This window comes from Pseudomonas sp. PS01298 (assembly GCF_029959745.1).
Lineage (GTDB): Bacteria > Pseudomonadota > Gammaproteobacteria > Pseudomonadales > Pseudomonadaceae > Aquipseudomonas > Aquipseudomonas aylmerensis.
This window is the reverse complement of sequence record NZ_JASCPP010000004.1, coordinates 1-57,671: the sequence shown is the minus strand read 5'-3', so window position 1 is coordinate 57,671 and position 57,671 is coordinate 1. Positions and strand designations below refer to the sequence as shown.

Sequence of the window (57,671 nt, the reverse complement as noted above, 5' to 3'; positions counted from 1 at the left end):
GCCGTATGCCTTGCCGGTCGGCGCGGCAGCGTTGGACGACGGCTATCTGTTGACCCGTGACAGCCTGCAGCAAGGCGCCGTGCACCCGTTGGGCTTGCAGGCCCTCGATGTGCCGTTGGTGGAGGCGCAGCAGCGTTGGAGCGGTGCCGTGCCGACCTGGGGCTTGCACGCGCGTCTCAGCCAGGCACCCCGTGGCGGATGGGGCAGGGCGCTCGCCGGTGTAGCGCTGGCGACGGCGATCTGGACCGTCGGCCTCAACCTGTATGCCGCCCGCCAGGTGGATGAGGGCCAGCGGCTCAAGGCGCTGATGAGCCAGCAGGTCCGCCAGGCATTTCCTGAATTGCCAGTGGTGCTCAACCCATTGCAGCAGGCCCGCCAGCAGTTGGCTGCGCGCCAGAGCGGTGCGGCCGCCGATCCGGGCCAGCGCTTTACCCGCCTGTTGCAGCTGGCGGGCAGCAATCTGCCCTTCATGGTCGGCAGCGTCGAGAGCCTGGACTTCGAACAGGGCCGCTTGCACCTGGCGCTGCTCGCCGACAGTCGCAGCCCCACGGCCGTGGGCGATTGGCAAGCCGCGCTGGCCCAGGCCGGCTTTGTCGCCGAGCGCGATGAGCATGGCTGGAGCATCGGCCCGGCCCAGGCCGCCGAGAAACCGGAGGCCAGTGATGAATAAGTGGCGGCAGGTGCGCAGCCAGGCGCAGGTGTTCTGGAGCGGCCTGGCGTTGCGCGAGAAACGCCTGCTGATCGGCGCTGCGCTGGTCCTGGCGAGTCTGTTGACCTGGCTGGTGCTGGTGCAACCCGCGCTGAAGAAGATCGAGTACTGGCAGGCCGAGACCCCCAAGCTGCGCGCCCAGGCGGCGGCCTTGCAGGTGCTGTTGCAGGACGTCGCGGCGCCGCGCCACGGCGATGAAACCGCGTTGCGCCAGGCCCTCGATGGCGCCGGCCTGCAAGGGCATTACCAGTTGCAGGCACTGGACGCCGGCGGCTGGCGCCTCACGCTGGAGAATGCCCCGGCAGACGCCGTGGTGAGCTGGTTGCTGGGCAATCCCCATTCGTTTTCCCTGGAAGTGTCCGAGGCGCGCTTGCAGCGCGCGCCGGATGCTGTCGATAACTCGGCCGGTACTGTGTCCGGGACCGTTCGCATGGATCAGGCGCTTGGCGCTAAGGAAGCTTCATGAAGTGGTCAGTCCCCCATCACGCGCCTTTTCGCAAGGTCGCGCCGCTGCTGTTGCTGGCGTTGAGCGCGTGCAGCAGCCCGCAGCCAAACACGCCCTTGCTGGTGGACAGCGAACTCGGCCAGCCTCTGGCCGACACCCGTCGCAGCGGCGAAACCCCGCTCGATCGCCAGCGCGAAGTCCCGCCCAAACCCCGCGTGCAACACCCGGTCACCCACAGTGCGCGCGGCCAGGCCCCGGCGCCGGTCAAGGCGCGCAACCCGCTGGGCGACCAGCCGGTGCAGCTCAATTTCGTCGACGCGGATATCCAGGCGGTGGTGCGCGCCTTGTCCCGCGCCACCGGCCAGCAATTTTTGGTAGACCCGCGTGTGAAAGGCAACCTCACCCTGGTCAGCGAGGGCCAGGTGCCCGCGCACCAGGCCTACGACATGCTACTGGCGGCGCTGCGCATGCAGGGCTTCAGCGTGGTCGATGTGGGCGGCGTGGCCCAGGTGGTGCCGGAGGCCGATGCGAAGTTGCTTGGCGGGCCGATCTACAGCGCCGGCAGCAGTGGCATGCAGACGCGCACTTTCCGCCTGCAGTATGAAAATGCGGTGAACCTGATCCCGGTGCTGCGCCCCATCGTGTCGCCGAACAACCCGATCAATGCCTACCCCGGCAACAACAGCATCGTCATCACCGACTATGCGGAAAACCTCGCGCGCGTCGCGCAGATCATCAATGGCATCGACACCCCGAGCGCCATCGACACCGACGTGGTGATGGTGCAGAACGGCATCGCCGTGGACATCGCCGCGATGGTCGGCGAGTTGCTGGAAACCCAGGGCGCCGACCAGACCCAGAAGATCAACGTGATCGGCGACCCGCGCTCCAATTCGATCATCATCCGCTCCGGCAGCCCGGAGCGTACGGAGCTGGCGCGCAACCTTATCTACAAGCTCGACAATGCCCAGAGCAACCCGAGCAATATGCACGTGGTGTACCTGCGCAATGCCCAGGCCGGCAAGCTCGCGCAGTCGCTGCGCGGGCTGCTTACCGGCGAAAGCGATACCGGGGTGAGCGACGATGCCCGTGGCAAGCTCAGCAGCATGGGCGGCAATAGCAAGAACAGCCCGGCCACCGGCACCGCGCAAAACAGCAGCGGCACGCCCACCGGCAGCGGCGTGCAGTCGGGTTACGGGCAAGCCAGCGGCTCCACCCCTGGCACCGGCAGCACTCCCAGTGACCAGGACACCGCATTCAGCGCCGGCGGCGTGACCATCCAGGCCGACGCCACCACCAACACCTTGCTGATTTCCGCCCCGGACCCGCTGTACCGCAACCTGCGCGAAGTGATCGACATGCTCGACCAGCGCCGCGCCCAGGTGGTGATCGAAAGTCTGATCGTGGAAGTCGGCGAGGACGACGCCACCGAGTTTGGCGTGCAATGGCAGGCCGGCAACCTCGGTGGCAAGGGCGGCTTCGGCGGCGTCAACCTGGGCGGCAGCGGCGTGAATGGCACGCCCGCCAGCCCCACCAGCATTGATGTGCTGCCCAAGGGCCTCAACGTCGGCCTGGTCAACGGCACCGTAGACATCCCCGGGATCGGCAAGGTGCTCGACCTCAAGGTGCTGGCCCGCGCCCTGAAGAGCAAGGGCGGCACCAACGTGCTGTCGACGCCGAACCTGCTGACCCTGGACAACGAAGCGGCGAGTATTTTCGTCGGGCAGACCATCCCGTTTGTCACCGGCAGCTACGTGACCGGCGGCGGGGGCACCAGCAACAACCCGTTCCAGACCGTGCAGCGTGAGGAGGTGGGGCTCAAGCTCAACGTGCGCCCGCAGATTTCCGAGGGCGGCACGGTGAAGCTGGATATCTACCAGGAGGTCAGCACCGTGGATGCGCGGGCTTCGGTGGAGGCCGGCACGGTGACCAACAAGCGCGCGATCGACACCAGCATCCTGCTGGATGACGGGCAGATCATGGTGCTCGGCGGGCTGCTGCAGGACGGCTACAGCCAGAGCAATGATGCGGTGCCGTGGCTGTCGGATATTCCCGGCCTGGGCGCATTGTTTCGCAATGAGAAGCGCAGCGTGAACAAGACCAACCTGATGGTGTTCCTGCGCCCCTACATCATCCGCGACAGCGGAGCAGGGCGCAGCATCACCCTGAACCGCTACGAATTCATGCGCCGCGCCCAGGGCGGGCTGCAACCGGAGCACAGCTGGGCGATGCCGGATGTGCAGGCGCCGCAGTTGCCTTCGGTGGAGAAGGCGATCCCGGGTGGTCAACAACAGGGGCCGCGGGCAGTGATTCGCGCGGTACCGGTTTCCGGAGGGGCGCGGCCGTGACTTATGGTTGCGCTCTTGGTGGGCGCTGGCTTGCCTGCGCTGCAGATACCGCGGTACGGCATGCACACCGAGTGGAGGCCATCGCAGGCAAGCCAGCTCCCACAGAAAAACCCACCTGCTTTCGCGTTGTTTTTGACCTTGACCTTGACCTTGACCTTGACCTTGATCTTGATCTTGACCTTGATCTTGATCTTGACCTTGATCTTGATCTTGATCCTAGGCGCCCCATCAAACACGCTGGCCGGAATTCGATATTGATTTGGGGGGTAAACCGGCAGGGATGCCGGTTTAGCCGCCCCGCGCCATGGATGGCGCGTGGCAGCGGCCGCCCAAATCAATGTCGGATTACGGGCACACCGAGCCTGGGCGAGGTGCCGAGTGTTGGGGCAAGAGCGTTTTGCTTACTTTTGCGCTCTTCAAAAGTGAGCCGCTGTAAGAGCGGAACCCCAAGTAGCCGTTACCCCAACAACGGATATGTACTCGGTCCCTCTAAATCCAGTGCAAGCGAGCCAAAACCATGAGCCTGCTCCCCTACGCCTGGGCCAAATCCCAACGCATCCTCCTGCGTCCCTGCGAGGAAGGCAGGCTACTCACCGTATGCCCCTCGACCCCCGGCTGGTCCATCAGCGAGGTACACCGTCAGTTCGGCCACAGCCGCCTTGAACAGGTGCGCGACGACGAACTCGACGGCCTGCTCGCCAGTGCCTACGCCGACACCGGCAGCGCCGCCGCCGTGGTCGGCGCCGCCGAAAACGAAGTCGACCTCGACCGCCTGATGCAAGACATGCCCGAAATCACCGACCTGCTGGACACCCAGGACGGCGCGCCGGTGATTCGCATGATCAACGCCTTGCTCACCCAGGCGGCGCGGGATGAGGCCAGTGACATTCACATCGAACCCTATGAAACCCATTCGGTGGTGCGCTATCGCGTCGACGGCACCCTGCGTGACGTGGTGTCGCCGCGCAAGGCGCTGCATGGCGCGCTGGTGTCGCGGATCAAGATCATGGCCCAGCTCGATATCGCCGAAAAGCGCCTGCCCCAGGACGGCCGTATCGCCCTGCGCGTGGCCGGCCGGCCGATTGATATTCGCGTATCGACCGTGCCGACCGGGCATGGCGAGCGCGTGGTGATGCGTTTGCTCGACAAACAGGCCGGGCGCCTGCAATTGGAAACCCTGGGCATGGAGCCGCAGTTGCTCGCGCGCCTCGATACGCTGATCCGCCAGCCCCACGGCATCGTGCTGGTCACCGGGCCCACGGGCAGCGGCAAGACCACCAGCCTGTACGCGGCCCTGGCGCGGCTGGATGCCAGCACCAGCAATATCCTCACCGTGGAAGACCCGGTGGAATATGACTTGCCGGGCATCAGCCAGATCCAGGTCAACGCCAAGATCGACATGACCTTCGGCCTGGCCTTGCGCGCGATTCTGCGCCAGGACCCGGACATCATCATGATCGGTGAAATCCGTGACCTGGAGACCGCGCAAATCGCCGTGCAAGCCTCGCTCACCGGCCACCTGGTACTGGCGACCCTGCACACCAACGACGCGGTGTCGGCGGTCAACCGCCTGATCGACATGGGGGTCGAGCCGTTCCTGCTGGCGTCGTCGCTGTTGGGCGTATTGGCCCAGCGCCTGGTGCGGCGCCTGTGCCCGCATTGCAAGCAACAGGACCCGGCCGCGCCCGGCACCTGGCGCCCGGTGGGCTGCGCGCAATGCAACCAGGTCGGCTACAGCGGGCGTACCGGGATCCATGAATTGTTCTGCGTCGACGACGACGTGCGCAGCCTGATCCACCAGGGCGCCGGCGAGCAGGACCTGCGCGTGGCCGCGCGCCGCGCCGGGATGTTGAGCATGCGCGAAGACGGCGAGCGCTGGGTGCGCAGCGGCGCCACTGCGCCCGAAGAAATCCTGCGCGTGACGCGGGACGCCTGATGAATCGCTATCGCTATGAAGCCGCCGACGCCAGCGGCAAAGTCGAGGCCGGGCACCTGGAGGCGGACAGCCAGAGCGGCGCGTTTGCCGCGTTGCGCAGCCGTGGCCTGACCGCGCTGTTGGTACAGGTTGAAGGCAATCAGTCGAATGCCGCCGGCAGCAGCCTGTTCACTGCCAAGCTGTCGGACAATGACCTGGCCTGGGCCACGCGACAACTGGCGAGCCTGCTCGGCGCCAGCCTGCCGCTGGAGGCAGCACTGAGTGCGACAGTGGAGCAGGCCGAGAAAAAGCACATCGCCCAGACCCTCGCCGCCGTACGTGCCGATGTGCGCGGCGGCATGCGCTTGGCTGATGCATTGGCGGCACGGCCACGGGATTTTCCGTCGATCTATCGCGCGTTGATCGCGGCGGGGGAGGAGTCCGGCGACCTCGCCCAAGTGATGGAGCGCCTGGCCGACTACATTGAGGAGCGCAACAACCTGCGCGGCAAGATCCTCACGGCCTTTATCTACCCCGGCGTGGTTGGGCTGGTGTCCATCGGCATCGTGATTTTCCTGTTGAGCTACGTGGTGCCGCAGGTGGTCAGCGCGTTTTCCCAGGCGCGCCAGGACCTGCCGGGCCTGACCCTGGCGATGCTCAACGCCAGCGACTTCATTCGCGCCTGGGGCTGGTTGTGTTTCGGTGCGCTTGTCGGCGGTTTCTGGAGCTGGCGCCTGTACCTGCGCAATCCCGTGGCGCGCCTGAACTGGCATAGTCGCGTGCTGCGCCTGCCGCTGATCGGGCGCTTTGTGCTGGGCCTGAACACCGCGCGGTTTGCCTCGACCCTGGCGATCCTCGGCGGGGCCGGCGTGCCGCTGCTGCGCGCGCTGGAAGCGGCGCGCCAGACCCTCTCCAACGACCGCCTGAGCCAATGCGTCAACGACGCCACCGCCAAGGTGCGCGAGGGCGTCAACCTGGCCCCGGCGCTGGCGGTGGAAAAAGTCTTCCCGCCGGTGCTGATCCACCTGATTGCCAGCGGCGAAAAAACCGGCGCGCTGCCGCCGATGCTCGAGCGTGCCGCGCAGACGCTGTCGCGGGATATCGAACGGCGCGCGATGGGCATGACCGCGTTGCTCGAGCCCCTGATGATCGTGGTGATGGGCGCGGTGGTGCTGGTGATCGTGATGGCGGTGCTGTTGCCGATCATCGAGATCAACCAACTCGTGACCTGAATACGGTCAAGAAAGGTAAGGAGGGGCTGCTCAGTTGATTTCGGCGCGGGCCGACATCGCCAGGCCCAACCTCGGGTTCCTCATTCCGTCACATCCAACCGCCCTTGCCACAGCCCGTACCGCCTCCACCCATTGCGGGCTGAAACCTCGCTGTCACCTGCGCCCAAAGCGTTCAGAACGATGACCAAAACACCCGAGAATCTTTTAAAAATCAAGGTGTTCCTCCCGAGGTTTTTTCCTATTGCTGTCATCGGAAACTGCGAAATTTCCTACCCATGGCCTCACCCCTCGCCACCCCCGCATCACGGCTTGGGACCGAAGCCATGGCGTCATGCAAGAGCCATCTACCCCAAACGTACAAACACGACGAAAGGAGCTTCTTCATGTTTAAGCGCAACGTTCTCGCGGTATCCATGACCCTCGCTGCACTGTGCTCGGCACAGGCTGCATTCGCTGACGTAAACGGCGGCGGCGCGACCTTGCCACAGCCGCTGTACCAGACTGCCGGCGTACTCACCACTGGCTTCGCCCCCTACATCGGCGTCGGCAGCGGCAATGGCAAGGCTGCCTTCCTGACCAACGACTACACCAAGTTCGTGGCCGGCGTTACCAATAAGAACGTGCACTGGGCTGGTAGCGATTCCAAACTGACTGCGACTGAATTGTCGACCTACGCGTCTACCAAACAACCGGCCTGGGGCAAGCTGATCCAGGTGCCGTCGGTTGCAACGTCGGTGGCCATTCCGTTCAACAAAACCGGCAGCGCGAATGTTGACCTGAGCGTTCAAGAGCTGTGCGGTGTGTTCTCCGGTCGCATCAAGAACTGGAGCGGGATTTCCGGTGCTGGGCGTACCGGTCCGATCGTAATCGTGTATCGCAGCGAGAGCAGCGGCACCACCGAGCTGTTCACCCGTTTCCTCAATGCCAAGTGCAACGCTGAAACCGGCTCCTTCGCGGTTACCACCACGTTCGCCAACAGCTTCTCCGGTGGCTTGCCTGCCGGCGCCGTTGCTGCCACCGGCAGCCAGGGTGTAATGACTGCCCTGGGCGCCGCCCAAGGCCGCATCACCTACATGAGCCCTGACTACGCGGCCTCTACCCTGGAAGGCCTGGACGACGCCACCAAGGTTGCTCGCGTCGGTAAAGACGAAGCCAACGGCGTCGAAGGTGTGTCGCCAGCGCCGGGCAACGTTTCCGACGCCATCGCCCAGGTACTGCCACCTAACGACCCAAGCGCTCCGCTGGACATCAACAACCCTGACAACTGGGTGCCAGTGTTCGGTCCAGTGGGCGCTGCCGGCGTTCAACCGTACCCTGATTCGGGCTACCCGATCCTTGGCTTCACCAACCTGATCTTCAGCCAGTGCTATGCCAATGCTGATCAGACCTCCCAGGTACGTGGTTTCTTCACCAAGCACTTCGACGCCACTGCCAACAACGACGCCGCGATTTCGGCCAACCGTTTCGTGCCGCTGCCGGCTAACTGGAAAGCTGCCATCACCGACACTTTCCTGACGGCAACCAGCGGTCTGAGCATCGGCAAAACCAACGTCTGCAACGGCATCGGTCGTCCGCTGTAACCCACGCTTTCACCGACCTGCAACACCCGATCAGCAACGGCCTGTGCCGTTGCTGATTTTTTTGCGCTACCAGCCCCATGTGAACTTTCCATGACAGAAGTTCAGTCCGGCCCCTCGCCAACCGCCTAACCCTCATACGCGGGCGTGTCTTGCCCCTGGCGAATTACAAACAAGGAAGATCTCCGATGGTCCGCTGCAAATCACCGGTAAACCGCACTGCCCAAGGCCAGAGCGCCCAGACGATCCTGCGCCTCAAACCGCTGGCCCAGGCCATTGCCCTGTTGATGGTGGCGGGCAACGCCCAGGCGGCCACGGCCTTCAGTTCCGGCTGGTTTGCCGACAAGGGCGCGTCCCAGGCGGCGACGGCGGCGCGCACCGGGGCGGGCCAGGTGCCGGGGATTCCATCGCTGAACCAGCAGGCGCGGGTCAAGCAGCAGTTGTCGCGCTCGATCAGCACGCTCAACACCAGCGTCGCGGCGATTGCGGCGCAACAAGCGGCGCAGGCGGCAGGGCGCCAGGCTGCCTTCGGCCAGGTCTCGACCGTTCCCGATGGCCTGGGCAAGGGCGGCCTGCAGGTCGATAACAGCCTCACCCAGGGCTGGACCAACGCCAGGGGCCCGGTGCAGACCCAGGCCGGCGGCAAGACCACGGTGACCATCGAGCAGACCGCCGACAAGGCGATCCTCAACTGGGAGACCTTCAACGTCGGGCGCAACACCACGGTGGATTTCCAGCAGCAGGCCAGTTGGGCCGTGCTCAACCGCGTCAACGACCCCAACGCGCGCCCCAGCGAGATCCAGGGCCAGATCACCGGCGCCGGCACGGTGATGATCATGAACCGCAACGGCGTGGTCTTCAGCGGTACCAGCCAGGTCAACGTGCGCAACCTGGTGGCCGCCGCCGCGAACATCACCGATGAGCAATTCACTCAACGTGGCATCTACGTGGACGCCACCGGCACCCAACCGACCTTCACCGATGCGGCGGGCAAGGTCGAGGTCCAGCGCGGTGCACTGATCCAGACCCACAGCCCGGCCACCTCCACCGATGCCGGCGGCTATGCCTTGCTGCTCGGCACAGAGGTGGAAAACGCCGGCACTATCAACACCGCCAAGGGCCAGGCGACCCTGGCGGCCGGCGACAGTTTTTACATCCGCAAGGGCGTTGGCACTACCGGCAATGACCGCTCGACCACCCGTGGCAATGAAGTGGCGACCAGCCTCAACGCCGGCAGCAGCGCCGGCAAGGTCACCAACAGCGGCTTGATCATGGCCTCGACCGGCGACATCACGCTGACCGGGCGCCAGGTGCAGCAAAATGGCGTGGTCCTGGCCAGCACCTCGGTGGACACCCGCGGCACGGTCCATTTGCTCAACGCCGCCACCGACACCACCGGCAGCGTGACCCTGGGCGAGGGCAGTACCACCGCGATCCTGCTGGACAGCAGCGGCAGCACCGCGCTCAACAGCCAGAAAGGCAATGGCCTGGTCAACCTTGATGGCACGCCCGCCAACCTGGTCACCGGCGCGTTCAACAATCTCAGCGCGGTGGCCGACCGCACCGACCAGTCACGGATCGAGATCGTCAGCGGCGGCACCGTGGACTTCCAGAAAGGCTCGATCACCCTCGCCACCGGCGGCCAGGTCGCGGTCAGCGCCGCTGGGCGCAGCCTGGTGCGCGACGGCGCGATGATCGATGTGTCGGGCGCCGTCGGCGTCAAGGTGTCGATGGAATCCAACAACATCAAGATCAACGTGCAGGGTAACGAGCAGCGCGATGCGCCGGTCAACCGCGATGGCGGCCAGTTGATCAACAACGATGTGTGGGTCGACCTGCGTGAGCTGGTGTTTGTGCCGGCGGGCACCAACGGCTATGCCACAGACCGCTGGTATACCGCTGGCGGCTTGCTGGAAGTCGGCGGCTACCTCGGCACCCAGGGCCACTCGGTGGGTGAATGGATGGCCCAGGGCGGCACCGTGACCTTCACCGGCAAGGAGGTGGTGACCCAGCAGGGCGCGCAGATCAACCTGTCCGGTGGCACCGTGGATGTGCAGGCCGGTTATATCCAGCAGACCTGGCTCAAGGGCCCTAATGGCCGCTTGTATGAAGTGTCCAGGGCGCCGGGCGACATTCTCTATTCGGGTTTCTACAAAGGCTATGAAGACACCAGCGCACGCTGGGGCCAGACCGAGTACTACTACAACCCGCTGATCGCGCCACAGCGCCGCTACGAGGCCGGTTATACCGTGGGCCGCGACGCCGGCAAGCTGGTGGTCGGCACCACCAGCGCGGTGCTCGAAGGCCAGTTGATCAGCGACGTGTTCCAGGGCGACCGCCAGACCCAGGCGCCGAACATCAACCTCGATGGCTACCAGCAATCGCAGAAGGCCCGGGCTCAGCGCGCGCAACTGATCATTGGTCAATACATCCCGATCTACAACAAGACCACCGGCACTTTGCGCTATGCCCTGAGCGGCAGCACCGATCAGGTCCTGATCGACAGCAATACGCAGAAGATTGCCGATGGCCTCGACCTCAGCACCGCCTTGCCGGCGGATCGCCAAGGCACGCTGGTGCTCGACAGTGACCAGCTCAATGGCTACCAGTTGGGCGCGGTCAAGGTTGGCGCCACCCGGCAGATCACCGTCAATGGTGCGCTGAAGGTGGCGGACGGGGGCGACATCACCCTGTTCGGGCCGGGCGTAGCCATCAATGCCAACCTCACGGCCCATGGCGGCAGTCTCAATGCGGGCAATATCCTCAGCCAGGTCGACCCGCTCAAGGCGGGGGCGGTCGGCGATACGATCCTGGCGGGCAACGGCCGCCTCGACGTGGCCGCCGGCGTCAGGCTCGACACCAGCGGACGCTGGAACAACCTGCTGCTGGACCCTGCCGACGTGGGCGGCGTGGCCTCGGTGAACGGCGGCAAGGTGTCGTTGCGCAGCACCGGCAATGTGCATCTGGCGGCCGGCAGCGTGGTGGATGCATCCTCCGGTGGCAGCCTTGGCCTCGACGGCAAGCTCGTCGGCGGCAAGGGCGGTTACGTGACCGTAGGCGCCCTCGGCAACCTGGCCCTGGACGGTGAAATCCGTGGCTATGGCGTCAACGGCGGCGGCACCCTGGCGTTGCAGGCACGCAAGGTGCAGATCGGCGACAGCGCCACCGCACCGACCGCCGACACACTGAAACTGGCGGGCGATTTCTTCAACAAGGGCTTCTCGGCCTATGACATCACCGGCAACGAAGGTTTGCTGGTCACCGACGGCACGCGCGTGGATGTGACCACGCCGGTCTATCGCCTGGGCGAGCAGACCTCGGCCAGCCCCACGGGCAGCGACCCGGCCACGGCCCTGGAGCGCTGGACACCGGCGCTGTATCAGGAAGACGCCACCAAGGGCGTGCTGACGCAACGGCGCGGCGCCAGCCTGACCTTGACGGCAGGGCATCAGGAATCCACGGCGGCCGAACTGGCGACGACCACGCTGAATGTGGGCAAGGGGGCGGTGATCAACGTCGACCCTGGCCAGGGCATCAACCTGCGCAGCGTCGGCCAGTTGACCCTGGACGGCACCCTGAACGCCTGGGGCGGCAGTGTCAGCCTGGGCGGCTTGACGGTTCCGGCTTCCGAACTGGTCAACGCTGGCGGCCACGGTCGTTCGATCTGGGTCGGCGAAAACGCGCTGATCGACGTCGCCTCGCGGGCCGTCACGGCAGTGAGCAATCGCGGCAGTGTCTACGGCCAGGTCCGCAATGGCGGCACCATCAGTATTGGCGGCGACATCGACCTGGCCACCGGGATTGCCAAGGCCAGCGACCTGTTTGTGGTGGTGCGCGACGGCGCCCGCCTGGACGCCTCCGGTACGCAGGCGGCCCTGGATATCCCGGGCCAGGGCCGGGTGCAGGTGGCAAGCAATGGCGGCCGCATCAGCTTTGCGTCCAACAACGGCCTGTACCTGGATGGCAGCTTTGTAGCGCGCGCCGGTGGTGCAGGGGCGGCGGGCGGCAGCTTGTCGCTGGCGCTGGAAAGCCCGTACTACGCCATGAGCGCCGTGACCGACCGTGTGCTTAACGTCCGTGAACTGGTGCTCAGCCAAGCCCACCAGGGCAGCGCATTGCCGGGCAGCGCCGACGCGGCCGCCGCCAGCCTGGCGTACGGCCATGGCGCGCTGGGCGTGGACCAGGTGCGTGCCGGCGGTTTTGACAACCTGGCCTTGCTCAGCAATGGCCTGCTGAGTTTTGACGGTGATGTGTCGCTGAACATGGGCCAGAGCCTGCGCCTGTACAGCGGCGCCATGGGGCTGACTGAAACGGCGGCGGCCAATTCCCGTATCAACCTGTCGGCGCCTTATCTGCTGCTGGCGGGCATCCTCGCGCCGCTGGACCCCAACAAACAACAATACCTGCATCCGGTGTTGACCAGCGGCATGTCTCAACGTGACAGCCAGGCGCTGTTCAATGCCTCCGGCAACCTGGTCGATGTGCGTGGCAATGTGCTGTTCAGCAACAAGAGTGACCTGACCCTGAGCGATAGCAGTCAGGTGAGTATCGACCGTCGCGGCTTCGATGATGTGCAACTGACCAGCCAGGGCGACCTGCGGTTTCTGGTGGGGGCGGGTGCGGATGTGATCGCTACCGGCATCAGCACGCAACTGATGACGCGCGGTGATATGACCTTGCGCGCAGCCCAGCTGTACCCGGCGACTGAGGTCGGCGCGAGGGTGATGGCGGGCTATCTGGACGCTAACAATGACACCACGGGATACAACTACGACCCGACACGCACCCTCACCATCGCCCGTACCGGCAACAGCACTGCTGCCGTGCCGTACTCGGCGTTCGGTCGCCTGCAACTGGGTGGCCCGACCATCAAGCAGGGCGGGGTGGTACGCGCGCCGCTGGGGCTGATTGAGATCGGCAGCCTGGGTTCCAGCAAAGTTGAACTGCTGCCGGGCAGCCTGACCTCGGTGAGCGGCAGGGGCCTGGTGCTGCCTTACGGCGGTACAGTGGACGGCCAGATCTATCAATACAACGGCAAGACCGTGACGTTCCTCGGGCAGGGCGGGATACCGACGTTGAACGGTGGCCTGCAGGTCGGCGTGGTCCTCGGCGGTGAGTCGGTGGCGGTGCTGCCTGAGGCCACTGTGGACCTGTCCGGCGGCGGCGAGTTACTCGGCGCCGGGTTTATTTCCGGGCGCGGCGGTTCTACCGACGCCCGCTACAACCCGTTGATGCAGATCGGGGCCAACGGCGGTTTTGTGCTGCCGGGCCTGGGCACCAACCCGGTCTACGCGATTGTGCCCGGCGTGCAGCCCGGCTACGCACCCGTGGCGCCGGAGGGCGGCGCGGTCGACCCGTTGATCGGCCAGCAAATCACGATTGGCGCAGGAGTGCCGGGGCTCGCGGCGGGCACCTATACGCTTATGCCGTCGACGTATGCCTTGATGCCCGGCGCGTTCCGAGTCGAAATCAACGGCTTGGCCGGGGCCGCAGGCGTGGGGCCGACCCAGCAGATGCGCAACGGCTCGTGGTCGACTGCGGGGCGGCTGTCCATCGCCAATACCGGGATCAGCAACAGCATTGCCAGCCAATTGATCCTCACGTCGGCCGATACCTTGCGCCGTTACTCCCAGTACAACGAAACCAGTTATGCGCAGTTCGCGGTGGCCGACGCCGCCAGGCTCGGCGTGCCTCGGGCGATGCTCGAGCGGGACGCCAAGACCCTGGAGCTGGCCTTGCGGCCGGGGGCCGGTGCGGATGCCTTCTCGTTCCAGGGGATCGGCCGTTTCGATGCGGCTGCCGGCGGTTACGCCGGTACCGTGGCGGTGCTCAACATGGACAACAGCGAAATCGAAGTGGTGGCGGCAGGCAATGCGGCCACAGCGGATTTCGCTGGCGTCACCGTGAATGCGGCGAGCCTCAATGCCTTGGGTGCCGCACGCCTGATGATCGGCGGCATGACCCAGGTCTCGTATGGCCAGAACGGTGGCTACATCAACCTGGCGAATATGCCCAGCGGTTCGGTCACCCTGCGTACGGGGGCGACGTTGGCCGCGCCGGAAGTATTCCTCTTGAGTGCTGACGGGGAAATCGTGGTGGAGCAGGGCGCGTCGATCAATACGATCGGGCGCGGCAAGGCCAGCTATGACGCACGTGATGGTTTTGTCTACAGCGTGGGCAATATGCTCGCGGTCTCCAATGGGTTGCTCAATGTGGTCAGTGCGCCCGCGGGCAGCAGCAGCGGCGGGATCAAGCTGGGCACGTGTGCCAGCGACCCTTGCAGCGGGCAAACCGCTCTCTACTCCGAGGGCAGCATCGTCGCCTTGACTGACAAGACCCTGCTGATGGGCGACGAGGTGCGTTACGGCACCCGGCACCTGAACCTCGGCGTCGCCAGCATCAACGTCGGCAGCCCGCAGGCCCTGGCTGACGCTGCCGCGGCCAATCGCCTGCCGGCGGGCCTGACCCTCACCCAGCAAGTGCTCGACCGCCTGCTGCGCGGCGACACCCAGTTTGGCGCCCCGGCCCTGGAGACCCTGCAACTGTCGGCACGCGACAGCTTCAATTTCTACGGATCGACCACCCTCGACACCTACGACGCGGTCACGGGCAAGTCCCTGTTGAACAACCTGATGCTCTCCACCCCGGCGATCTACGGCGCGGGAGGCGCGAATGATGTGGCCACCATCCACACCGCCAACCTGATCTGGCAGGGCGCCGAGGCAGCCCCCGGCACTGTGGTGGCTGGCGGTGCCGGCACCGGCAGCGGGCGCCTGGACATCAACGCCGAGCGCATTACGTTCGGCTATGGCGAGTTCGCCCAGGCCAGTACCACCGCCACCTTGAACCGCCTGGCGCTGGGCTTTGCCAACGTCAACCTGAATGCCAGCGAGCGCATCACCGCCAACCACAAGGGCAGCCTCTCGGTGTACCAGAGCCAGGGCGCCTACGACGCGATCAAGGGCTTTGCCTACAGTGGCGGTAACCTCAATATCCTCACGCCACTGATGACCGGCGAAGCCGGCTCGGTGAACAAGATCACCGCCGGGGGCGCCATTGATGTCAGCGCCTCGTCGGGGCCGGTGGGCAAGGTGGAGGGGCTTGGCGGCGAGTTGTCGCTGCAGGGCGACAGCCTGCGCCTGGCCAGCGCGGTGGTACTGCCCAGCGGCAAGGTGACCCTGGGCGCCCGTGGTGATGTGGTGCTGACCGACAACGCCTCGATTGATGTGTCCGGTCGCGCCATCGTGTTCGACGACCTGACCAAATACAGCGCGGGCGGCGACGTGGTGCTGCAAAGCAGCGCGGGCAATGTGCGGCAGGCCACGGGCTCGACCATCGACCTCTCGGCCACCTTCAACCAGGCGGGCAAGCTGCACGCCGTGGCGGTGAGCGACGCGGCGGGCACCGTCGACCTGGCGGGCAAGATCCTCGCCGGCAGCAGCGGCTACTACGATGCCGGCGGCACGCTGGTGCCTTACCTGGCCGGCGCGGTGGAGATCCAGGCCCAGCACCTGGGCGGCAGCGGCAGCCTGAGCGAGCGGTTCGCGGCCCTTAACCAGCGCCTCAACCAGGGCGAGGTGTTTGGTGCGCGCAGCTTCCAGCTCAAGCAGGGCGACTTGACGATTGGCGACGGCGTCAAGGCCAATACCGTCAATGTCTCGGTGGACAATGGCAGCCTGCTGGTCACCGGCCGAGTGGACGCCAGCGGCGAACGCGTCGGCAACATCAACCTGGCCGGCAAGAACGGCCTGACGCTGGCCGGCACGGCGGTGCTCGACGCCCATGGCACGCAATTGCGTGTCGACAGCTACGGCAAGATCATCGATTCGCCGAACCGCGCCAGCGTGATCCTGGGGTCGGGCACTGGCCAACTGACGCTGGCCGACGGGATGCGCATCGACCTGCGCCATGGCACCGAAACCGCCACCGGCAATGACGGACGCAACCGGGGCACCCTGGAACTGAATGCGCCCCGCGTGGGCGCCAATGACATTGCCATCGACGCCAGTGGGCGCCTGACGATCCAGGGTGCACGTTCGATTGCCCTCAACGGCATGGCCACCTACACCGATGCGCCGGTCGGCACCGACACCACGGCCACCGGCCGGCCGTATCAAGTCGTCACCCAGCAATACCTGGATGACCTGCATGCGTTAAGCACCACCTACATCAATGCGGCGCTGAGCAATACCAACCTGACGCAGACCAAGCTGGCCGGCCTGAACAACGCGACCTACGGCGATACCTTCCACTTGCGCCCCGGTGTGGAAATCGTCAGCAACAGCGCTGACGGCGACCTGGTCGTGCAGGGCGACCTGAACCTGTCCGGCTATCGCTACGCCAGCCTCAAATCGGTTCAGCCCACCGAGGCCGGCAGCCTGACCCTGCGCGCCGGTGGCGACCTGAATATCTACGGCAGTATCAACGATGGCTTTGCAGCGCCGGCCGCGACTGCGGATGACAACGGCTGGGTACTGCGCGCCGGTGTCGACTTCACCGGTGGCACGGTGGTGGTACCGGGCAACGGCGTGACGCTGGCGGACGGCACTACGTTCCCCGGCGGCGTGGCCCTCAACTTCGACATCTCGATCAAGGCCCGCAGCCTGCCGGCCGGCACCCGCTTGCCGGCGGCGGCGACCCTCAATGCGACCCTGGCACTGCCGGCCGGTACCGTGTTGGCGGGCGCGGTGCGTAATGCCGCGGGGGCCGTGCTGTACCCGGCGGGTACGATATTGACCCAGCGCGTGAGCTTGCCGGCGGGCAGCATCCTGGACGCCGGCACCGTGCTGGTCAGCCTCACCAGTGTGCGCATCATGACCTGGCCTGCGGGAGTGCCGTTGCCGGGGGTATTGGGCAGCACCGCGACGGTGATCCTCAATGGCACCAAGCCGCTGCCCCGTGGCGCGTTGTTGCCGGTGGGCACCAACGTCAAGTTGCCGGGCAATGCCACCTCGGTGCAACTGCGTGTGCCGGGGGCGGATGGGCAAGGCAAGCTGTGGGCGGCGGCGCCGATGCTGCCCGCGGGCTCCGAGGCCTGGTCGATGCGCCTGGTGGCCGGTGCCGACACCCAGGCAGCCGATAGCCGAGCGCTGCAACCGCAGCCGCAGGCCGGTAACCTGCGCCTGGCCGACAGCCATTACGGCGTGTTTGGCCCGAGCAAGATCGTCGGCGGCAGCACGCGTTTCAGCGTGATCCGCACCGGTGCGGCGGACCTGGAGTTGCTGGCCGGCGGGGATTTGAGCATGGAATCGCTGTTCGGCGTCTACACCGCCGGCAGTGCCACGACCGCCACAGCCGGCAGCCCGGCGGGCGCCTGGTTCCCGGAGGGGGGCGGCAACCTGTTGTTGAAGGTCGGCGGTAACCTGACCGGCAACATAACCAGCAAGGCGCGCTCCACGGGCGGGCGTCCGGTGACGACCGATGGCGAGGTGGATTCGGCCAACGTCGGCAATTGGCTGTGGCGCCAGGGCAACGGCTTGAGCGGCAGCCAGGCGCAATCCACCGCATGGTGGATCAACTTCGGCGCGATGGTGCCCGTCGCGGGCCTCGCGGACCGGATGGTGGGCTTCACCGGGTTCGGCACCCTGGGCGGAGGCAACCTGAATGTCGAGGTCGGTGGCGATGCGGGGATGCTCAAACCGCTGACGGGCTACGTGGCCGCCAACGTCAGCCCGCGCAGCACGGGCCTGGTGCTGGCGGTAGGCAGCACCGGGCGGGTCGCGGCCGATGGCAGCCTGCAACTCACCGGGGGCGGTGACTTGAACGTGCGGGTGGGCGGGGCGGTCAATCCCGGCAGCCAGATTGCGCTGGAGCATCTCAATGGTGCGGTGGTCGACCTGCGCGGGCATGTACAGATGACGGGCGGCGCCCTGGGTAGCCTGACGTTGCGCTACGGCAGCCAACCCAAGGATCAAAGCCCGAGCGAAATCCGCGCCTACGATCCGAGCCGCTCGACGTCTGCGGCCGCGACCGGGGGCTGGAGCCTGCTGCCGGGCGATGCGACCTTCAATTTGTCTACGCGTGGGGACCTGGTGCTGCAGGACGTGGCCGATCCGGGACGCGCGCCGCAGATGAATGTCCTGGCGTATGAGAACAATGGCGTCAGTGGCGTTGGGCAGAGCTGGTTCAGCCTGTGGACCGACCGCACGGCCATCGACCTGTTCTCCGCCGGGGGCAATCTCACGCCGTTGACCGATACCGCCGAGTCGGATCTGGCGGCGGTGTATCCGGCGACGCTGCGTGCAGTCGCGGCCAACGGCAGCCTGTACTATGGCCGCGCTTCGACGTTGAACACGAACGTATTGCCGCCGCTCAAGGCGCTGGTATTGGCGCCGTCGACCAACGGCCAGTTGCAACTGCTGGCGGGGGATTCGATCTATGGCGGCGACCTGACCATCAGCCGTTCCAGTGCGGCGCCGGACACCTTGGCGAGCATCCTGCACCCGGCCTTCCAGGGCTTTATCGGCGGGCGAGCGGACGTGGGCAGCGGCAACGTTTCCACCGACGCCAACGTTGCCAGGCTGGGCATTTCGTTCCCACTGTTTGCCTTTGGTCCAAATACCGCCAGCACCCAATGGGGGAATGCCCTGGAGCCCGCGCGTTTCTATGCAATGACGGGGGATCTGCTGGGGGTCAACAGTGGGCGTACGCTGACGATGACCACCGCCGATGATCCGCGTCTTGGGCAAACCTATTTTGAAGGCGCAGGCCCGGTCTGGATGCGGGCCGGGCGCGATATCGTCAGCAGCGGTACCGGCCTGGCAGGGGCCAGCGGTGGCGACGACAGTACCGGTAGCTACACTTTCGCCGGCAACGTGTTCGTGCACAACAGCCCCACCGATATCTCCATCGTCAGCGCCGGTCGCGACATCCTCTACAGCAGCTTCAACGTCGCCGGTCCCGGCAATCTGGAAGTGAGCGCCGGGCGCAATATCCTGATGGACGACAAGGTCGGTATCACCAGCCTGGGCGCTGTGGCGGCGGGCGACACACGCCCCGGCGCGAGCATCGTGATGCAAGCCGGCGTCGGCGCCAACGGCCCGGATTACCGCCGCTTCGTCGAACCGTACCTGAACCCCGCCAACCTGGCGCAACCGGGCGAGTCGTTGCAGAGCGCCAAGGTGGCCAAGACCTACGAAAACGAACTGGTCGGCTGGCTGGCCGAGCGCTTCGGGTTTGTCGGCAACAGCGAGCAGGCCCGCGCCTACTACGCCAGCCTGCCGGCCGAGCAACAACGGGTGTTTGCCCGCGACGTGTACTTCGCCGAACTCAAGGCCGCCGGCCGCGAGTACAACCAGGACGGCAGCGTGCGCCAGGGCAGCTACCTGCGTGGCCGCGCGGCGATTGCGGCACTGTTCCCGGACAAGGACGTGGCCGGCAATCCGCTCACCTACAAGGGCGATATCACCCTGTTCGGCGGCGCGGGCGTGCACACCAACTTCGGTGGTTCGATCCAGATGCTCACGCCGGGCGGCAGCCAGACCTTCGGCATCGAAGGCGCCGCACCGCCGTCCACCGCCGGTGTGATCACCCAGGGGGCCGGCGATATCCAGCTGTATTCCCTGGGCAGCATCCTGCTGGGCCAGAGCCGCATCATGACCACCTTCGGCGGCTCGATCATGGGCTGGACCAGCGAAGGCGACATCAACGCCGGTCGGGGCTCCAAGACCACCGTGGTGTACACGCCGCCCAAGCGTGTCTATGACAACTGGGGCAACGTCGGCCTGTCGCCATCGGTGCCGAGTACCGGTGCGGGGATCGCCACGCTCAACCCGATCCCGGAAGTGCCGGCGGGGGATATCGACCTGATTGCGCCGATGGGCACCATCGATGCGGGCGAGGCGGGCATTCGGGTGTCGGGCAACGTCAACATCGCTGCCTTGCACGTGGTGAACGCGGCCAACATCCAGACCCAGGGCAAGTCGTCCGGGGTGCCGGTGTCGGCCACCGTCAACACCGGGGCCATGAGTTCGGCCAGCGCGGCAGGGGCGGCGGCGTCCCAGGCGGCGGAAGACGCGGCGCGCAGCCAGCAGACAGCGGCCAAGCAGGGCCGGCCGTCGATCATGACCGTGGAAGTGTTGAGCCTGGGCAGCGAGCCCTTGCCGCAAGAACCGGCACCCGCGCAGAAGACCTCGGGCTACAACCCCAACAGCCCGGTGCAGGTCCTGGGCGCGGGGCCGCTGAGTGAACAGGCGCGGGCCCGCTTGACCGACGAGGAGCGCAAGCAGATCAGTTTGTAGATTTACAGAAGGACCTCTCGATGTACCTTTGGGGCGATCAATGATCGCCCCGTTTTTTTTGGCTGCTGCCCGGACCTGTGTAGGTGCTGGCTTGCCTGAGATGGCATCACCTGGGTGTGCCTGATGTACCGAGGTGCCTGCATCGCCGGCAAGCCGGCGCCTGCAGAGGCACCTGCGTCGCCTATGGATTGTCCTTGAGGGTCTTGAATGCCTCCACGCGCTTGATCAGCCGGGTGTTCTTCGCCGAGTCGGCATTGCCGAACAGAAACGAAAAATCCGAGGCCAGCCCCGAGGTGCCGGCAATCGCCGCGTACTGGTGACAGGCATTGCAGTTGTCGTTCTGCACGTAGGTCTCCAGGGTCGTGTTGGCCACCACCCCATTCTGATCGCTGACATACGGCCCGTAGGATAGCGGTGTCTTCACGTTCGGCCCCGGCCCCGGGTCGTTGGGGGCATTGGGCGTCTTCGACCACAGCACATTCACCAGTTTGTAGTACTGGAACACCGATTGGCCCTGGGTTTTCTCGGCAAAGGTCTGCTGCACCGCCGTGTTCAGCGCCTGCAGGTCCTGGGGCGTGGCGTTCACCCGCGTGGCCTGCACCGGCTGCTCCAGTGGCGTGCAGTTGGGCGGGGTATGGCTGGCGTCGCATTGCACGCGCGCCACATTGGGTGTGCAGGCCGCGCCGGTGCAGGCCGGGTTGTTGAAGCTGTAGCCATCCGGCGGTGCGGCGCCGCCATCGGGCACATTGTCGACCTGCTCGAACGTGCTCCAGATGAAGTTCGGCTGGGTCTGGGTCTTGTTGATGATATGCAGGCCCACCAGCCCCACCACTTCCTGGGTGCACTGCAGGGTGTCGGGGCGTTGCAGCCAGGCCACGGTGGTGAGGTAGCGTCCGTACAGCTCGGGCTTGTTGGTGAGCACGCGCCAGGCGGCCTTGAGTTCCAGGGCGCCGAGTTCTTCCTGGGGCAGGGCCTTGGCCGGCAGTTCGCGCACCAGCTTGCCTGCCGGCAATGACAGGCCGGCGGGGTGCCGATTGTCGCTGTTCTGCGCCACGATCAGCTGGTTGGCTGCATCGTACAGGCCGTTATTGACGATGTAGTCGAACTCGGCCTTGCCGACCTTGCGCTCGAAAAACACCAGGTTGCCCGCCTGGTCCGTCAGCCAGCCGCCGGAGGCTTCCATGATCGAATCCGGCAGGGTCACCTGGGTGCCGCTGGACAGGTGAAAGCGATGCTTGCGGTTAATGGCGCTTTCCGAGGTGGCGGTGATGAATTTGCGCGCGCCGCTGGCAAACGCCTTGAGGGCGCCGGAGGCGCTGCAATTGGACGGCACCAGGGTTTCGACACCCCAGCCGGACGGCTTGGCCGCGCCGGGCAGGAAGATATCGCTGGCATCCTTGTAGCTGGCCCACACCGGGGCGTTGCTCATTGGCTGGCCGGGCGTGGGCGGCACGCCGAACTGGGCCGCGCTGCTTTGGGTGTCCGGCTCGCCGGCCAGGCTCGGGTTGGCGGGCCAGCCGGGGTTGACCGACCAGTTCATGGCGATAAACAGCTGCCAGCCGAAACAATTGAGAAAGTCCTGCTCGGTGCCGAAATTGTTCACCGGCAGGAAGCCGCCACTGGTGGGATCGAACACCAGTTGGCTGACGCAGCTCTGGGCGTCCGTTGCGGCGCTGGCCGCGGTTGGGGCCAGCAGCAGGGCGCAGGTTATCCAGCAGAACACACTCAAGCGTGCCCGGCGCAGCGGGCGAGGCCATCCGTTCATGATCGCATTCCTTGCTCAAGTCTCAGGGGGCGGCCGCCCCTGCCAGGCAGCGGCGGCCGCAGGCATTCAGGCGCCGGGCACCAGGGCCAGGCCGCTCTCCCATGGGTGCTGGGTGGCACTGGGGTTGGCGGCTTCGCTCGGGTTCAGCGCACGCACGCTGACCAGTCCCGGCGCGGCGCTGCTGCTGACCGTGACGGTCATGATGTAGCCCTGGGTGCCGCCGCTGTCGGTTTGCCCCGGGATAGCCGAGGCGTCCGGCAGGAACTGCGTGACCTGGGCGGTGATCCCCGGGTTGGAGAACTGCACCCGCGCGTCGGCGACCGTGGTCTGCGGGTCGGCGCCTTGCACCACCAGCACGAACTGCGCCGAGGTGCCGGGGGCAAAACTGGCCGGCAAGTCGCTGGGGGACTGGCCGTAGAACAGGTCCAGCGGCAGCAACTGCACGGGCCAGGGTTGCGTATCGGTGTTGTTCGCCGCGACACATTCGCAGGCTTCGGGCGTGGCGGTGAGGGGCGCCGGCGTCACGCTGAGGGCCACATCCAGTTGATCGGCGATGACCCACACGTAATTGATCGGCGTGCCATTGATGGTGATGTCGTTGATCGAGAACCCGGCGCTTTGCGGCACCTCGAACACCGCTTGCAGGATCTGGTCGGAGTTGTTCGGGCCGGTGCCGGCGGTGCCACGGGTCACGCGCCAGTAGCTGCTCACATCCTGGCCTTGAGGGCCTTTCCAGCCGCTGAAGGATTTGGGCTGTTGCAGGTACAGGCCGATCGGATTGGTCAACGAGATGAGGTTGTTCACCGCCGCCTGGTTGGCCGAGAAACCGATGTGCGGGTCGGAGTTGCGGTAGTTCTGCCCGTACTGGGCGCAGCAGATCAGGCTCTGCTGGTTGGCGCTGCTGCGGATCGGCCGCAGGATGGTGGCCGCGGCCGCCAGGTAGATCTCGGCACTCAGGGTGTTGGGCCCGGAGGTCAGGTGCATCGCACCGCCCGACACGCCGGGGATGCGCACGGTGCCGCTGTTCCATTTATTCACGGTGTCGTAGGCGGGGCGGCCGGTGGTTTCATCGATCACCGGGTCGCCGGCGTTGCCGGTCGGACCGTTGGCGGTGTAGCGCAGGTACAGGTCTTCGAGTTTCACCTGCGGGTCGACATACGCCTGGTACAGCCCCAGCACGGCATTCGGATCGATGTTCCACATGGTCAGGAAGTAGGCCGGGTTTTCGCTGGTGAACATGATGCTGCGCATATTGCCGTCGGGGTCGCGGGTGATCGACCACTCGCAGTATTCATCGAGCCAGCCCCGTGGACCCGAAGGCGAAAAGTCGGCGTAGGGACCGTTCCAGTTGATCGATTTGCACAGCACGCTGGGGATCTGCAGCTGGGTGGCGGTCGGGTCCGGGTACAACGAAAACAGTGTGCCGTCGAGGTTGATCTGGCCGTGGTCGGTGAGTTCCATCACCTGGTCCAGGGTCATGGCCTTGCCGTTCAACTGCGGCACCACGGCGGCGCCGTTGTTGTAGAAAAACGTCCACAGGCGGTTGGGGAACGGCTGCCAGGTAATGGTGATCGGCGTCTGCGTGCCGTAGCCGCTTTCGATCGGGTTGTAGTAGCCCGAGCGCGGCGCGTCGTTGAGGTTGGACCAGGGGTTGCCGATGACCGACATCTGGGTCCAGCCGGTGACGTTGTTGTTCCAGTTGGTCTCGAAGGTCGACAGCTGGTCTTCCAGGCCCAGCTTGTTGTAGTCCTTGGGCGCCTGCTCGGCGGGGGAGGTGAATTGGGTGAAGGGTGTGCTCATGTCGGTTCTCCAGCAGGTGTGTGGTGGGACGTGGAGCAGCAACCGGCGCCCGCAGCGGGGCCGGCGGTGGTTTGGCGTGGGTCGTCCCACACCAGTTGCGCGATAAAGCCAGGCAGCGGCGCGTACGCATCGGGCGTCAGTACCTGGCCACTCTCGAGATGGGTCACGATCAGCGATAACTGCGCGGCATCCGTCGGCGCCAGGTGCAGCGCCCTGACGCTGCGCGCAGCATTCAGCGCACGGGACACGCCCTGGGTGATGCAGCGGCCCTTGTCGTCCACCAGGCCCATGCCGATCCGGCTGAAACGCCCGACGTAATGCGGGTTGTCTGCGTTCACGTGCTGCGCGGTGGCGTCTGGCTGATTGAGAAAGACGTCGATCAGGAAGGTGTCGTGGGTGCAGCGCACATGGTCGAACACCACCCACGGGCCAGTCCCTGCCGGCTGTGCCTCGCAGCAGGCTTTGGATGCACCGAACTGCGGCGCCACCGGGGTGCCGTAGTCGTAGCCGATGTGGCGGCTGTCCTGGGCCATGTCGCCCAGGGTGGTGTAGCGCCAGGCATCCGCGCTGGTGAAGCTGACCTCTTCGGCCTGGTGCCCGGCGAATGGCTGCAACAGGCACTGGGTGGTGTACTGCGCGGCCGGATTGGCGCGAATCCACACTTCGAGCATGCGGTCGATATTGGCGTGGTAGGAGCAGAACACCGGGTCGAAGGCGGTGTAGGCGTTGTCGGCCATGTCGCCGCCGATCCAGCCGTGATAGTTGTCGTGGGGCTGTTCGTAGAGCCCGTCGAAATTCAGCGCGCGATTGGGGTACAGGTTGTCCGGCTGTGGCGGGTCAAACGTGGTGATGTTGGCCCAGGGATACCCCGGCACACCCTGGGGCTGGCTGAAGGTGGTGAAGGTGAGCGCATCCAGCACTTGCTGCTGGAAGATCCGGCTCATGCCATACAGGCGCGTGCGCTCGACACGAAACGCCTCGCCCTGGGTGTAGAACAGCGGGTTGCGCTGCACATAGCGGCAGTCCACGCCCTCGACGCTGGCGCTGGCGCAGACTTTTGAACAGCCGTCCTTGGCCGCCGCATAGCGCAAAGGGTTGCGCCGCACTTCGCCGGTGTGCGGGTGCACGTAGGTCTCGTCGAGGAAGGCCTGGGGCAGCCCGGCCTGCGGGCTGCCATCGACACTGGCGTCGGCGGCCATCCAGTCCCAATAGGGAATCGCGCAGTCGATCAGCGCTTCCAGATGCAGCAGGTAGGCGCGATGCCACAGGGCAAACGCTTCCTGGTAATGCAGGCACCAGTTGGTGTGGATGTAGGCGTAGCGCTGCCAGGGCGAGCCGCTGTCCGGGTCGCCGATGTGCATCACGTCATCCAGGCGGGCGCGGTACAGGTTCAACTGCTCCGGGCTCAGGGCGCGGATGTCCTGGCGTACGCGCTTGACCGGCTGCGGCAGGGCCGGTGGGGGGATGCGCTCGGCGGGGTCAAAGGCCGAGCTGGCGTCCAGTCGCCAGCCCTGGTTGACCCACAGGCGGAAGGTTTCCAGCGCATCGATCGGCCAGAACTGCTGTGGGTCGGTGGTCAGCGGCATGTTGCGCGAGGCGAGGTGCTGGTAAATGGTCTGCGACCAGGTCTTGACCGAGTCCGGGTCTTCCAGGAACACATCGTAGGCGTTCATGCAGCCCGCCCAGGTGGCGGCGACGGCGGCGCGCGAGGCGGACGGTATCCAGTAGGGGGCGCTGAAAAGGCCGTGGATATCAGCGGTCCATGTCGGTTTCGCGACTATCATAAGATCCCTCTCATGCCGCCCCGGGCCAGGTGTTGGCTGGGCTGCTAAGCTGGATTGATGTTAACGAGCCGCTGCGCAGGATTTGTGCAAATTGGCCCGTCTTCGCGACGGATTCATTGCAATTTTCAAGGACGATTTACAACCGATGACAGACGCCATGGATTTGAAGATCCTGGGCAAGTTGCAAAAGGATTGCGACCAGAGCCTGGAGTTGTTGAGCGACAGCGTGGGGCTGTCGTCCACCAGTTGTTACCGGCGGATTCGCCGCATGGAAAGCGTGGGGATTATCAAGGCAAAAGTCGCGGTGCTCGACGAGCGCAAGCTGGGCATCCAGGTGACCGCGTTTTTCCTGATCAAACTGGACAAGGACAGCCACGATATCGACCGCAAGATGCAGCACATCCTCACCCGCCACCCGGAGATTCAGGATTGTTACCTGCTGACCGGCGAGTTTGATTTTGTGATGGTTGCCAAGTTTCGCGATGCGACGGAATACACCGAGTATATCTATCGGTTTCTGGAGACTTATCGGGATATTCCGATTCGGACTTATTCGTCGACGTTGGTGGTACGCACGGTTAAAAAATCCTACGAACTGCCCCTACAAGGGGTGGGTTTCCCTGCGGGTTAGCGGCCTTGAAGACAACCGATCTACCGTGTGCAGGAGCCGGCTTGCCAGCGATGGGATCACCTGGTTGCACCGAGGTGCCTGCATCGCCGGCAAGCCGGCTGCTACAGAAAAGCGCATGCGTGATCGAGTCCTCCCAGTAACCCACTCAAGCAAAAATGAAGCTTTCATGACAAAAGTTCGGTAGCCCTTGGCCACTCCCGTCTCTCCTGTGTAACGCGCTTGAGGACGCCAGACAGGCGTTCTTTTCAGCCGCAAGCAGGATGCCAGGAGTGGGGCGATGGGAACTATGGAACGTTACTCGAAAGTGGGCATGCAGGAGCTCGACCAGCGCCTGTCGAAGATCGTCGAAGCGGCGCGCAAGAAGCCGGTTTCGGTGTATCGCTACGGCGCGCCGTGGGTGTGGATCGTCTCTCAGGATGATTGGCAGGGCGCCTTGAAGGAAGTCGCGAGCTTCATCCCGGCGGGCCATTCCCTGGTGTTGCTGCGCCCGCAGATCGATGAAATCCTCGACCAGCATCGCGACTGGCTGGTGGCCGAAGCCCCGATGTCGATCGCCCCGCACACGGTGCTGCAGATCCTCCTGCTGCAACTGTTGTATTCGGTACCCAGCGAGCAGCAATTGCATGAACAGCTCAACTACAACCTGCTGTTCCGCTGGTTCGTCGGCCTGGACCTGAACCAGAAGGTCTGGAGCATCCACGCGCTGACCCGCGACATCGCCACGCTGCTGAACAACCCGCGGGCGGTGCAACTCATCCAGAAAATCATCGGTGACGTGTTTTGTGGCGCCTTGCTGCACACGCCGGAGTTCTCCTTGAACTTCGCGCTGTTGCATACCTGGCTGGCACGCCACGGCAGTACCTCGATCGCCAGTAATTGAGCTGGCCATACGTCGCGCCATCGGCGGCGGCGCACATAATCAGAATGTCAGGGGGCGGTGTGGAGCATCTGTTCAAATCAACGCTGGCGCTGTGCTGCATGGCGCTGGGCGCCTTGGCGCAACCGGCGTGGGCCGAGGAGGGGGAGCAAGCCCCGGCGCGCAAGGTCGACGTCAACGAGTACTTCGTGCGCGGCAATACTGTGCTCGACGCGGCGACGATCGAGGAGGCGGTGTACCCGTTTCTCGGCCCGCAAAAGACCCTGGACGATATCGAAGGCGCCCGTGACGCGTTGCAGAAAATCTACCAGGCGCGCGGCTATCAATCGGTATTCGTCGAGTTGCCGGAGCAGAAGGTCGATGACGGCATCGTCTACCTGCAGGTCAGCGAAACCAAGGTCGGCCGGGTCCGTGTGGTCGGCGCCAAGCATTACTCGCCGGTGGAAATCCGCGAGCAGGTGCCGGCCCTGGAAGAGGACGCGGTGCCGGACTTCGCCACCGTGCAAACCCAGTTGGCCGGGCTCAATCGCGGGGCTGGGCGCCAGGTCACGCCGCTGGTGCGCGAAGGCCAGCGCCCGGGCACCATGGACGTGGATTTGCAGGTCGAAGACCAGAACCCCTGGCACGCCAGTATTGGCCTGAACAACGACTACAGCGCCGACACCGAGAAGCTGCGCTCGGTGGCGACCGTCGGCTACGACAACCTGTGGCAACTGGGCCACAGCATTTCCCTGACCTACTTCACTGCGCCCCAGGACACCGACAACGCCAAGGTCTGGTCGGGCTCCTACACCGCGCCGCTGGATGAGCGCTGGGCCTTGCAGTTCTCCGGTTACCAGTCCGACAGCAACATCGCCACCATCGGCGGCAGCAACGTGCTGGGCAAGGGGCATTCCTACGGCGTGTCGGCGATCTACAGCCTGCCGGCCACGGGCAACTGGGCCAACTCGTTCTCGTTCGGGGTCGACTTCAAGGACTTTGACGAGCAGATGAAATTCGGCGCCAGCAGCGACCAGGTACCCCTCAAATACGCACCGATGACCTTTGGCTACAACGGCTATCGCTACACCGAGCAATCCCAATTGGGCCTCGGCTTGAGCCTGGTGGTGGGCACGCGCGCGTTCTTCGGCTACGGCAGCGACGCCGAGGAATTCGAGTACAAGCGCTACAAGGCCAGCGCGAGTTTCGCGGTGCTCAAGGGCGACCTGAATTACACCTACACCTTCGCCAACGACTGGCAGTCGGCGACCAAGGGCGGCTTCCAGCTGGCCTCGGGGCCGCTGGTGTCCAACGAGCAATATTCCGCCGGCGGCGCCACCTCGGTGCGCGGCTACCTGGCGGCCGAGCGCACCGGGGATGAGGGCTATCTGCTCTCCCAGGAATTGCGCACCCCGTCCCTGGCCAAGTTCCTTGGCAGTTACGTGCAGGAGTGGCGCTTCTACGCGTTCGCCGAAGGCGCGCGCATGCGCCTGCACGACCCGCTGCCCGAGCAGGAAGACGAATACAGCCTGGCCAGTGTCGGCCTCGGCACCCGCGCCAGTTTGAGCAAGTGGTTGTCCGGCAGCCTGGATTGGGGCTACCCGCTGCTCGATGGACCGAACACCCAGAAACAGGACGCGCGACTGCACTTCAGTGTGCAGGCGACTTTCTGACTTTTTCTTCCGGAGACTTCACCCATGCAACGCCTATTTCTGAGCCTGTTGATCTGCCTGGGCTTCGCGCTCCCGGCCACCGCCCATGCCTGGTGGCAGGACGACTGGCACTACCGCAAGCAGATCTCGGTGGACACCACCGCCCAGGGCGCTGCCATCAGCCAGGCCCTGGGCCGCACCGCGCTGCTGGTGCGCCTGCACACCGGCAACTTCACCTTTGACGGGGTCAAGGACGACGGCGCCGACCTGCGCTTTGTGAGTGCCGACGACAAGACCGTGTTCAATCACCAGATCGAAAGCTTCGACCCGCTGATGGGCATGGCGCTGATCTGGGTCGACGTGCCCAAGGTCGAAGGGGGTCAACGCCAGGACCTGTGGATGTACTACGGCAACCAGAAAGCCCCGGCCACCGCCAATGGGCAGCTGACGTTCGACCCCAATTACACCGCGCTCTACCACTTTGACGGTGCCAACGGCACACCGGCCCGCGACACCACCGCCTATGCCAACACGTCGGTGAACGCCACCGGCGCGAGCATCGACGGTGTGATCGGCCGCGCCCTGCAGTTCAGTGGCCAGCCATTGCTGCTGCCGGCCAGCCCGTCGCTGCAACACGCCGCCGGCGCCGCGTTCACTTTCAGCGCCTGGCTGCGCCTGGACCAGGCCAGTGGCGAGCAAGTGGTGCTGACTCGCCGTGACGGCCCGCACAGCTTGCTGCTGGGGCTGAACCAGGGCATGCCGTTCGTGGACATCGACGGCCAGCGCGCCGTGTCGACCCAGCCGCTGAACCCTGACCAATGGCAGCACCTGGCATTCACCGCCGAGGGCGACAAGCTCAGCTTATATGTGAACGGCCGCGAAACCGCGACCCTGGCCGTGGCGATGCCGGCTTTCAACTCGCAACTGGCGATCGGTGCCGACGTGCCGGAAGCGGCCAGCACGCACCTGCCGTTCGCCGGCGCCATCGATGAGCTGCGCCTGTCCAAGGTGGCGCGTCCGGCTGCGCTGTTGCTGGCCGACGCGAGTGCCCAGGGCGCCGAGTCGAAACTGGTGGCCTACGGAGTGGATGAAGAACAGTCAGGCTTCGGTTTCGGCAGCCTGGGTTTCCTGCTCAACGCCGTGCCGGTGGACGCCTGGGTGATCATCCTGGTGCTGGTGGCGATGATGGTGCAGTCGTGGGTGATCATGCTGCGCAAGAACCGCCAGGTCAGCCGGGTCAGCAGTGCCAACGAGATTTTCCGCGAGCACTTCGCACAGATCGGCACGCGCCTGGAGATGTACGCCGACGACGCGCAATTGGGTGAGCGCCTCGGCCATTCCTCGCTGTGGCGCCTGTATCTGGTGGCGGTCAAGGAGATCCGCACCCGCCGCGCGCAGGGGGCCGACACCTCGTCGGTCTCGGCGGCGACGATCGAGGCGATTCGCTGCTCCATGGACGGCGTGCGCACCCGCGAAAACCAGCAACTGAGTGCCAAGCTCTCGACCCTCTCCAACGCCATCGCCGGCGGGCCGTATATCGGCCTGCTCGGCACGGTGCTGGGGATCATGGTGGTGTTCCTCGGCACAGCCATGGCCGGTGACGTGAACATCAACGCTATCGCCCCGGGCATGGCGGCGGCCTTGCTGGCCACGGCCATGGGGCTGTTCGTCGCGATCCCTGCGCTGTTTGGCTACAACCGCCTGATCACGCGCAACAAGGAAGTCAGCGCCGACATGCGCGTGTTTGTCGACGAGTTCATCACGCGCCTGGCCGAGATGCACGGCGAAAGCCAGCACAGTGAAGCGGCGCACCGCCGCGAACACCACGCATCGGTTCCGGCCTGAGGAGAATCGCCATGGCTTCCGTAAATGCCTCCCACGACGATGACGATGATGCCGCCGTCGACAGCATCAACATCACCCCCCTGGTGGACGTGCTGATGGTGGTGCTGGTGATGTTTATCCTCACCGCCACCGCCCAGGTCTCGGGCATCCAGATCCACCTGCCCAAGGCCAGCGCCTCGGTGTCGCTGTCGGAGGCCAAGACCAAGGCGATCTCCGTGAATGACGGCGGCCAGGTGTTCCTCGACGCCTACCCGGTGACCCTCGGTGAGCTGGAAGAGCGCCTGCGCATCGAGAAAGCGCTGAATCCGGACTTCCCGGTGATCGTGCGCGGCGATGCGCTGGTGCAGTACCAGAAGGTCATCGAAGTGCTCGACCTGTTGCGCCGGCTGGAGCTGTCCCAGGTCGGGCTGGTCACCGGCAAACCGAGCCAGGGCTGAGCCATGACTGCACAGATCCCGATTGCGCCGTTGCCAGTGAAGAAGAAGCCGCCCCTGCGCCCGTTGAAGTGGGGCGCCGGGTTGTTGCTGGGCGCCGTGGCTGCCTGGTTCCTGTGGCAGTGGGCCAATGACATGAGTGGCGTACGCCGCGAAGCGCCGAAGGTGCCGACGATTATCCCGCTGCCGCCACCACCGCCGCCGCCACCGGAAAAGCCCAAGGAGCCCGAGCCCAAGGTCGAGGAAAAAGTCCCGGAGCCGGTGCCCAGCCCGGAACCCGAAGAGGTCAAGCCGGCCGAGGAAGCGCCACCGTCACCCAACGAAGACCTGGCCAACCCGATGCAGATCGATGGCGACGCGCAGTCCGGCACTGATGGTTTCAACATCGGTGCCGGCAAGGGCGGCGGCATGGCCGGCAGCGGTGGCGGCGGGCTGGGGACCGGCACGTACAAACAGTACCTGGCCGGCACCTACCAGCGCTTGATGCGCGAAGACCCGGCGCTGCGCAAGAAGGCCTTCTCGATACAGATAGACCTGTGGCTGGGCGCCGATGGACAGGTCACCAAGGCGCTGGTGGCCAAGTCCAGCGGCGATGCCGAGACCGACGCGCAGATGCTCGCCTTGATCCAGGCACCGCGTGCCACCCAGAAACCGCCGGCGTCGTTGACGCTGCCCCTGCGCCTGTCCCTCAAGGGCCGGCGTCCGGATTGATCGACACCTTTTATCCACGGATTTTTACAGGAGTTGCGTACACATGATTTCCCCCGTGAATCGACTGACCCTGGCGGTCGGCATGGTCATCGCGACCCTGGTCGGCCAGGCGGCGGCAGCCCCGGTCGCCCCCTCGGAAAACGTCACCATCAACCTGATCCGCCTGCTGGTGCAGCAAGGCGTGCTGACCCAGGACACCGCCAATGGGCTGATCGCCCAGGCCGAAAAGGAAGCCCAGCAGGCCCGTCAGGCGAATGCCGCGCCGGTGGTGGCCGCCGGCCCCACGGCAGCACCGGGTGATGTGCGGGTGCAGTACGTGCCGCAGGCGGTAAAAGATCAGATTCGTGACCAGGTCAAGGCCGAGGTCATGGCCACTGCCAAGCAGGAAAACTGGGCCCAGCCCAATACGTTCCCGGACTGGGTCTCGCGTATCACCTTTGACGGCGACATACGCCTGCGCGATGAATCGCGGTATTTCTCGGGCAACAACAGCAATGAAATCGTCGACTACGCCAAGCTCAATGACAGCGGCCCATACGACACCAACAAAGACACCAACACCAAGTTGCCGCCGCTGCTCAACACCACCAAGGACCGCGAAAATCTGTTCCGCCTGCGCGCCCGCCTGGGTATGAAGGCGGTGATTTCGCCGGAATGGACTGCCGGTATCCGCATCGGCACCGGCTCCGACAATAACCCGGTGTCCACCACGCAGACCCTCGGCGGTGGCTTCGGCAAGAAGGATATCTGGCTGGACCAGGGCTACCTGAGCTGGAAGGCCACCCAAGACGTGACCCTCACGGCCGGGCGCTTCGCCAACCCGTTCTATTCCACCGACATGATGTATTCGGGCGACCTCAACTTCGACGGTATCGCCGCCAATTTCAACCATGCCCTGAACAGCGAATGGGGGCTGTTCGGCACCCTCGGCGCGTTCCCGGTGGAGTACACCTCTGATTCGGCCAGCAGCAACGGCTTCGACAAGGAGGACAGCGAAACCAAATGGCTGTTTGGCGGGCAGATCGGCGCCAACTGGAAGCTCAACCGCGGCAACAGCCTCAAGGGCGCGGTGGCGTACTACCACTTCGACGACATCGAAGGTAAACGCTCGGGCGCCTGCGAACCCTGGGCCGGGCAGCCGGCGTGTGACAGCGACGGCTCGCGCCTGGCCTTCATGCAAAAGGGCAACAGCGTGTTCCTGCTGCGCGATATCACCCCCAACCCGGCCACGCCCGGCCTGACCCCGCAACCGCAGTTTGTCGGCCTGGCGTCCAAGTTCGACGTGCTCGACCTCAACCTGGCGTGGGATGCCGAGTTGCCCAGCGACTTCAAGCTGCGCACCCAGGGCAACTTCATCCACAACCTGGCCTACGACAAGGGCGAGATGCTCAAGCGCAGCGAAGGCGAGATCGTCAACAACATCAACAGCAAGGGCCAGTTCGAAAGCGGTGGCAACGCGCTGATGGTGCAGATGACCCTCGGCAGCACGCTGGAGATGCGCAAGCGCGGCGACTGGAACGTGCTGGCTGGCTACAAGTACATCCAGCCCGACGCCTTGCCTGACGGTTTCAACGATTCGTCGTTCCACTTGGGCGGCACCAACGCCAAGGGCTATTTCATCGGCGGCAACTACGGCATCGACAAGAACATCTACGCCAGTGCGCGTTGGTTGAGCGCGTCCGAAGTGTATGGCGCGCCGTTCGAAGTCGATGTGATGCAACTGGAACTCAACACGCGCTTTTGATGCGCAGGGAGATGCCACATGAACACGCGAATCTGCGGGCTGTTGTTGCTGCTGGTGGCCAGCGGCGCCTGCGCCGAAGGCATGGAGGAACGCCTGCGTACGCAGCTGCGCAGCACCACCCAGCAATTGCAGGCGCTGCAAAGCGAGCAGGCCCAGGCCAGTGCGGCGCGTGTCGCCGCTGAGGCCCAGGCCAAGCAGGCCCAGGCGCAAATCAAGCAACTGACGGCCGAGCTGGAAAAGGCCCGTGGCGCGGCCGAGCAACTGGCCGGCCAGCAACAGAACCTGCACAGCCAGGCGCAAGCCCAGGTCGCGGCCAGCCATGAGCAGATCGGCAAGTTCAAGAAGGCGTATGAGGAACTGCTGGTCCTGGCCAAAGGCAAGGAAGCCGAGCGCGCCCGCTTGCAGGCACAGTTGAGTGAACGTGACACACAAGTGCAGCAATGTTCAGTCAAGAATCAACAGATGTACGGCGTGGCGCAGCAACTGCTCACGGCCTACGAAAAGATTGACGTGGCTGAGGTGATGAGTATTCGCCAGCCCTTCGCCAGCAGCGCGCGGGTCAAGTTCGAGGAACTGGCCCAGGGCTTTGGCGACGATCTCTACAAGAGCCGTTTCGATGCGCCCCAGGCGGGCGTCAACCATTGATCACAAGGAAGAACCGCACATGAACGAATTGATCACCAGCGTCACCACCCAGAGCCTCACCGAGTTGCTGCAGGAAGCCGGCTACCGGGTCAACCAGAGCGAACAGAACGGCATCGTGCAATTGCTCAGCGCCAGCCAGGGCATCGGCTTTGCCGTGCGCTTCGGCAACCCGGCGGCGGAGCAGGGCGGCTACGTGGACTTCACCTACAGCTGCGCACTGCGCGTGCAGGGCGAGTTGCCCGAAGGCCTGGCCCAGGTGTGGAATGCCTCGCGACGCTTTGCGCGGTTGTCGCTGCAGGGCGAGTTCTTGCTGATGGAAATGGACGTGGTGGTGGCCGGCGTCGGCGCCACGCACCTGCGCAGCCAGCTGGAATTGTGGGACCGCTTGCTGCAGGAATTCATCGTCTACCTGCGTGAATACAGCCAGCAGGCCGCGCAGTTGCAGGCCCAGGCTGCGGCGGTCGGCGAAGAGGCACCCGTCCTGTGAAGAAGCCAACCCTGATGGTCGGCGCCGGCGCGCTGGCGGTGCTGGTGGTGGCCGTGGCGCTGTGCCTGCGTCCGGGCAGCGACCCGGTGGCCGCCCAGCAACCGGCACCGCTGCTCGATCCGGCGCCGGCCGGGCCCGCGGTGGCGCGCCTGGGCAATCAGCAGATCGACCTGGTCGAACTCAAGAGCGTGCTGGCGAGCCTGCCAGCCGAGTCTCGCGAGCAACTGCGTGGCAACCGTGGCGCGTTGGAAACCTGGATTCGCTCACGGCTGGCGCAAAAGGCCGTGCTCGAACAGGCCGACGCCCAAGGCCGGCGCCAGCGCCCGCAGGTGGAGCAGCAGACCCGCGCCGCCACCGAGCAGATCGTGTTCCGCGACTACATGCTCTCGGTCAGCCAGGTGCCGGCGGACTACCCCAGCGCGGCTGAACTGCAGCAGGCCTACGACAGCGGCAATGCGCAATGGGTGACGCCGCCGCTGTACCGGGTGAGCCAGATTTTCCTCGCGGTGAATGACCCGCAAAACCTCGACACGGTGCGCCGCCAGGCCCAGGAACTGAGCCGCCGGGCACAGGCCGCACCGGGGGATTTCGCCGCCCTGGCCAACCAGTTTTCCCAGGACCCGGAGACCGCTGCGCGCGGCGGTGATTCGGGTCTGCAGCCGTTGCAGCAACTGGTGCCCGAGGTGCGCGGCGCGGTGTCGCGGCTCAAGGTCGGCGTGGTATCGGACGCGGTGCAGAGTGCGGCGGGCTTTCATGTGCTCAAGCTCACCGGTCAACAGCCGGCGCGCACCGCCAGCCTCGACGAACTGCGCGAACGCCTGACCGGGGCCCTGCGGGCCCAGCGTCAGGAACAGATCGCCAAGGCCTACCTGGAAGGCATGCTCAACACCGCGACCTTGAGTATCGACGGTGCCGAGTTGAACAAAGTGCTGGAGTAACCCGCGACCACCCGCATTGGATGCACCGACCGACAGACAGGGAGTCTCACATGGCATTACTGGAACCGTCCGGCCAACAAGGGCCTTCAACCTATCGCGCGCCATCCGAGTCACGTGGCGCCTGGCTGGCCCTGGCCGCCGAGATCGATCCGGAGGTGGCGCGCTACTTCCTGGTCAGTGCGCGCTGCGGCTGTTTCATGCAGGCCGCGCGCAGCTTGAATATCAAGGCGACGCTGCTGCGCAAGCGCCTGGCGCAGCTGGAGGAGCACCTGCGCCATGCGTTGTTCAGTTATCAGGGCAACGGCCTGGTGCTCAGCCGCGACGGCTTGCAGTTGCAGGCCCAGTTGGTAGCCCTGACCCATGAGCGGCGCCTGCCGGTGCTGGAACAGCCGCTGATTCGCCTGGCGGTGGCCGAGCCGATCCTGCACGACATCCTCGGCCGTGACCTGATTGCCTTGCTGCGCCGCAACGCCAGCGTGCGCCTGGAGATCATCTCCCTCGACAGCCAATTGTCCCTGCAAGCAGTGGACGTCGATGTGGTGGTGTGGCTCTCCGACACCGACGGCCCTGTGCCCGGCCCGAGCTTCGCCACCGAACCGCCACGGGCCCTGGCCCGCCTGGAATATCTGCCGCATATCGCCAAGCGCTATTCGCGCCTGACCACGCGCCCGGACAGCGTCGACGACCTGAATGACTACATGCTGGTGCAATGGCAACCCGATGCGCAGGTCGACGCCCTGCAGCCGTGGAACCAAGTGGTGGAGCAACGCCTGGCGGCGGTGGTGCAGGTGCAGGCCTATTCGCTGATGCTGGAGATGATCCGCTGCGGCGCCTGCATCGGTTTGCTGCCGCACTACATGAGCAGTTTCGACCGTGGGCTGGTGGCATTGCCGGGGTTGCTGGCCGACAGCATGCAACGCCAGGTGTGGCTGGCGGTGAATGCGCAGGTGCAGCATGCGCAGGCGGTGCAGATGATTGTCGAGTTGATCGTCAGCACGTTTGAGGGGCGGCGGGAGTGGTTTGGCTGAGTGCCTATCCGTTGTCCGGGTAGCGGCTGCTGGCGGTCGCTCGCTCACAGCGGGTGTGCCTGATGGATCGAGGTGCCTGCATCGCGGGCAAGCCAGCGCCCACAGAAAGGCTGATCAGCGTTGCAACACGCCACGAAAGGTCGCACTCAGGGCCCGCAAGGTTTCCCGCGAACGCGTGTCGCTTATGCGGCTATGGAGCACCACCTCACTCACGGCCAAGGCCGGCAAGCCGTATTGCTCGCTCACCTCCACCGCTCCGGCCGGGGCCACGCGGTGGGCGAGGGCAGCGACGCCCAATCCGGCGGTGACTGCCGCACCCACGGCCATCACCCCGCCACCGACAAATACCTCGGTCCAGTCGATACACGCCGCATCCAGCGCGCGCGTCGCCAGGTGCCGCACGCCGCAGGGCGCGGCCATGGTTGCCATGCGCAGCGGCGTGCCGGGGCGGTGTTGCCAGGTGGGCGCGGCGAACCAGCCAAAGCGTTCCACCGCCAATACTTCGCCGTCCTGGCGCTCGCCCTCATTGCGCACGATCACCGCGTCCAGCTCATTGCGGTCGAAGGCGGCCACCAGGTCGCGGGAGGACGCGATACGTACTTCAAGGATCACCAACGGGTCGTAGGCGGCCAGGCGGCTGAGCCAGGTTGGCAGGTCGGGACCGGCCACATGGTCGCTGATGCCGATCACCAGGCGCCGGGGCGCTTGGCTGCCCATATCGCCCAGTGCGCGTTCGTGGGCATTGAGCAGGGCGCGCGCAGCGACGATAAAGTGCTCGCCCTGGGGTGACAGCCGCACATGGCGCGGCGTGCGCTCCAGCAAGCGATAGCCCAGTCGTTCTTCCAGGCGCTTGAGCTTGAGGCTGATAGCGGCCTGGGAGGTGTCGAGGGCTGCGGCGGCGCGGGTGAAACTGGCGAAGTCGGCGACCAGCACAAAGGCCTGCACGGTGTCGATATCCAGCGGTTTGGGCGCGTCAGTCATATCCAATCCTTATCGCACATATATCGGCTGATATCTTGTTGAAATCATCGGCGCTGCGCAAGCTCAACCCTCAACTTGCACGGGAGCTTTTTCATGTTTGCCAAACAGTATTCACACCGCTTGCCTGCCGACTACGACATGGCCGTGATCCGCCGCCGCGCCGCGCAATTGGGGCCGTTGTGGGATCACGCCGAGGGGTTGCTGTTCAAGGCGTTTATCGCCCAGGAGCACGCAGGCAAAGTGTATGCCTCGGTGTATCTATGGTCCGACCCACTGCAGGCCGCCGATTTTCTGCTCGGAGAGCGCTTTCAGAAGGTGCTCGACAGCTTCGGCCGTCCGTATATCGAGAGCTGGTTGCCGCTGGATGTGCAACGTGGGCCGGCGCAGACCGCGCTGAGTCTGTACCGCGAGGAATGGGCGTTGGAGCCGGGGGCGGACAGGGCGGCGATCCTGGCCGAGGAGAAAAGTCGCAACCAGCAGTTGGCGGATAGCGGCGACACCTTTGCGGTGTTCCTCGCGCTGGATGTGCAGGCCTGGCGGCTGGTACGGATCACCTTGTCGGCCAAGGCGTTGCAGGCGGACCATCCCGGGACGGGCTACCAGGTGTTTTACCTGGCCCATCCCGGGATTTGACTCAGAAGTTGAATCGGGCTTTTGGCTGGCTGAGCTTGCGCTCGGCCACCGCCCCGAACACCAGGCCCAGGGTGGTCCACAGCACCAGCTGGATGCCCAACGAGGCCACGCGGAATTTCCACAGCAGCACGGCCGAGAACTGCTCCGGCACTTCGTTGATCACCGGGAACAGGCTGCCGGCCACTGCGACGATCACGATGTACAGCGCCACGCCGAGGATCGCGCCGCTCCACACGCCACGGCGGGCAATCAGCTTGCGCGCGGCGTTGATCGCGATCACGGCCGCCACCACCGACACCAGCAGCATCAGGAAGAACAGCTTGGTGCGCTGGGCAATGGTCTGCGGGTCCCCCACCGAAGGCGGGTTGGCCGGGTATTTGAGCCCGGGCACCAGGATCAGCGTCACAAAGGCCGCCAATGCCAGCAGCGCCGCCAGGCCGCGCGGGCCGACCTTGCCGATGCGGCCCAGGGCATAGGCGAACACCAGGGCGAAGAGGCCACCCAGGGACACGCTGTAGACCACCACGCCGGTGAACAGGCCGAAGGTACTTTGCACCTCGCGGCTCACCAGTTCTTCTTCCGGCGCATCGCCGTGCATCTGTGCCATCTGGTCTTCAAAGGCGATGGCCTTGTCGATCTGCGGCTCGCCGAAGGCCTTGGCGAAACCGAAGGCCAATACGCCGGCGAGCAGGCCCACCAGCATCCCACGTACGAGTAATTGCCCTGTCATGGTGTGTCTCTCTTATGAATTAATGGCAGGGGAAACCCAGCAGGTGGCGACCGTCGTGCACAAACTCGTGCACGTACATGCCCTTGAACACCGCAGTGGCGCCTTGCTCGGCACCGACGAAGTAAATCGCCAGCATCAGCAGCAGGCCGCCGAAGATCGCCCAGGGCAGGATTTCGCCCAGCGGGATCGTCGGCACATAAACATCAGGATGGGTTGCAGCAGTGTTAGCCATGAGAACCTCCAGGGATGACGCGTCCCGAAATGGATAGCGAAGGGGCTGAAACAGGGTCTGGCTTACGGCTACTGGGCCGAATACAGTGGCGCGACCGCGCCGGAATCGAACCGGCTTCCTCTTTCATGTTCGTTGTAACATGTTGAAACAACTTTGCCAGTCTACGCTGACTGCGCGCTGAAACAGAGTGAAATTGTGATGCAGGCCACCCGTCTGACCCTTATCTGCCATGCCATCACGCCGCTGCAAAAGCAGGGGCGCTTTCCCGATGACGAATCGGTGGCGATGGACTGGCAAGCTGCCGCGTCATCGCTGGCCGGGCGCTACCCGAAAAACCTGCGCCTGCTCTGCGCCCCCGAGGCTCGCGCCCGGCAGACGGCGGGTTTGTTCGGCACTGCGCCGGTGATTGAAGAAGCCCTGCGCGATGGCAACTTCGGCGATTGGAAGGGCCAGGCCATCAGCCAGTTGGATCATGGCCAGTTGCAGGACTGGATGACCAACAGTGCCAGTGCGCCCCACGGCGGCGAGTCGGTCGAGCAGGTTTGCGCACGCGTGGCACAGTGGATGAAAACCCTCGAAACACAGCCCGGGCACGTAGTGGCTATCACCCATCCCTTTGTCATCCGCGCCGCGATGCTGTACGTGTTGCAGTTGCCCGTCGCGATGTTCTACCGGATCGACGTCGAGCCACTCTGCGCCACCGAACTGCGCTTCAACACTGTCTGGCGCCTGCGCCTGGAAACTCACGCCTGGCCGCATGAACATGGCAAAATCCACGCCCCGCACTGAGAGCAACCCATGAAACGCATCCTGATCATCGGCATTGGCGCCGGCAACCCTGACTACATCACGATGCAGGCCGTGAAAGCGCTGAACCGCACCGACGTGTTTTTCCTGATGGACAAGGGCCAGAGCAAGGACAAGCTGATCGACCTGCGTCGCGAGATTTGCGAGACCTACATCACCGAGCCCGGCTACCGCTTCGTCGAGGCCGACTGCCCCGAGCGTGTGCGCGGGGATATCGACTACACCACGGCCGTACAGGACCTCAACCGCGACAAGCAGGCGACGTTCGAACGCATGATCAATGAGGAAATGACTGACGGTGAAGTCGGCGCTTTCCTGGCCTGGGGAGACCCGGCGCTGTACGACAGCACCATTCGTATCCTGCAGGCGATCCTCGCCAGTGGCCGCTGCCACTTTGAGTTTGAAGTCATCCCCGGCATCACCAGCGTGCAAGCCCTGGCGGCCCAGCACAAGGTGGCGCTGAACCGCATCGGCAAGTCCGTCGAAATCACCACCGGGCGCCGTTTGGCCGCAGGGCAGGCGAGTGATGCCGATACCCTGGTGGTAATGCTCGACGCCGAAGATTCCTACCGCAGCGTGGCGGATCAAGGCCTGGATATTTATTGGGGCGCCTACCTGGGCACGCTGGATGAAATCCTGATCAGCGGCAAGGTCAGCGAAGTGGCTGGAGAAATTGAACGGGTGCGCAAGGCGGCGCGCCTGGAGAATGGCTGGATCATGGACACTTATTTGTTGCGCAAACCCTGAGGTAACGTCCCATGCTCAAACTGTTTGCCCTGGCGCTGGCCCTGGTGGCCGGTGCCGCCCAGGCCGATACCAGCCTGCACACCGATTTGCCGCTTTCATACCTGGAACAGACCCAGGGCGATGCGCGCAACCAGCCACTGGTGATTTTCCTGCACGGGTTCGGCAGCAACGAGGAGGATCTGTTCGGCATCAAGGACGCGCTGCCCTCCACTTGGACCTACCTGTCGGCCCGTGCGCCGATGCCGGTCGACCCGCATGGTTTTCGCTGGTTTACCAAGACCCCGGGCGACGGCGAGTACAACGGCGAAACGGCTGATTTGCAGCGCAGCGCCAAACTGCTCGAAGACTTCGTGACCCAGGCCACCGCCAAATACCACACCCAGAGTGACCGGGTGTTCCTGGTCGGTTTCAGCCAGGGTGCAATCATGTCCTACGAGGTGGGCTTGCGTAAGCCTGCGTTGGTGCGTGGGATTGCGGCGTTGAGTGGCAGCGTGTTGCCGGTGCTCAAGGCCGAGCTGAAGCCGGATGAGCGCCTGAAACAGCTGGCGATCTTTTCGGCCACGGCACCCTGGACCAGGCGCTGCCGTATACGTCGGCGACGCGCGCGAATGAGGTGCTGACGGGGTTGGGGCTGACGCCGGAGTTTCATGGCTATCCGGGCATGCCGCATACCATCAGCGAGGCGGAGGTGCAGGACCTGAAGGTTTGGCTGGAAAAAAGCCTGAACTGACGTTGGCTAAGTGTGGGAGCTGGCTGGCCAGCTCGCACATTTGTTGGTGATGTCAGGAAGATCGGCTCACTTGCCGCCGGTGATCTGCTTCACCAACTCCGCATGCCCCTTCACATCATCGGCCCGCGAGATGGCCTGGATCACCAGCAAATGGTTGCCCGAACCGCCGAGGAAAGTGGAGTTCAAGGTCTTGCCGCCGCCCTGGGTGGCGGTGCTGTCCACCTGGCGCAACCCCAGGCCCTTGAACGTGAGTTTCTTCTCGCTGAGTTTCTTGAAGTCGGGCAGTGCAGCGGTCTGATCCTTGACGAAGCCGGCCACGGCGCCGTCGAGGAACTGCGTGTCGTTGTCCTGGATGGTAACTCCGTCGTTACGCACAGTTTCGGCGACGATCACCACGCTTTTCGTGGTCTGGTTGGCGTACATCGTGCCTTGGGTGTCGGCGGTGCCATCTTCGGCCTTGCCGGCCGGCAGGGTGTCGGCGACGTAGGCCTTGGGCAGGCTGAAAGTGAACTTACCGCCCAGTGTGGAGAGGGTTTGCGTGGCAGGCTTGGCAGCAGCGAAGGCGCTGCCGGCGGTAAGCGCAAGGGCCAGCAGGACGGCGGTCTTGGTGAAAGTGGCCATGAAGCGCTCCAGGGATGAACGAAATTGCGGCATATTCTGTCAGAAATTTCGCAATATCGTTCATCCGAAGCCTTACACCTTGTCGGACTCCTCCTCGAGCCGATCCATCTCAAACAGTCGCGCCAGTTCTGCACGGGCTTCCTGGGCAGTCTGCATGACCTTGGCCGCATCGTCGTACACCGCGTGTTGGGCGGCGAGGACTTGCAAGTCGTGGTTTTTGAAACGGGTGATGCGCGCATCGGCCTGGGCCTGGCTCAAGCCCAGGCCCACCAGGGTACGGCGGCTCATTTCCAGGCTGGAGTAGAAGGTCTCGCGCACCGGCGAGGCATCCAGGTCCACCAGGCGGTGCACGTGCTGGCGGTTACGTGCGCGAGCGATGATCTTCATGTGCGGGTAGAGGGTGCGCACCAGCTCGGCGGTCTTGATGTTGATCTCCGGGTCGTCCATGGCGATCACGAAGAATTCCGCCTGGTCGACCTTGGCGGCATGCAGGATTTCCGGGCGTTGCGGGTCGCCATAGAACACCGGCATGCCGCCGAAACTGCGGGTCAGTTCGATGGTTTCCACCGAAGTGTCGAGGGCGATGAACGAGATGTTCTGCGCACGCAGGATCCGCGCCACGATCTGCCCCATGCGGCCCATGCCGGCGATCACCACGCGCGGTGCATCGCTTTCGATGGTGCGGTATTCCTCGGGCACTTCCACCGGCTTGACCTTGGGCTTGAACAGCTTCGGGCACACCAACAGCAGCAGCGGCGTCACGGCCATGGACAGGGTAATGGTCAGCACCAGGATGTCGTACAGGTGCGGTTCGAACAGGCCCTGGTCGCGACCGATCTTGAACACCACGAAGGCGAATTCCCCGCCTGCCGCCAGCACCACGCCCAGGCGCAGCGCGCTTTCGCGGTTGAGATCACCGACCATGCGGCCCACGGCGTAGAGCAGCGGCAGCTTCAGACCGATCAGCAGCAGCGTCAGGCCGATCACCACCAGCGGCGAGCTGAGCAACAGGCTGAGATTGGCGCCCATGCCCACGCTGATGAAAAACAGCCCGAGTAGCAGGCCCTTGAACGGCTCGATCTGGGATTCCAGTTCGTGACGGTACTCCGAGTCCGCCAGCAGCAGGCCGGCGAGGAAGGCGCCGAGGGCCATGGACACGCCCACCAGTTCCATCAACCAGGCGGTGCCGATCACCACCAGCAACGCGGTGGCGGTGGAGACTTCACGCAGGCCGGTCTTGGCGACGATGCGAAACACCGGCCGCAACAGGTAGCGGCCGCCGATGATCACCACGGCGATGCTGCCGAGGATCTGCAGCACGTGTTGCAGGCCCTGGGCCTCGGTGGTCGGATGATCGCTGCCGGCCAGCAGCGGCACCATGGCGATCAGCGGGATTGCGGCAATGTCCTGGAACAACAGAATGGCAAACGCCAGGCGCCCGTGGGGCTGGTTCAGCTCCTTGCGCTCGGCCAGGCTCTGCAGGCCAAACGCGGTGGACGACAGCGCGAGGCCCAGGCCCAGCACGATCGCGCTGTTCCAGGGCTGGCCAAACAGCCACAACGCCACGGCCCCCATCACCAGGCCGGTCAACAGCACCTGGGCCAGGCCAACCCCGAACACCGCCTTGCGCATCACCCACAAACGCTTGGGCGACAACTCCAGGCCAATGATAAACAGCAGCAGTACCACGCCCAGCTCCGAGAACTGCGCCACGCTTTGCGGATTGCCGACCAAACCCAGCACGGAGGGGCCGATGATCACACCGGCAAACAGATAGCCCAGGACCGCACCCAGTTGCAGGCGTTTGGCCAGGGGCACGGTCAGCACGGCGGCGAGCAGGAACACCACGGCTGCTTGTAACAGGTTGCCTTCATGGGGCATTGCGAACTCCAGGATCTTCAAAACCAGTCAACAGGCGGGTATTAGAGCGCTTTTTACATTTCGATAATTGTGTTTTTGCAGCGAGCCATCGTGCATGGGGCGCCATTTCTATTGCGTGAGCACTATTCCGCCGCCACGCAGGAAGGATGTACAAACAATTTCCCGAGGTTGGCGGGTGGCAGCTCATCCGGTTTATCTACTAGTTTTCAGGCTCTTGAGTTTATATTCCTTGGATGGCATATTTGCATGGGCTGGGAAATTGAATACACGGATGAATTCGGAGCCTGGTGGGAACATCTGGGTGAAAAAGAGCAGATTTCGGTGTCGGCCAGCGTTGATCTGCTGGGCCTCTTCGGGCCGGGTTTGAGTTTTCCCCACAGCAGCGACATCAGGGGCTCTCGGCACGGCAACTTGCGAGAACTGCGCATCCAGCACGCGGGGCGGCCTTATAGGGTGTTGTACGCGTTTGATCCGCGACGATGTGCGTTGTTACTGATGGGCGGTGATAAGACCGGGCAACATCGATGGTATGAAACGCACGTCGCCGTGGCAGAAAAGCTGTACGACGTGCATTTAGAGATATTGCGTAAAGAGGGCCGTAACCGTGGCTAAGAAATTCGCCGAACTCCAAGCTCGCATGACGCCGCAGGCGCGTGCCGAAGCCGAGCAGTTGCTTGAGCAACACCTCAAGGAAATGCCGCTGCACGAACTGCGCAAGGCTCAGCAGTTGAGCCAGGAAAGCCTGGCGAAAATATTGAATATCAACCAGGCCGCCGTCTCCAAAATGGAAAGGCGCACCGATATGTACATCAGTACGTTGCGTGACTATATCCGCGCGATGGGCGGCGAGTTGGAAATCATCGCGACGTTTCCCGACGGCCAGGTCAAGATCGAAAACTTCGCGTGCTGAAGTCCAGCAGGGTGTTTGGCAATCGCCACGGCATGCGCCGGGTATTCCTTAAAGGGTCGCTCTCGTGAATCAGCTTCTCGCCATGCGCGCCTTCGTCCGTGTGGTCGAAACCGGCTCATTCAGCCGTGCGTCCGACCAGCTGGGATTGCCGCGCTCCACCGCCAGCAAGTTGATCAACGACCTGGAAATGCACCTGGGCATCAAGTTGATGCACCGCACCACGCGCGCGCTGGCGCCGACGTCCGAAGGGCTGGAGTATTACCGCCATGCCCGGCGCCTGGTGGCAGAGCTGGATGAAGTGGACAGCGCCGTGCGCGGGCAAACCCTCAAGCCCAGCGGGCATTTACGGGTAGACGCACCGGCGTCGTTCGCCAATTGCCTGTTGATTCCGGCGCTGGTGGATTTTCACCGCGAGTATCCCGATATCACGGTCGCCCTGGGCATCAGTGATCGCTCAGTGAATATCGTGGGGGAGGGGGTTGATTGCGTGATCCGCGCCGGCAAGCTGGAGGACATGGCGATGATCGGTCGCAAGGTCACGGACCTTGAGTACCTCACCTGCGCTGCGCCGGCTTATCTGGAGCGCCGAGGTGTACCGGTGTCCCCGCAGGACCTGGCGCAACATCACCATAACGTCGGCTATTTCTTCGCCGGCTCGGGCAAGCCGGAGCCTTTGATTTTCGAGCAGGGCGACACGCGCATCGAGGTGGAAAACTGCGCGTTTTCCACCAACGAGGGCAACGGCCTCAAGGAAATGCTGCTCGCCGGCCTGGGCGTCGGGCAGCATTTCAAGGCAATCGTGCAGCACTACGTAGACACCGGCCAACTGGTCAGCGTGCTGCCGCACTGGTCACGCCCGGCTACACCGCTGCATATTCTTTACCCGCCCAACCGACACCAGAGCGCGCGGCTCAAGGTATTCGCCGATTGGGTGATGGGTACGTTCGGGGTCAGGGAATGATCGCGATCACGCGGATTTCCACGCGCATGGTCGGCAAGCCCAGCGCTTCGACGCCCAGTTGCGTCCAGATCGGCGCATGGTTGGGCATGTACTGGCGGTAGTGCTTGACCATCGCCTCGTTGACTTCGGGCGGGAAACCGCCGACGTGGTAGGAGTTGACGTGGATCACGTGCTCCCAAGTGGCGCCGGCGGTGGCCAGGGTGCGCTCCAAGTTGTGAAACGCCTGGGCGATTTCCTCGCCCAGGTCGGCGGGGATCTGCAATTCATCGTCCCAGCCGCCCTGGCCTGAGGTTTCCACGCGATTGCCGACCTTTACCGCTTGCGAGTAGTGCAGGTGCTCGCGCAGGTAGTCGCCATAGCCTGGGGTGACAAAGAATTCGGGCGTGCTCATGGTGTTTCCTTGGGTTCAGTACAAGACCGGACCCAGGCTAGAGCACTGGATGGGCGAACAAAATCCCGGATTCATGCCATGACTATCTATCCATATGCACAATCGGCTGCGGCTCTACAGGAGCCAGGTTCGCTGGCTTGCGATACAGCCCCACGGCCAGCCCGGCGATGATGATGCCGATCGAAATCAGGTTCGGCGTGGAAATACGCTCGCCGATAATCAGCATCGAACTGGTGATCCCGAACACCGGAATCAGCAACGACAGCGGCGCCACGGTGGACACCGGGTACAGCTTGAGCAGCGAGTTCCAGCCCCAATAGGCGAAGTGCGTGGCCAGGTACACCTGGAACAGGATGGACAGGATCGCCGTCAGGTCGAGGCTCGCCTGCAGGCTTTCGAACGGCGCACTGCCGTGCATCAGCCAGGCCGTGAGAAACAGCGGGATCGGTGGGATCAGGCTGGCCCACACCATGAACGAGAAGATCTCCTTGACCCCGGATTTCTTGATGATCACGTTGCCCACGCTCCAGGCCACCGCGCTGAGTACGATCAGCATGACCCCGAGTAGCGCGTGGTTGCCCTCCTGGGTGGAGATGATCCCCGCCAGGCCGATCAGGGCCAGGAGTGCACCGAGCATCTGCGCGCCACGGATTTTTTCCTTGAACAACACAAAGCCCCAACCCATGGTGAAAAACACGCTGAGCTGAATGATCAAAGAGGCAATGCCGGGGCTCACGCCCACTTGGATCCCGTAGTTGATCACGCCCCACATGCCCAGCCCGAAGATAAAGCCGTAGGCGGCGACATAGCTGAACTTCACGGCCGGGCGCTTGATGAAGAACACCAGCGGCAAGGCGGCGAGGGCGAAGCGGATACCTGTGAGCACAAACGGATCGATCGAGCGCAGGCCCAGTTTAGTGATGGGGAAGTTCACCCCCCAGACCAGGGTGACGAGAACGGCGAGTGACAAATGTTTTTTCAGCATGGACCCTCCTTGGGTCAGGCGGCACACCGCAATCGCGGTGCGCCGCGTGCAAATCAGTTCAGGGCGAAGCGTTGTTGCATCAGGCACAGCCCGGCCATTTCCATCAGCAGGTTGTCGGCCGAAGCACGTTGGGCCGGCGACAGGCTGGGCAGTGTAGCCAGCAAGGCGCGCACTTTACGCGGATCGAAGAACGGTACGTTGCTCAAGGCCGAGCCGCTCAGGACGTCGTGGATCATTTCGAACAGCTTCGACTGCGGGCTTTCGGACGCCGGCGGCGCGCGGAAATACTGTTTCTTGCGATCCAGCACCGCCTGCGGCACATACGGGCGCATGGCTTCGCGCAGCGCGTATTTCTCGGTGGCGCCGCGCACTTTCATGTTCACCGGCAGGCGGCAGGCGGCTTCGATCACCTGGTGGTCCAGCAGCGGCGGGCGGCCTTCGAGGCTGCCGGCCATTTCCATGCGGTCGCCCAGCGAGGTGAGAACCACGTTCGGCAGGCTGGATTTGGCGACCATGTACAGCGAGCGGTTGACCGGCTCCCAGCCTTCGAGCGCGCGGGGGCTCAGACGGTCGTAGAACTGGCGATAGGCATTCACGTCGCAGAAGCGCTCGCGGAACTCATCGGTGTACAGCTGTGCCAGCGGGCCGAACAACGCGGACTGGGTCTGCAGCCACGACACGCCGTGGCCGAGTTCGTCCTGCACCCACTTCACGTCATTCTTGCCGCCGGGCAGGTAGCGATCTTCGCTGCTGTGCAGGCGTCGGGTGAGTTCGGCGATCACCGCCGGGTCCTGGTGTTCGTGGTTGTACAGCAGCATGTCGCGGCGGTAGTGCGGATAGCCGCCGAAGACTTCGTCGGCGCCTTCGCCGGTCAGCACCGCGCGCATGCCCTGGCCCTGCACGAACTTGCACAGCAGGTACTTGGCCACGCTGTGGGCGTTGGCGAACGGCATCTCGGCGTGCCACAGCGCGTTCTCGAAGTTGTCCGCCATGTCAGAGGAATTCACGGACAACACGTTGAGGTGGGCGCGGTTATGCCGGGCAGCCACTTCGGCGTACTGGCGTTCGTCGTAGGCCTGCTCGCCCTCGAAGGACAAGTGGAAGGCCTGCAGGGGCTGGCCGGTCAGCTCGGTGGCGATGCCCAGCATTGCCGAGGAGTCCAGCCCGCCGCTCAGGCAGACGCCGACCGGTACGTCGGCATGCAGGCGCAGGCGTACGGACTCCTCGATGGTGCTGCGCAGCGTGTCGATGATCTCGGCTTCACTGCGCTGCTCGGTGGCCTGCGCGTCGGGGAAGTCCCAGTCCCAGTACTGCTCGGTCTGCAGGCCGCTTTCGTCGGCGATGATCCAGCAACCCGGCTTGACGCTGCGAATATTGTTGAACAGCGTGCGGTCGCGCAGGATAAAGCCACGGCTGGCGTAGGCTTCGTGGTCCCACTGCGCCGGCACACCGGCTGCCAGCAGCGCCTTGATTTCGGAGGCGAAGTACCAGGCGCCTTCATGCTCGGTGTAGTACAGCGGCTTGACGCCGACCCGGTCACGCACGGCAAACAGCTTTCTGCGCAGGCGATCGAAGATCAGGATGGTGAACTCGCCGCGCAGTTGCTTGAGCCCGCGCACGCCGTGGCGGCGGTACAGGTGCATGGCGATTTCGCTGTCGGAGGAGGTCTTGAAGCGGCAACCGTAACCCTCCAGCTCTGCGCGAATGCGCTGATAGTCATAGAACTCGCCGTTGACCATCATCACCAGGTCGCCTTCATCGGCGACGATCGGCTGGGTGCCATTGCCCAGCCCGACCAGGCCCAGGCGTACATACCCGAAAGCGGCCTGGCCCTTGGGGTCGAACCATTGGCTGGAGCTGTCCGGGCCACGATGATGGATGGCGCGCAAGGCTGCATCGAACATGTTCGGGTTGAACGCACGAGGGTGTTTGGCAAAGACGCCAATGTATCCACACATAAGATTTACTCTATTGAATTTGTATTGGTCAGCGGCACGCTGGTGTTCAAACGGTGGTTACCGGTTCCGGCATCAACTGCAACTCAGGCAGCACCGAGGCTGGGTGTATGCCAATCGAGTTGAGGATCTCGGGCATGGCCGAGTAGTCCGCTTCACCGGTCTCGATGAATTGGGTGGGCAGCAGCAGCGAGCGATCGCCGAACACTTCAAGCAGTTGCGGCAGGATGATTCGCCACGCGGAAATCTCGCGCATCGGGAAAATCCGGATCGAGTTGGCGATGCCCCGGGTAAACAAGGTGGTTTGTTGCGCGGTGAAGTCGCCGACCACCTGCTGCACGAACAGCGGGAAGATGTGCTTGTGCACCAGCTCGTCTTTTTTGTGCAGGGCCACGACGTGACGGAACACCGGCTGGATCTCGGGTGCGTCGCTGAGGTCGGCTAGGTAGTCGCTGATGAAGGTCTCCGACACCAGCGAGAAGGCCAGGCGGTAGATCTTGAAGTCCGCCTCGGACATCGTTGCCTGGGCCTGGCTCAAGTGGCGGGTCAATTCCAGCTCCGGCCATTTGATGCGCATGCCGCGCTGGGTAACCGCCAATTCACACATGTTGATCGAGAACAGTGTGTGGTAGGCCTCATCCGCCAGGGTTTCGGAAATGGTCGCGGCGCTGGCTGAGCTCAGGCGCGAGCCCAGTTGCAGCAGGTCGATGCAGGACGGGCAGATGATCTCGGTTTCGATGGCGATGGTTTTCTGGTTGTAGATCACCCAGCCCGCCGACAGGATCAGCAGTTTCAGCGCGTGGGGGTAGTGCTGGTAGTGCGGGTCATGGGCGAAAGGTAACAGGGCCTCGAGAAAGTCCGGGGCCTGCAGGTCGAGCTGGATATCCGGGCGTTGGGAATCGAGCTTGATCTGTGCGCGTTTGTGCCAGCTGCGTTCGATTTTGATCAATCGTTCATCGGCGGCGTCATTGCTGCGATAAAGATCGTCTTGAGTGCTGTGCTGAAACATGGTTTCACCGGGTTGATAGTGAGTTGTGAAGGCCATCCATGGTTTGCCGAGGAAGCTCGGCAACATTCACGACCGCGAGTTACACCGCCGGGGCGGTCTGGATCTTGTCCTTCTTGCGATCCAGGAAATCCGCCAGGCGATCCTGTGTGCGGGTGTCGGAGGACACCACTGCAGCAATCAAGGCTTCTGTCATCAGGCCGTCCTGCTGGCTCTGATCCACGATACGTGGCAGCACGTGGGTGACCGCGTAGTTGGTCATGGGCAGGTTGCCGGCGATCTTGTGCGCCAGTTCAGTCGCCTTGAGCACCGCTTGGCCGACCGGGACCAGGTACTGCGCCACGCCGCGCTCGTAGCTTTCCTTGGCATAGAGCGTACGGCCGGTGAGCATCATGTCGGTCATCAGGGCGATGCCGGCGATGCGCGGGAAGCGCACCGAGGCGCCGACGCCCACATACAGGCCGCGCATGGCTTCGGGCAGCGAGAAGAACGCGCTGTCATCGACCACGCGAATACTGCAGGCCGTGGCGATTTCCAGGCCGCCGCCGATGGCCGCACCGGTAATGGCGGCCACGACCGGCACCTTGCCGAACTGGATCAGTTCAAAGGTTTTATGCCACTCACGGAAGGCCTGGACATTGTCGATCACCGATTGGTCGCGGATTTCCGACAGGTCCAGCCCCGTGCAGAAATGCTGGCTGGTGCTGTAGAGCACGGCGGCACCAATGCCTTCAGGCAGGTTGCTGAAGGTCTCGCGCAGTTCATGCATGACCTCGAGAGACATGGCGTTGCGCTTCTGCGGGCGGTTGAGGCCCACCATCAACACCGCGCCATCTACTCGTACGTCCAAGTAGTTTTTGATCGTCATTTTCCGAGTATCCCTTCGATATGAACCCAACTTGGGGAGCAACGATTCTAGGTGGCAGAGTAATGGCCCGCTTGCTATGTCAGGTCATACTTTGACAAAATCGGGCCATGCCGCCGACCTTCACTTTTTCTCCTTACGAACTCGACAGCCCCGAAGCGGTGGTGACGCTGCGGGAGTACCCGTCCGGCACGGTGTTTCCACGCCACACCCATCGTCGGGGACAGTTCGCCTATGCCTCGACGGGGGCGCTGAAGATGTTCACCGACCTGGGTAACTGGGTGGTCCCGCCGCAACGGGCGATCTGGGTGCCGGGCGGGGTGGCGCATGAGATGCACATGCGCGGCGATGTGGTGATGCTCAACACCTACCTGGACGACGATGCGGCCGCGCGTGCCGGTTTGCAGGATTACTGCCAGGTGTTCGGGGTGTCGCCGCTGCTGCGGCATTTGCTGGAAGCGGCGTTGGCCATCGGGCCGTCGGCGTCGCCGAGTGTCAGGGACCGCTGCGTGCTGACCCTGTTGATCGACGAGATCGGCGCCATGCCCGAGCTGCCGCTCAGCGCGCCATTGCCCTCCGAGTCGCGCCTGGCCCGTTCTTGTCAGCGGTTTCTCGAAGCGCCGACGCAGAAAATCTCCATCGGCGAAATGGCCGATTGGTCGAGCATGAGCCGGCGCACCTTTACGCGTAACTTCCGGGAGTGCACCGGCATGACCTTTGTATCGTGGCGCCAGCAGGTCTGCCTGCTGGAGGCCACGGCGCGGCTCAGTCATGGCTCGTCGATCACCGATGTGGCCTTCGAGCTGGGTTTCAGCAGTTCCAGCGCATTCACCTCGGTGTTTCGCCGCAACCTGGGGGATTCACCGGCGCGCTACCTGGCCAAATCCAAGGCGGCGTCGATGTTCTGAAAGGAGGAGGGCGCCAACCTGGCGCCTTTCCCCCCAGCGGTACGGCGTTGAGTCTCACCCTTTGTTACTATCGCCGTCCCTTGTCACCAGGAGTCACCGCCCCATGCAGCACCAGTGGGATGAAATGCACCGCACTCGCAAGCCCACGTTCGTGTTGTGTGGCGAGCCGCAGGGGGAGGTGCTCAATCTCTATGTCCACGGTTATTCGGCGTTCTTCAATCAGCAACAACTGGGCAATTTCAAGCAACAGTTGGCGGCGATCGAAGGCTCGACCAACCTGATGCTGTTCTGGCCGGCGGGGCATTTCCTGGAAAACCTGTTTGCGCCGTTCAAGGACGTGATCACCGCGATGCTTGGCGGTGGTAGCCTCGGCGCGGCGACCGTGGGGGTGGGCAAGGCGATTGCCTATTTCCTCGACCACTACAAAAGTGTCGAGGCCCGGGTCGACGAAGTGGCCAGGAGCCTGCTGCCGGAACTCGCCGGTTACCTGCACGGGGAAGCGCTGCAAGTGCGGCGTATCAACCTGATCGGCCACTCCCTGGGCGCGCGCATTCTGGTCAAGAGCTTGTTGGCCAACCCCGAAACCGCTCGCGAGCTACCGTTGGACAACCTGCTGCTGATGGGCGGCGCGATCTGTACGTCGAGCCCGTGGGACGAGGTCTCGGCGCCGCTCAAGGGGCGGGTGATCAACTGTCACTCGAGCAAGGACTGGGCCTTGGCGATGAAACCTGACACCGAGCGCTGCATTGGTCGTTACGCAATCCCGGTGACCCCGGCGCTCAAGGCCAAGGTCACCAATGTGCACCTGGCCAGCTTCGATCACGCCGCCTACTGGCCGCAGTTGCAGACCGTGGTGCAGTACACCGACCTGTTGCAGGAGCGGCGCGGCATGATCCGCGCCGACCAGCGCAGCAGCGAGGTGCGCTTTGCCGAGGAAGACGCAGACCTGTTCCCGGCCCTGGTGCAGGCGCGACCGGAAGAAGTGAAGTTCCTCGCCGAGTTGATGGCACAAAAACGCAGTGCCTCGATCGATGCCACGGTACGCGAGCCGCTGAAGCTGGCCATCGAGTTGCAGCGCATGGGCGGCGACAGCTTCATGAACCTGGCCCGTGGCCATGGCGTGAATTACCGCCAGATCGCCGAAGATGTCGCGCAGCGCCTGGGGATCAAGTTCGATGAGCCCCTGGAGACGGTGGCTTTGGCTGATGTCGAAGCACAAGTCGCGGAAAAACTCATCGAGCAGTACAAAGCCAAGCTGAGCACGGCTGACCGCCAAGTGTTCGACGCTGAACTCAAGGCGGCGGCGCAGAAAGAGCAGGGCGTGTTCAGCCGTTTCGATGTCGGCCGCTCGGCCACGGCGGCGTTGAGCGGGACGGCACTGGCCGGATTGACCGGGTTTATCCTGCGCCGTGGGGCGGCCACGGCGATCCCGGTGGTGGGCCAGGCCTTGGCCGCCGCCATGCTGTTGGTGAGCGGGGTGCGTGCGTTTTCCGGCCCGGCGTATTCGATCACCACCCTGGCGGTGCTGGTGGTCGGGCTGATTCGCCAACGCATGGAGCGTGAAGCGCTGAACCAGGAGATCGACCTGGTGGTGCAGGTGGTCGAGACGTTTGACCTGCCTCGGGACACGGTGATGCGCACGGTCGCATCCGACTGATAAGCTGCGCCCTTGTCTTGTGTGTTTGCCTGGGATACCGCGTGAAATTCAGCCTGCCGAAAATCGCTACCGCTCCATTCTGCCCACCGGAAGTGGCCGGCTCCGTCGCCGTTGATCCCAACGCTTCGTTCTTCAAACGCATCCTCATGTTTGCCGGCCCCGGGCTGCTGATCTCCATCGGCTACATGGACCCGGGCAACTGGGCCACGGCCATCGAGGCCGGGTCGCGCTACGGCTACAACTTGTTGTTCGTGGTGCTGCTGGCCAGCCTCGCCGGGATGGCGGTGCAGTGCCTGTGCTCGCGGCTGGGCATCGCCACCGGCAAGGACCTGGCGCAACTGTGCCGCGAGCGCTACAGCCCGCGTTCGGCACGCACCCAGTGGCTGCTGGCGGAAGTCTCGATCATCGCCACCGACCTCGCCGAAGTGCTTGGCTGTGCCCTGGCGTTTCACTTGCTGCTGGGGGTTTCACTGACAACCGGCATCGTCATCACTGCCTTTGACACCTTGCTGATCCTCGCCCTGCAAAACCGGGGCTTTCGCCGCCTGGAAGCGATCATGCTGGCGTTGGTGGCGACCATCGGCGTGTGTTTCTTCATCGAGCTGGTGCTGATCAAGCCTTACTGGCCCGACGTGTTCAGCGGCTTCACGCCCTCATTGTCGGCCATCAGCGACGCTGCGCCGTTGTACCTGGCCATCGGCATCCTCGGGGCCACGGTGATGCCGCACAACCTGTACCTGCACAGCTCGATCGTACAAACCCGGCTGATCGGCAAAGACCTCGCCAGCAAACAGGACGCGGTGAAGCTGGCCCGGATCGACACCATCGGCTCGCTGGCCCTGGCGTTGCTGGTCAATGCGGCGATCCTGATCCTCGCCGCCGCGGCCTTCCACAAAACCGGGCACACCGATGTGGTCGAGATCCAGGACGCCTATCACCTGCTGGACCCACTGGTGGGCGGCGCCTTCGCCAGCATCCTGTTCGGCGTCGCCTTGCTGGCGTCCGGGCAAAGCTCGACCTTCACCGGCACCATCGCCGGGCAAGTGATCATGGAGGGCTATCTCAACCTGCGCATCCCTTGCTGGCAACGTCGCTTGATCACCCGCGGGCTGGCGCTGATCCCGGCGTTCCTGGGCGTATGGCTGATGGGCGACGACGCCATCGGCAAACTGCTGATCCTCAGCCAGGTGGTGCTCAGCCTGCAGCTGCCGTTCGCGCTGTACCCGCTGATTCGCATGACCGGCGACAAGCAACTGATGGGACCGTTCGTCAATCGGCTGCCGACCAGGATGCTGGCGTGGTTTCTGTTTGCGGTGATCAGTGGGGCGAATGCGTGGTTGATTGGCCAGTGGGTGTTTTGATCAAGCCTGCGGGGCCATTGGGATGATTTAAACTTTCTTGTAATGCACGACTTCCATGGCGTTTCCCCAAAAAAAAGATCTGCTGGGAGTCTGCCCGAGCCTGCCGTGCTGGAAAATGCTGGCCCGGAAAAACAGAACGGGCCTACCTCATTGGGTGGGAAAAATCCGCAGCAGCGATGTCCTGCACACTCAACCTGCCTCACCGATCCCAATACGGCACGCTGCCAAAACACTCCACGAAGTAATCGATCACCGTGCGCACCTTCAGCGACAACCGTCGGCTCCCCGGCCACAACGCGGCGATCTGCTGGGGCTCCAGGGTGGTCGCCACCTCATAGTCCGTCAGCACCGCCTGCAACGTGCCGGCGCGCAGGCCTTCGCCGATTAACCAGGAGGGAAACACCACCAGCCCCAGGCCTTGCTCGGCGGCGTGGGTGAGGGTGTCGGCGTGGTTACCGGTAATCGGGCCCTTGACGCTGTAGGGCTTCCAGTCGCCCTGGCCCTTGCGGAAGAACCAGCGTTGCTGGCCGGTGATGCCCTTGTAGGCCAGGCACTGATGGTCGATCAGTTCGTCAGGGTGGGTGGGTGTGCCATGCAGGGCCAGATAGGCGGGGCTGGCGGCAAGGCGAAAACGCTGCGGGGCAAAGATGCGAGCCTGCATGCTGGAGTCGTTGAGCACGCCGATGCGAAACATCAGGTCGGTGCCGTCTTGCAGCGGGTCGACGTAGGTGTCGGTCTGCTGGATATCCAGTTGCAGCTTCGGGTAGCGCCGGCACAACTCGCCCAGCCACGGCGCCAGGTGGCGCTGGCCAAAGACCATCGGCGCGTTGATGCGCACCAGGCCGCTGGGTTCGCTTTCCTGCTCCTGCAGGGCTTGGCCGGCGGCTTCGAGTTGTTCCAGCATCAAGCGCGCGTGGCGTCCCAGCAAACGCCCGGCCTCGGTGGGGCTGACCGCGCGGGTGTGGCGATAGAGCAATTGCTGGCCGAGGGCCTGTTCCATCAGTTGGATCTGCCGGGAAATCGAGGAGGGTGCCAGGCTCTCGCGGCGTGCCACTTCCGAAAAGCTGCCATGGTCCAGCACCGCGACGAACAGGCGTAGCGCCTTGAAACTCAATTCATTCAAGCCCTGCATCATGCCTCCAGGCTGTGCGTAATGCGCAAAGGTGTTGTCCGTATGCTCCCATTTATCGCACAGGACGACCACCGGATAATGCGCGTCATCCAATCCTTTGTTGATGTGCAGGTGATGTATGCAAGCAAGTTCTATTGAGGGCGTGGCGCAAGCCAAGCCGAAAAAAAACCTCCTGCGGCTGCTGCTGTTGCCGTTGGTGATCCTGGCCGGTATGGGGCTGTCGGTCGAAGCCGGCCTGCTCGGGCCGCTGGGCGTGCAAGTCGGGCATTTGTGGGCAACCTTGAGCATCTTTGGCGTCGGCTCGGCGATCCTGTATTTGCTGCTGTTGTTCAGCGGCCCGCAAAAGGGCCCGGCCCTGTCCGAGCTGCCGCGCTGGCAATTGATCGGCGGCTTCCTGGGGCCGATGTACGTGGTGGTGCTGACCCTGGCCACGCCGCATATCGGGATTGCCATGACCATGATCGCGATTCTGTCGGGCCAGGTCGGCAAGAGCGTGCTGATCGACCATTTCGGCTGGTTCGGCACGGCGCGCAAGCGCGTGAATGGCGAGCGCTGGATTGCCCTGGCGTTGATTGTGGTGGCACTTGTTTTGATTGCACGAGGTTAAGGCGATGAATCTGATTCTGTTATTGGTACTGGTGATTGCCGCAGGGGCGGTGTTGAGCGTGCAGGCGGCGATCAATGGTCGCCTGGGCCAGGCGGTGGGTGTATTGCGCGGCAGCCTGGTGACCTTTGTGGTCGGGGCGATTGTTACCGCGCTGATGATTCTGTTCTTCGAACCGGCCTATCCCGTGACCCTGTTGGACGTGCCTAAATGGCAACTGACCGGTGCGCTGTTTGGTGTGGTGTACATGATGGTGATGGTCGGCGCGGTGCCGGTGGTCGGTACGGCGGTCGCGACCGTGGCGGTGATCCTCGGCCAACTGGGCATGGGCATGCTGATCGACAACTTCGGCTGGCTGGGCAACCCGGCGATCGAATTGTCGGGCGCCCGGATCGTTGCAATGGCGTGTCTGGCCCTGGCTTTGGTGTTCATGTACCGCAGCAATACGCGCACCGACTGATGGTTTGAACCATCGACGGCGGGCCGCAGTCACTGCTTAAGGTGCCGGCGCTCGCCGCACCGGGACGACCATGAAGAAGGAGTCTGACCATGCCCGATAAAACCTGTGCCTGCCCACACTGCAAGTGTGTGCTGGGAGCTGATGCGGTAATGAAGGACGGCAAGGGCTATTGCTGCCAGGGCTGTGCCGAGCACCATGCCCATGGCGAGCCGTGTGCGGCGGCCACTGGCTGCGAATGCGCCAAGTCGGCTAAAGGCTAACCCCCGTAGGAGCCGGCTTGCCGGCGATGCGCCCCCAAGGACTGCACGAATCTTGAGGTCGCCATCGCC

Annotated in this window: 43 protein-coding genes, 2 pseudogenes and 1 riboswitch (1 of these 46 running past the window's edge); of the genes and pseudogenes, 31 read left to right on the top strand and 14 right to left on the bottom strand. The window is 64.2% G+C overall.

What is annotated here, in order from left to right; all coding sequences use genetic code 11:
- From gspL to QMX97_RS03080, 7 genes are all read left to right on the top strand, one after another.
- Positions 1-670 carry the 3' portion of a type II secretion system protein GspL gene (gene gspL, locus QMX97_RS03110; RefSeq protein ID WP_282395956.1) on the top strand. The gene continues 401 nt to the left of window position 1, outside the view, so only the last 670 of its 1,071 coding nucleotides appear in the window; the start codon falls outside the window, past its left edge; it ends in the stop codon at positions 668-670.
- Positions 663-1,175: a type II secretion system protein M gene (locus tag QMX97_RS03105; protein WP_262134356.1), complete on the top strand. Its 513-nt coding sequence runs from the start codon at positions 663-665 to the stop codon at positions 1,173-1,175. Before gspL ends, QMX97_RS03105 begins: the two co-directional genes overlap by 8 nt.
- On the top strand, positions 1,172-3,502 hold the full coding sequence (gene gspD / locus QMX97_RS03100; RefSeq protein ID WP_282395954.1) for a type II secretion system secretin GspD: 2,331 nt from the start codon (positions 1,172-1,174) through the stop codon (positions 3,500-3,502). The genes QMX97_RS03105 and gspD overlap by 4 nt, the downstream gene beginning before the upstream one ends.
- Positions 3,503-4,019: 517 nt before the next feature.
- Positions 4,020-5,438: a type II secretion system ATPase GspE gene (gene gspE / locus QMX97_RS03095; RefSeq protein ID WP_065905923.1), complete on the top strand. Its 1,419-nt coding sequence runs from the start codon at positions 4,020-4,022 to the stop codon at positions 5,436-5,438.
- On the top strand, positions 5,438-6,649 hold the full coding sequence (gspF, locus tag QMX97_RS03090; protein WP_065905925.1) for a type II secretion system inner membrane protein GspF: 1,212 nt from the start codon (positions 5,438-5,440) through the stop codon (positions 6,647-6,649). Before gspE ends, gspF begins: the two co-directional genes overlap by 1 nt.
- A 383-nt stretch (positions 6,650-7,032) precedes the next feature.
- Positions 7,033-8,229 (top strand): substrate-binding domain-containing protein, encoded by a 1,197-nt coding sequence (locus QMX97_RS03085; RefSeq protein WP_282395953.1) that lies wholly within the window; start codon positions 7,033-7,035, stop codon positions 8,227-8,229.
- 185 nt (positions 8,230-8,414) lie between these two features.
- Entirely contained in the window at positions 8,415-20,465 is a 12,051-nt protein-coding gene (locus QMX97_RS03080) for a filamentous hemagglutinin family protein (RefSeq protein WP_282395951.1), read from the top strand.
- 181 nt (positions 20,466-20,646) lie between these two features.
- Here the strand turns inward: QMX97_RS03080 and QMX97_RS03075 are convergent, their stop codons facing one another.
- The 3 genes from QMX97_RS03075 to QMX97_RS03065 all read right to left on the bottom strand — a co-directional run bounded on the left by QMX97_RS03075 (position 20,647) and on the right by QMX97_RS03065 (position 25,814).
- Positions 20,647-22,230 carry a hypothetical protein gene (locus tag QMX97_RS03075; RefSeq protein WP_282395950.1) on the bottom strand — a complete coding sequence of 528 codons (1,584 nt, stop codon included), beginning with the start codon at positions 22,228-22,230 and terminating at the stop codon, positions 20,647-20,649.
- Positions 22,231-22,296: 66 nt separating this feature from the next.
- Positions 22,297-24,030, bottom strand: a complete 1,734-nt coding sequence (locus QMX97_RS03070) for a hypothetical protein (protein WP_106804356.1) — start codon at positions 24,028-24,030, stop codon at positions 22,297-22,299.
- Positions 24,027-25,814 carry a tyrosinase family protein gene (locus tag QMX97_RS03065; protein WP_282395949.1) on the bottom strand — a complete coding sequence of 596 codons (1,788 nt, stop codon included), beginning with the start codon at positions 25,812-25,814 and terminating at the stop codon, positions 24,027-24,029. Before QMX97_RS03065 ends, QMX97_RS03070 begins: the two co-directional genes overlap by 4 nt.
- Before the next feature lie 157 nt (positions 25,815-25,971).
- Here QMX97_RS03065 and QMX97_RS03060 point away from each other — a divergent pair, with 157 nt between their 5' ends.
- The 11 genes and pseudogenes from QMX97_RS03060 (at position 25,972) to QMX97_RS03010 (ending at position 36,785) form a co-directional block, all read left to right on the top strand.
- Positions 25,972-26,445: an Lrp/AsnC family transcriptional regulator gene (locus QMX97_RS03060; RefSeq protein ID WP_065905934.1), complete on the top strand. Its 474-nt coding sequence runs from the start codon at positions 25,972-25,974 to the stop codon at positions 26,443-26,445.
- Between the two features lie 547 nt (positions 26,446-26,992).
- Positions 26,993-27,325: pseudogene (locus QMX97_RS03055) on the top strand (transposase); the annotation flags it as partial.
- Between the two features lie 59 nt (positions 27,326-27,384).
- Entirely contained in the window at positions 27,385-28,974 is a 1,590-nt protein-coding gene (locus tag QMX97_RS03050; protein ID WP_282395948.1) for a ShlB/FhaC/HecB family hemolysin secretion/activation protein, read from the top strand.
- Between the two features lie 24 nt (positions 28,975-28,998).
- Positions 28,999-30,798, top strand: a complete 1,800-nt coding sequence (locus QMX97_RS03045; protein ID WP_282395947.1) for a MotA/TolQ/ExbB proton channel family protein — start codon at positions 28,999-29,001, stop codon at positions 30,796-30,798.
- An 11-nt stretch (positions 30,799-30,809) separates the two neighbouring features.
- Positions 30,810-31,235: a biopolymer transporter ExbD gene (locus QMX97_RS03040; RefSeq protein ID WP_065905942.1), complete on the top strand. Its 426-nt coding sequence runs from the start codon at positions 30,810-30,812 to the stop codon at positions 31,233-31,235.
- Positions 31,236-31,238: 3 nt separating this feature from the next.
- A complete protein-coding gene (locus QMX97_RS03035) occupies positions 31,239-31,943 on the top strand; it encodes an energy transducer TonB (protein ID WP_106804352.1) in 705 nt (234 codons plus the stop codon).
- Positions 31,944-31,986: 43 nt separating this feature from the next.
- The gene (locus QMX97_RS03030) at positions 31,987-33,687 is read left to right on the top strand and encodes a putative porin (RefSeq protein ID WP_282395945.1); all 1,701 of its coding nucleotides are present in this window, start codon (positions 31,987-31,989) and stop codon (positions 33,685-33,687) included.
- Positions 33,688-33,705: 18 nt separating this feature from the next.
- Positions 33,706-34,332, top strand: a complete 627-nt coding sequence (locus tag QMX97_RS03025) for a DNA repair protein (protein WP_120448231.1) — start codon at positions 33,706-33,708, stop codon at positions 34,330-34,332.
- Between the two features lie 19 nt (positions 34,333-34,351).
- Positions 34,352-34,819, top strand: coding sequence for a YbjN domain-containing protein (locus tag QMX97_RS03020; protein WP_282395944.1), 468 nt, complete (start codon positions 34,352-34,354; stop codon positions 34,817-34,819).
- The gene (locus tag QMX97_RS03015; RefSeq protein WP_282395943.1) at positions 34,816-35,757 is read left to right on the top strand and encodes a peptidylprolyl isomerase; all 942 of its coding nucleotides are present in this window, start codon (positions 34,816-34,818) and stop codon (positions 35,755-35,757) included. Before QMX97_RS03020 ends, QMX97_RS03015 begins: the two co-directional genes overlap by 4 nt.
- A gap of 50 nt (positions 35,758-35,807) precedes the next feature.
- Positions 35,808-36,785 carry a LysR family transcriptional regulator gene (locus QMX97_RS03010; protein WP_282395942.1) on the top strand — a complete coding sequence of 326 codons (978 nt, stop codon included), beginning with the start codon at positions 35,808-35,810 and terminating at the stop codon, positions 36,783-36,785.
- A gap of 114 nt (positions 36,786-36,899) precedes the next feature.
- On the opposite strand, the gene QMX97_RS03005 is transcribed toward QMX97_RS03010, so the two are convergent.
- A complete protein-coding gene (locus QMX97_RS03005; RefSeq protein WP_106804347.1) occupies positions 36,900-37,766 on the bottom strand; it encodes a LysR family transcriptional regulator in 867 nt (288 codons plus the stop codon).
- Between the two features lie 93 nt (positions 37,767-37,859).
- On the opposite strand from QMX97_RS03005, the gene QMX97_RS03000 reads away from it, so the two are divergent.
- Positions 37,860-38,399: a DUF4865 family protein gene (locus tag QMX97_RS03000; protein ID WP_065905957.1), complete on the top strand. Its 540-nt coding sequence runs from the start codon at positions 37,860-37,862 to the stop codon at positions 38,397-38,399.
- 1 nt (position 38,400) lies between these two features.
- On the opposite strand, the gene QMX97_RS02995 is transcribed toward QMX97_RS03000, so the two are convergent.
- Positions 38,401-39,129 (bottom strand): CbtA family protein, encoded by a 729-nt coding sequence (locus QMX97_RS02995; protein WP_282395940.1) that lies wholly within the window; start codon positions 39,127-39,129, stop codon positions 38,401-38,403.
- Positions 39,130-39,148: 19 nt separating this feature from the next.
- Positions 39,149-39,361, bottom strand: coding sequence for a CbtB-domain containing protein (locus QMX97_RS02990; RefSeq protein ID WP_065905961.1), 213 nt, complete (start codon positions 39,359-39,361; stop codon positions 39,149-39,151).
- Between the two features lie 32 nt (positions 39,362-39,393).
- Positions 39,394-39,522: riboswitch (cobalamin riboswitch) on the bottom strand.
- A gap of 37 nt (positions 39,523-39,559) precedes the next feature.
- On the opposite strand from QMX97_RS02990, the gene QMX97_RS02985 reads away from it, so the two are divergent.
- From QMX97_RS02985 to QMX97_RS02975, 3 genes and pseudogenes are all read left to right on the top strand, one after another.
- Positions 39,560-40,150, top strand: coding sequence for a histidine phosphatase family protein (locus tag QMX97_RS02985; RefSeq protein ID WP_282395939.1), 591 nt, complete (start codon positions 39,560-39,562; stop codon positions 40,148-40,150).
- Between the two features lie 9 nt (positions 40,151-40,159).
- Positions 40,160-40,915, top strand: a complete 756-nt coding sequence (cobF, locus tag QMX97_RS02980) for a precorrin-6A synthase (deacetylating) (protein WP_282395938.1) — start codon at positions 40,160-40,162, stop codon at positions 40,913-40,915.
- Between the two features lie 11 nt (positions 40,916-40,926).
- Positions 40,927-41,645, top strand: a pseudogene (locus QMX97_RS02975) (alpha/beta fold hydrolase).
- 66 nt (positions 41,646-41,711) lie between these two features.
- On the opposite strand, the gene QMX97_RS02970 reads toward QMX97_RS02975, so the two are convergent.
- Complete coding sequence (locus QMX97_RS02970) at positions 41,712-42,266, bottom strand: hypothetical protein (RefSeq protein WP_065905967.1); 555 nt, start codon at positions 42,264-42,266, stop codon at positions 41,712-41,714.
- A gap of 72 nt (positions 42,267-42,338) precedes the next feature.
- Positions 42,339-44,147, bottom strand: a complete 1,809-nt coding sequence (locus QMX97_RS02965; RefSeq protein ID WP_213552490.1) for a monovalent cation:proton antiporter-2 (CPA2) family protein — start codon at positions 44,145-44,147, stop codon at positions 42,339-42,341.
- Positions 44,148-44,393: 246 nt separating this feature from the next.
- Between QMX97_RS02965 and QMX97_RS02960 the strand changes: the two genes are divergently transcribed.
- The 3 genes from QMX97_RS02960 (at position 44,394) to QMX97_RS02950 (ending at position 46,018) form a co-directional block, all read left to right on the top strand.
- Entirely contained in the window at positions 44,394-44,759 is a 366-nt protein-coding gene (locus QMX97_RS02960; protein ID WP_282395936.1) for a type II toxin-antitoxin system RelE/ParE family toxin, read from the top strand.
- The gene (locus QMX97_RS02955) at positions 44,752-45,057 is read left to right on the top strand and encodes an XRE family transcriptional regulator (RefSeq protein ID WP_065905971.1); all 306 of its coding nucleotides are present in this window, start codon (positions 44,752-44,754) and stop codon (positions 45,055-45,057) included. The genes QMX97_RS02960 and QMX97_RS02955 overlap by 8 nt, the downstream gene beginning before the upstream one ends.
- 64 nt (positions 45,058-45,121) lie before the next feature.
- Positions 45,122-46,018, top strand: a complete 897-nt coding sequence (locus QMX97_RS02950) for a LysR family transcriptional regulator (protein ID WP_282395932.1) — start codon at positions 45,122-45,124, stop codon at positions 46,016-46,018.
- Here the strand turns inward: QMX97_RS02950 and QMX97_RS02945 are convergent.
- The 5 genes from QMX97_RS02945 to QMX97_RS02925 all read right to left on the bottom strand — a co-directional run bounded on the left by QMX97_RS02945 (position 46,008) and on the right by QMX97_RS02925 (position 51,223).
- Positions 46,008-46,409 carry a RidA family protein gene (locus QMX97_RS02945; RefSeq protein ID WP_282395930.1) on the bottom strand — a complete coding sequence of 134 codons (402 nt, stop codon included), beginning with the start codon at positions 46,407-46,409 and terminating at the stop codon, positions 46,008-46,010. The two genes, QMX97_RS02950 and QMX97_RS02945, sit on opposite strands and share 11 nt — an antisense overlap.
- A gap of 82 nt (positions 46,410-46,491) precedes the next feature.
- Complete coding sequence (locus QMX97_RS02940; protein ID WP_282395929.1) at positions 46,492-47,394, bottom strand: EamA family transporter; 903 nt, start codon at positions 47,392-47,394, stop codon at positions 46,492-46,494.
- A 53-nt stretch (positions 47,395-47,447) separates the two neighbouring features.
- Entirely contained in the window at positions 47,448-49,352 is a 1,905-nt protein-coding gene (gene asnB / locus QMX97_RS02935) for an asparagine synthase (glutamine-hydrolyzing) (RefSeq protein WP_282395928.1), read from the bottom strand.
- A gap of 46 nt (positions 49,353-49,398) precedes the next feature.
- Complete coding sequence (locus QMX97_RS02930; RefSeq protein ID WP_282395927.1) at positions 49,399-50,358, bottom strand: diiron oxygenase; 960 nt, start codon at positions 50,356-50,358, stop codon at positions 49,399-49,401.
- Positions 50,359-50,437: 79 nt separating this feature from the next.
- A complete protein-coding gene (locus tag QMX97_RS02925) occupies positions 50,438-51,223 on the bottom strand; it encodes a crotonase/enoyl-CoA hydratase family protein (protein WP_065905983.1) in 786 nt (261 codons plus the stop codon).
- 107 nt (positions 51,224-51,330) lie between these two features.
- On the opposite strand from QMX97_RS02925, the gene QMX97_RS02920 reads away from it, so the two are divergent.
- The 3 genes from QMX97_RS02920 to QMX97_RS02910 all read left to right on the top strand — a co-directional run bounded on the left by QMX97_RS02920 (position 51,331) and on the right by QMX97_RS02910 (position 55,146).
- Entirely contained in the window at positions 51,331-52,128 is a 798-nt protein-coding gene (locus QMX97_RS02920; RefSeq protein WP_201144073.1) for a helix-turn-helix transcriptional regulator, read from the top strand.
- Positions 52,129-52,231: 103 nt separating this feature from the next.
- Positions 52,232-53,785: a DUF726 domain-containing protein gene (locus QMX97_RS02915; protein WP_282395925.1), complete on the top strand. Its 1,554-nt coding sequence runs from the start codon at positions 52,232-52,234 to the stop codon at positions 53,783-53,785.
- A 41-nt stretch (positions 53,786-53,826) separates the two neighbouring features.
- Positions 53,827-55,146, top strand: a complete 1,320-nt coding sequence (locus QMX97_RS02910) for an Nramp family divalent metal transporter (protein ID WP_065905989.1) — start codon at positions 53,827-53,829, stop codon at positions 55,144-55,146.
- A 199-nt stretch (positions 55,147-55,345) separates the two neighbouring features.
- On the opposite strand, the gene QMX97_RS02905 is transcribed toward QMX97_RS02910, so the two are convergent.
- Positions 55,346-56,278, bottom strand: a complete 933-nt coding sequence (locus QMX97_RS02905; protein WP_065905991.1) for a LysR family transcriptional regulator — start codon at positions 56,276-56,278, stop codon at positions 55,346-55,348.
- 118 nt (positions 56,279-56,396) lie between these two features.
- On the opposite strand from QMX97_RS02905, the gene QMX97_RS02900 reads away from it, so the two are divergent.
- The 3 genes from QMX97_RS02900 to QMX97_RS02890 all read left to right on the top strand — a co-directional run bounded on the left by QMX97_RS02900 (position 56,397) and on the right by QMX97_RS02890 (position 57,602).
- On the top strand, positions 56,397-56,885 hold the full coding sequence (locus QMX97_RS02900) for a DMT family transporter (RefSeq protein WP_065905993.1): 489 nt from the start codon (positions 56,397-56,399) through the stop codon (positions 56,883-56,885).
- A 4-nt stretch (positions 56,886-56,889) separates the two neighbouring features.
- Entirely contained in the window at positions 56,890-57,342 is a 453-nt protein-coding gene (locus QMX97_RS02895; RefSeq protein ID WP_065905995.1) for a DMT family transporter, read from the top strand.
- Positions 57,343-57,431: 89 nt separating this feature from the next.
- A complete protein-coding gene (locus QMX97_RS02890; RefSeq protein WP_016977247.1) occupies positions 57,432-57,602 on the top strand; it encodes a metallothionein in 171 nt (56 codons plus the stop codon).
- The last annotated feature ends 69 nt before the right edge of the window (positions 57,603-57,671 follow it).

What these genes read in the sequence shown, in the direction of transcription:
- QMX97_RS02915 (WP_282395925.1), top strand. Translation starts at nt 52,232, where the DNA reads ATGCAGCACCAGTGGGATGAAATGCACCGCACTCGCAAGCCCACGTTC.
- QMX97_RS03020 (WP_282395944.1), top strand. Translation starts at nt 34,352, where the DNA reads ATGAACGAATTGATCACCAGCGTCACCACCCAGAGCCTCACCGAGTTG.
- QMX97_RS03025 (WP_120448231.1), top strand. Translation starts at nt 33,706, where the DNA reads ATGAACACGCGAATCTGCGGGCTGTTGTTGCTGCTGGTGGCCAGCGGC.
- QMX97_RS02905 (WP_065905991.1), bottom strand. Translation starts at nt 56,278, where the DNA reads ATGCAGGGCTTGAATGAATTGAGTTTCAAGGCGCTACGCCTGTTCGTC.
- QMX97_RS02900 (WP_065905993.1), top strand. Translation starts at nt 56,397, where the DNA reads ATGCAAGCAAGTTCTATTGAGGGCGTGGCGCAAGCCAAGCCGAAAAAA.
- QMX97_RS03060 (WP_065905934.1), top strand. Translation starts at nt 25,972, where the DNA reads ATGGATTTGAAGATCCTGGGCAAGTTGCAAAAGGATTGCGACCAGAGC.
- QMX97_RS02925 (WP_065905983.1), bottom strand. Translation starts at nt 51,223, where the DNA reads ATGACGATCAAAAACTACTTGGACGTACGAGTAGATGGCGCGGTGTTG.
- gspD (WP_282395954.1), top strand. Translation starts at nt 1,172, where the DNA reads ATGAAGTGGTCAGTCCCCCATCACGCGCCTTTTCGCAAGGTCGCGCCG.
- QMX97_RS03075 (WP_282395950.1), bottom strand. Translation starts at nt 22,230, where the DNA reads ATGAACGGATGGCCTCGCCCGCTGCGCCGGGCACGCTTGAGTGTGTTC.
- QMX97_RS03085 (WP_282395953.1), top strand. Translation starts at nt 7,033, where the DNA reads ATGTTTAAGCGCAACGTTCTCGCGGTATCCATGACCCTCGCTGCACTG.
- QMX97_RS03065 (WP_282395949.1), bottom strand. Translation starts at nt 25,814, where the DNA reads ATGATAGTCGCGAAACCGACATGGACCGCTGATATCCACGGCCTTTTC.
- QMX97_RS02940 (WP_282395929.1), bottom strand. Translation starts at nt 47,394, where the DNA reads ATGCTGAAAAAACATTTGTCACTCGCCGTTCTCGTCACCCTGGTCTGG.
- QMX97_RS03045 (WP_282395947.1), top strand. Translation starts at nt 28,999, where the DNA reads ATGCAACGCCTATTTCTGAGCCTGTTGATCTGCCTGGGCTTCGCGCTC.
- QMX97_RS03080 (WP_282395951.1), top strand. Translation starts at nt 8,415, where the DNA reads ATGGTCCGCTGCAAATCACCGGTAAACCGCACTGCCCAAGGCCAGAGC.
- QMX97_RS03105 (WP_262134356.1), top strand. Translation starts at nt 663, where the DNA reads ATGAATAAGTGGCGGCAGGTGCGCAGCCAGGCGCAGGTGTTCTGGAGC.
- QMX97_RS02965 (WP_213552490.1), bottom strand. Translation starts at nt 44,147, where the DNA reads ATGCCCCATGAAGGCAACCTGTTACAAGCAGCCGTGGTGTTCCTGCTC.
- cobF (WP_282395938.1), top strand. Translation starts at nt 40,160, where the DNA reads ATGAAACGCATCCTGATCATCGGCATTGGCGCCGGCAACCCTGACTAC.
- QMX97_RS03030 (WP_282395945.1), top strand. Translation starts at nt 31,987, where the DNA reads ATGATTTCCCCCGTGAATCGACTGACCCTGGCGGTCGGCATGGTCATC.
- QMX97_RS02995 (WP_282395940.1), bottom strand. Translation starts at nt 39,129, where the DNA reads ATGACAGGGCAATTACTCGTACGTGGGATGCTGGTGGGCCTGCTCGCC.
- QMX97_RS02960 (WP_282395936.1), top strand. Translation starts at nt 44,394, where the DNA reads ATGGGCTGGGAAATTGAATACACGGATGAATTCGGAGCCTGGTGGGAA.
- QMX97_RS02930 (WP_282395927.1), bottom strand. Translation starts at nt 50,358, where the DNA reads ATGTTTCAGCACAGCACTCAAGACGATCTTTATCGCAGCAATGACGCC.
- QMX97_RS03010 (WP_282395942.1), top strand. Translation starts at nt 35,808, where the DNA reads ATGGCATTACTGGAACCGTCCGGCCAACAAGGGCCTTCAACCTATCGC.
- asnB (WP_282395928.1), bottom strand. Translation starts at nt 49,352, where the DNA reads ATGTGTGGATACATTGGCGTCTTTGCCAAACACCCTCGTGCGTTCAAC.
- QMX97_RS03005 (WP_106804347.1), bottom strand. Translation starts at nt 37,766, where the DNA reads ATGACTGACGCGCCCAAACCGCTGGATATCGACACCGTGCAGGCCTTT.
- QMX97_RS02945 (WP_282395930.1), bottom strand. Translation starts at nt 46,409, where the DNA reads ATGAGCACGCCCGAATTCTTTGTCACCCCAGGCTATGGCGACTACCTG.
- gspE (WP_065905923.1), top strand. Translation starts at nt 4,020, where the DNA reads ATGAGCCTGCTCCCCTACGCCTGGGCCAAATCCCAACGCATCCTCCTG.
- QMX97_RS02990 (WP_065905961.1), bottom strand. Translation starts at nt 39,361, where the DNA reads ATGGCTAACACTGCTGCAACCCATCCTGATGTTTATGTGCCGACGATC.
- gspF (WP_065905925.1), top strand. Translation starts at nt 5,438, where the DNA reads ATGAATCGCTATCGCTATGAAGCCGCCGACGCCAGCGGCAAAGTCGAG.
- QMX97_RS02890 (WP_016977247.1), top strand. Translation starts at nt 57,432, where the DNA reads ATGCCCGATAAAACCTGTGCCTGCCCACACTGCAAGTGTGTGCTGGGA.
- QMX97_RS02920 (WP_201144073.1), top strand. Translation starts at nt 51,331, where the DNA reads ATGCCGCCGACCTTCACTTTTTCTCCTTACGAACTCGACAGCCCCGAA.
- QMX97_RS03035 (WP_106804352.1), top strand. Translation starts at nt 31,239, where the DNA reads ATGACTGCACAGATCCCGATTGCGCCGTTGCCAGTGAAGAAGAAGCCG.
- QMX97_RS03070 (WP_106804356.1), bottom strand. Translation starts at nt 24,030, where the DNA reads ATGAGCACACCCTTCACCCAATTCACCTCCCCCGCCGAGCAGGCGCCC.
- QMX97_RS03040 (WP_065905942.1), top strand. Translation starts at nt 30,810, where the DNA reads ATGGCTTCCGTAAATGCCTCCCACGACGATGACGATGATGCCGCCGTC.
- QMX97_RS02895 (WP_065905995.1), top strand. Translation starts at nt 56,890, where the DNA reads ATGAATCTGATTCTGTTATTGGTACTGGTGATTGCCGCAGGGGCGGTG.
- QMX97_RS02970 (WP_065905967.1), bottom strand. Translation starts at nt 42,266, where the DNA reads ATGGCCACTTTCACCAAGACCGCCGTCCTGCTGGCCCTTGCGCTTACC.
- QMX97_RS02985 (WP_282395939.1), top strand. Translation starts at nt 39,560, where the DNA reads ATGCAGGCCACCCGTCTGACCCTTATCTGCCATGCCATCACGCCGCTG.
- QMX97_RS03000 (WP_065905957.1), top strand. Translation starts at nt 37,860, where the DNA reads ATGTTTGCCAAACAGTATTCACACCGCTTGCCTGCCGACTACGACATG.